45 protein-coding genes and 2 pseudogenes are annotated in these 48640 nt (G+C 74.3%); 27 read left to right on the plus strand and 20 right to left on the minus strand.

Annotated elements, in window-relative coordinates; all coding sequences use genetic code 11:
- Positions 1 to 97 precede the first annotated feature (97 nt).
- From ACWENR_RS08610 to ACWENR_RS08620, 3 genes are all read right to left on the minus strand, one after another.
- Entirely contained in the window at positions 98 to 598 is a 501-nt protein-coding gene (locus ACWENR_RS08610) for a cation:proton antiporter regulatory subunit (RefSeq protein WP_452276400.1), read from the minus strand.
- 260 nt (positions 599 to 858) lie between these two features.
- Positions 859 to 1221: a hypothetical protein gene (locus ACWENR_RS08615; RefSeq protein ID WP_452276401.1), complete on the minus strand. Its 363-nt coding sequence runs from the start codon at positions 1219 to 1221 to the stop codon at positions 859 to 861.
- A 464-nt stretch (positions 1222 to 1685) separates the two neighbouring features.
- Entirely contained in the window at positions 1686 to 2828 is a 1143-nt protein-coding gene (locus tag ACWENR_RS08620) for an epoxide hydrolase family protein (protein ID WP_452276402.1), read from the minus strand.
- An 83-nt stretch (positions 2829 to 2911) separates the two neighbouring features.
- Between ACWENR_RS08620 and ACWENR_RS08625 the strand changes: the two genes are divergently transcribed.
- The 14 genes from ACWENR_RS08625 (at position 2912) to ACWENR_RS08690 (ending at position 14879) form a co-directional block, all read left to right on the plus strand.
- Positions 2912 to 3547, plus strand: a complete 636-nt coding sequence (locus tag ACWENR_RS08625; RefSeq protein WP_452276403.1) for a TetR/AcrR family transcriptional regulator — start codon at positions 2912 to 2914, stop codon at positions 3545 to 3547.
- 85 nt (positions 3548 to 3632) lie between these two features.
- On the plus strand, positions 3633 to 6224 hold the full coding sequence (gene clpB / locus ACWENR_RS08630; RefSeq protein ID WP_452276404.1) for an ATP-dependent chaperone ClpB: 2592 nt from the start codon (positions 3633 to 3635) through the stop codon (positions 6222 to 6224).
- Positions 6225 to 6347: 123 nt separating this feature from the next.
- Complete coding sequence (locus tag ACWENR_RS08635) at positions 6348 to 6731, plus strand: hypothetical protein (protein ID WP_452276405.1); 384 nt, start codon at positions 6348 to 6350, stop codon at positions 6729 to 6731.
- A 141-nt stretch (positions 6732 to 6872) separates the two neighbouring features.
- The gene (locus ACWENR_RS08640; protein ID WP_452276442.1) at positions 6873 to 7496 is read left to right on the plus strand and encodes a DUF4178 domain-containing protein; all 624 of its coding nucleotides are present in this window, start codon (positions 6873 to 6875) and stop codon (positions 7494 to 7496) included.
- Entirely contained in the window at positions 7496 to 8002 is a 507-nt protein-coding gene (locus tag ACWENR_RS08645) for a DUF2617 family protein (RefSeq protein ID WP_452276406.1), read from the plus strand. Before ACWENR_RS08640 ends, ACWENR_RS08645 begins: the two co-directional genes overlap by 1 nt.
- A complete protein-coding gene (locus ACWENR_RS08650) occupies positions 7999 to 8424 on the plus strand; it encodes a DUF4247 domain-containing protein (RefSeq protein ID WP_452276407.1) in 426 nt (141 codons plus the stop codon). Before ACWENR_RS08645 ends, ACWENR_RS08650 begins: the two co-directional genes overlap by 4 nt.
- A gap of 31 nt (positions 8425 to 8455) precedes the next feature.
- Positions 8456 to 8878 (plus strand): DUF350 domain-containing protein, encoded by a 423-nt coding sequence (locus ACWENR_RS08655; RefSeq protein WP_452276408.1) that lies wholly within the window; start codon positions 8456 to 8458, stop codon positions 8876 to 8878.
- Positions 8878 to 9666, plus strand: a complete 789-nt coding sequence (locus ACWENR_RS08660) for a hypothetical protein (protein ID WP_452276409.1) — start codon at positions 8878 to 8880, stop codon at positions 9664 to 9666. The genes ACWENR_RS08655 and ACWENR_RS08660 overlap by 1 nt, the downstream gene beginning before the upstream one ends.
- A complete protein-coding gene (locus ACWENR_RS08665) occupies positions 9663 to 11234 on the plus strand; it encodes a polyamine aminopropyltransferase (RefSeq protein ID WP_452276410.1) in 1572 nt (523 codons plus the stop codon). The genes ACWENR_RS08660 and ACWENR_RS08665 overlap by 4 nt, the downstream gene beginning before the upstream one ends.
- Before the next feature lie 124 nt (positions 11235 to 11358).
- On the plus strand, positions 11359 to 12183 hold the full coding sequence (locus ACWENR_RS08670; RefSeq protein ID WP_452276411.1) for a hypothetical protein: 825 nt from the start codon (positions 11359 to 11361) through the stop codon (positions 12181 to 12183).
- 71 nt (positions 12184 to 12254) lie between these two features.
- Positions 12255 to 12932, plus strand: coding sequence for a hypothetical protein (locus ACWENR_RS08675; protein ID WP_452276412.1), 678 nt, complete (start codon positions 12255 to 12257; stop codon positions 12930 to 12932).
- Positions 12929 to 13735, plus strand: a complete 807-nt coding sequence (locus ACWENR_RS08680) for an SDR family NAD(P)-dependent oxidoreductase (protein ID WP_452276413.1) — start codon at positions 12929 to 12931, stop codon at positions 13733 to 13735. The genes ACWENR_RS08675 and ACWENR_RS08680 overlap by 4 nt, the downstream gene beginning before the upstream one ends.
- Positions 13736 to 13904: 169 nt before the next feature.
- The gene (pyrE, locus tag ACWENR_RS08685; protein ID WP_452276414.1) at positions 13905 to 14444 is read left to right on the plus strand and encodes an orotate phosphoribosyltransferase; all 540 of its coding nucleotides are present in this window, start codon (positions 13905 to 13907) and stop codon (positions 14442 to 14444) included.
- A gap of 57 nt (positions 14445 to 14501) precedes the next feature.
- Positions 14502 to 14879 (plus strand): ArsR/SmtB family transcription factor, encoded by a 378-nt coding sequence (locus ACWENR_RS08690; protein ID WP_007073957.1) that lies wholly within the window; start codon positions 14502 to 14504, stop codon positions 14877 to 14879.
- A gap of 58 nt (positions 14880 to 14937) precedes the next feature.
- Here ACWENR_RS08690 and ACWENR_RS08695 read toward each other — a convergent pair whose 3' ends face one another.
- The 4 genes from ACWENR_RS08695 to ACWENR_RS08710 all read right to left on the minus strand — a co-directional run bounded on the left by ACWENR_RS08695 (position 14938) and on the right by ACWENR_RS08710 (position 21428).
- Positions 14938 to 15651 carry a DedA family protein gene (locus ACWENR_RS08695; RefSeq protein ID WP_452276415.1) on the minus strand — a complete coding sequence of 238 codons (714 nt, stop codon included), beginning with the start codon at positions 15649 to 15651 and terminating at the stop codon, positions 14938 to 14940.
- A gap of 99 nt (positions 15652 to 15750) precedes the next feature.
- Positions 15751 to 18276 (minus strand): polynucleotide kinase-phosphatase, encoded by a 2526-nt coding sequence (locus ACWENR_RS08700; protein ID WP_452276416.1) that lies wholly within the window; start codon positions 18274 to 18276, stop codon positions 15751 to 15753.
- Entirely contained in the window at positions 18273 to 19721 is a 1449-nt protein-coding gene (locus ACWENR_RS08705; RefSeq protein WP_452276417.1) for a 3' terminal RNA ribose 2'-O-methyltransferase Hen1, read from the minus strand. Before ACWENR_RS08705 ends, ACWENR_RS08700 begins: the two co-directional genes overlap by 4 nt.
- A gap of 162 nt (positions 19722 to 19883) precedes the next feature.
- Positions 19884 to 21428, minus strand: a complete 1545-nt coding sequence (locus ACWENR_RS08710) for an LPXTG cell wall anchor domain-containing protein (protein WP_452276418.1) — start codon at positions 21426 to 21428, stop codon at positions 19884 to 19886.
- A gap of 170 nt (positions 21429 to 21598) precedes the next feature.
- Between ACWENR_RS08710 and ACWENR_RS08715 the strand changes: the two genes are divergently transcribed.
- Positions 21599 to 22084 carry a SigE family RNA polymerase sigma factor gene (locus ACWENR_RS08715; RefSeq protein WP_452276419.1) on the plus strand — a complete coding sequence of 162 codons (486 nt, stop codon included), beginning with the start codon at positions 21599 to 21601 and terminating at the stop codon, positions 22082 to 22084.
- A complete protein-coding gene (locus ACWENR_RS08720) occupies positions 22075 to 23130 on the plus strand; it encodes an LCP family protein (protein WP_452276420.1) in 1056 nt (351 codons plus the stop codon). The genes ACWENR_RS08715 and ACWENR_RS08720 overlap by 10 nt, the downstream gene beginning before the upstream one ends.
- A 98-nt stretch (positions 23131 to 23228) precedes the next feature.
- Here the strand turns inward: ACWENR_RS08720 and ACWENR_RS08725 are convergent, their stop codons facing one another.
- Positions 23229 to 23441 carry a hypothetical protein gene (locus ACWENR_RS08725; protein ID WP_452276421.1) on the minus strand — a complete coding sequence of 71 codons (213 nt, stop codon included), beginning with the start codon at positions 23439 to 23441 and terminating at the stop codon, positions 23229 to 23231.
- A gap of 126 nt (positions 23442 to 23567) precedes the next feature.
- On the opposite strand from ACWENR_RS08725, the gene ACWENR_RS08730 reads away from it, so the two are divergent.
- Positions 23568 to 23951, plus strand: coding sequence for a phage holin family protein (locus ACWENR_RS08730; protein WP_452276422.1), 384 nt, complete (start codon positions 23568 to 23570; stop codon positions 23949 to 23951).
- 152 nt (positions 23952 to 24103) lie between these two features.
- Entirely contained in the window at positions 24104 to 25129 is a 1026-nt protein-coding gene (fbaA, locus tag ACWENR_RS08735; RefSeq protein WP_452276423.1) for a class II fructose-bisphosphate aldolase, read from the plus strand.
- Positions 25130 to 25198: 69 nt separating this feature from the next.
- Here fbaA and ACWENR_RS08740 read toward each other — a convergent pair whose 3' ends face one another.
- Complete coding sequence (locus ACWENR_RS08740; RefSeq protein WP_452276424.1) at positions 25199 to 26476, minus strand: LOG family protein; 1278 nt, start codon at positions 26474 to 26476, stop codon at positions 25199 to 25201.
- A gap of 465 nt (positions 26477 to 26941) precedes the next feature.
- On the opposite strand from ACWENR_RS08740, the gene ACWENR_RS08745 reads away from it, so the two are divergent.
- Positions 26942 to 27370: a DUF3151 domain-containing protein gene (locus ACWENR_RS08745; RefSeq protein ID WP_452276425.1), complete on the plus strand. Its 429-nt coding sequence runs from the start codon at positions 26942 to 26944 to the stop codon at positions 27368 to 27370.
- 52 nt (positions 27371 to 27422) lie between these two features.
- On the opposite strand, the gene ACWENR_RS08750 is transcribed toward ACWENR_RS08745, so the two are convergent.
- Together ACWENR_RS08750 and ACWENR_RS08755 are read right to left on the minus strand one after the other, a co-directional pair.
- Positions 27423 to 29648 (minus strand): chromosome partitioning protein, encoded by a 2226-nt coding sequence (locus tag ACWENR_RS08750; protein ID WP_452276426.1) that lies wholly within the window; start codon positions 29646 to 29648, stop codon positions 27423 to 27425.
- Positions 29649 to 29728: 80 nt separating this feature from the next.
- Positions 29729 to 30637: pseudogene (locus tag ACWENR_RS08755) on the minus strand (hypothetical protein); the annotation flags it as partial.
- Between the two features lie 486 nt (positions 30638 to 31123).
- Between ACWENR_RS08755 and ACWENR_RS08760 the strand changes: the two are divergent.
- From ACWENR_RS08760 to ACWENR_RS08775, 4 genes are all read left to right on the plus strand, one after another.
- Entirely contained in the window at positions 31124 to 32413 is a 1290-nt protein-coding gene (locus ACWENR_RS08760; protein WP_452276427.1) for an adenylosuccinate synthase, read from the plus strand.
- Between the two features lie 232 nt (positions 32414 to 32645).
- Positions 32646 to 33614, plus strand: a complete 969-nt coding sequence (locus ACWENR_RS08765; protein WP_452276428.1) for a hypothetical protein — start codon at positions 32646 to 32648, stop codon at positions 33612 to 33614.
- Between the two features lie 151 nt (positions 33615 to 33765).
- Positions 33766 to 35016 carry a phosphoribosylamine--glycine ligase gene (purD, locus tag ACWENR_RS08770; RefSeq protein ID WP_452276429.1) on the plus strand — a complete coding sequence of 417 codons (1251 nt, stop codon included), beginning with the start codon at positions 33766 to 33768 and terminating at the stop codon, positions 35014 to 35016.
- Positions 35017 to 35235: 219 nt separating this feature from the next.
- Complete coding sequence (locus ACWENR_RS08775) at positions 35236 to 35403, plus strand: hypothetical protein (protein ID WP_452276430.1); 168 nt, start codon at positions 35236 to 35238, stop codon at positions 35401 to 35403.
- Here ACWENR_RS08775 and ACWENR_RS08780 read toward each other — a convergent pair.
- The 4 genes from ACWENR_RS08780 to ACWENR_RS08795 form a co-directional block, all read right to left on the minus strand.
- Complete coding sequence (locus ACWENR_RS08780) at positions 35394 to 36719, minus strand: MFS transporter (protein WP_452276431.1); 1326 nt, start codon at positions 36717 to 36719, stop codon at positions 35394 to 35396. The two genes, ACWENR_RS08775 and ACWENR_RS08780, sit on opposite strands and share 10 nt — an antisense overlap.
- A gap of 185 nt (positions 36720 to 36904) precedes the next feature.
- Complete coding sequence (locus ACWENR_RS08785; RefSeq protein WP_452276432.1) at positions 36905 to 38467, minus strand: AMP-binding protein; 1563 nt, start codon at positions 38465 to 38467, stop codon at positions 36905 to 36907.
- A 312-nt stretch (positions 38468 to 38779) separates the two neighbouring features.
- On the minus strand, positions 38780 to 39994 hold the full coding sequence (locus ACWENR_RS08790) for an acyl-CoA dehydrogenase family protein (RefSeq protein ID WP_452276433.1): 1215 nt from the start codon (positions 39992 to 39994) through the stop codon (positions 38780 to 38782).
- A 1-nt stretch (position 39995) separates the two neighbouring features.
- Positions 39996 to 40448: an SCP2 sterol-binding domain-containing protein gene (locus tag ACWENR_RS08795; RefSeq protein WP_357449789.1), complete on the minus strand. Its 453-nt coding sequence runs from the start codon at positions 40446 to 40448 to the stop codon at positions 39996 to 39998.
- A gap of 68 nt (positions 40449 to 40516) precedes the next feature.
- Here ACWENR_RS08795 and ACWENR_RS08800 point away from each other — a divergent pair, with 68 nt between their 5' ends.
- Entirely contained in the window at positions 40517 to 41152 is a 636-nt protein-coding gene (locus tag ACWENR_RS08800) for a TetR/AcrR family transcriptional regulator (protein WP_452276434.1), read from the plus strand.
- A gap of 133 nt (positions 41153 to 41285) precedes the next feature.
- Here ACWENR_RS08800 and ACWENR_RS08805 read toward each other — a convergent pair whose 3' ends face one another.
- Positions 41286 to 41927 (minus strand): DedA family protein, encoded by a 642-nt coding sequence (locus tag ACWENR_RS08805; protein ID WP_452276435.1) that lies wholly within the window; start codon positions 41925 to 41927, stop codon positions 41286 to 41288.
- A 114-nt stretch (positions 41928 to 42041) separates the two neighbouring features.
- The gene (locus tag ACWENR_RS08810) at positions 42042 to 42947 is read right to left on the minus strand and encodes an NAD(P)-dependent oxidoreductase (RefSeq protein ID WP_452276436.1); all 906 of its coding nucleotides are present in this window, start codon (positions 42945 to 42947) and stop codon (positions 42042 to 42044) included.
- A 91-nt stretch (positions 42948 to 43038) separates the two neighbouring features.
- Here ACWENR_RS08810 and ACWENR_RS08815 point away from each other — a divergent pair, with 91 nt between their 5' ends.
- From ACWENR_RS08815 to ACWENR_RS08825, 3 genes are all read left to right on the plus strand, one after another.
- Positions 43039 to 43659, plus strand: coding sequence for a TetR/AcrR family transcriptional regulator (locus ACWENR_RS08815; RefSeq protein WP_452276437.1), 621 nt, complete (start codon positions 43039 to 43041; stop codon positions 43657 to 43659).
- Between the two features lie 61 nt (positions 43660 to 43720).
- Positions 43721 to 45103: a sensor histidine kinase gene (locus tag ACWENR_RS08820; protein ID WP_452276438.1), complete on the plus strand. Its 1383-nt coding sequence runs from the start codon at positions 43721 to 43723 to the stop codon at positions 45101 to 45103.
- Positions 45100 to 45741 carry a response regulator gene (locus ACWENR_RS08825; RefSeq protein ID WP_452276439.1) on the plus strand — a complete coding sequence of 214 codons (642 nt, stop codon included), beginning with the start codon at positions 45100 to 45102 and terminating at the stop codon, positions 45739 to 45741. Before ACWENR_RS08820 ends, ACWENR_RS08825 begins: the two co-directional genes overlap by 4 nt.
- 240 nt (positions 45742 to 45981) lie before the next feature.
- Here ACWENR_RS08825 and ACWENR_RS08830 read toward each other — a convergent pair whose 3' ends face one another.
- The 3 genes and pseudogenes from ACWENR_RS08830 to ACWENR_RS08840 all read right to left on the minus strand — a co-directional run.
- Positions 45982 to 46626: a DedA family protein gene (locus ACWENR_RS08830; RefSeq protein ID WP_452276440.1), complete on the minus strand. Its 645-nt coding sequence runs from the start codon at positions 46624 to 46626 to the stop codon at positions 45982 to 45984.
- A 141-nt stretch (positions 46627 to 46767) separates the two neighbouring features.
- Positions 46768 to 48048, minus strand: coding sequence for an adenylosuccinate synthetase (locus tag ACWENR_RS08835; RefSeq protein WP_452276441.1), 1281 nt, complete (start codon positions 48046 to 48048; stop codon positions 46768 to 46770).
- Positions 48045 to 48640: pseudogene (locus ACWENR_RS08840) on the minus strand (hypothetical protein); the annotation flags it as partial. The pseudogene ACWENR_RS08840 and the gene ACWENR_RS08835, both read right to left, overlap by 4 nt.

Here is a 48640-nt window from a genome sequence, read left to right on the forward strand (position 1 = left end):
GAGACCGATGCGACGGCTCAGCCGGCCGAGGAGACCGAGCAGGAAGAGCAGTGCGCCGACTTCGACGAGCAGCGTTGTCGTTTCGTGCATCCGCGCCTCAGCCGTCCGGGTCGCTGTCGGCAAGGATGGCGGTCACTCCGTCGAGCCCCTTGCGGGTCCCGACCACGACGACCACGTCACCGGCGGCGAAGCGGAAGGAGGGCTCCGGCGAGACGTTCACCTCGCCGTGACGCAGGACCGCCACGATGGAGGCGCCCGTGCGGGAACGTGCCTGCGTGTCCCCGAGCTTCCGGTTGACGTACTTCGAGCCGGCCGGAATGGCGATCTGCTCGGTGAGCAGCCCGGCGGCCTGCTCCCGGAGCCCGGACAACTGGCCGAGCATCAGGGACGCGCCGAGGATGTCGGCGAGCGCCTCCGCCTCGTCGTCGGTCAGCGGTATGTCGTGCTGACATGAGTCGGGATCGTCCGGGTCGTACAGGACGAGGTCACGGCGGCCATTGCGGTGGGAGACCACGCCGAGGCGGCGACCGGACTCCGTCAACAGATCGTGACGGACTCCGATGCCAGGCAGGGCGGTCTGTTCGACACGTACGCGCACGTGAACAAGGCTACCGCCTGCCCGCAGCGCGGGATCTTGGTGCGGAATCATCCCCGTACGGGCTGCTTCGGGCGGGAACTGTGGCTTATTCCGATTGTGCCTGCTCAACGAGCTGGTGGGGCCTGCTCGAATCTGTTGTAAGGCAATTGCTCGAGCGCAGTAAAGGTTGGTGTTCTGGTTGCGGACTGTCTCCGACCACCCTGTTGGTCGCCGGAGACAGCCCGCCGTCAGTCGCGTTTTCGGTCAGTCGCGAGAATGCCCTACACGTCCTTGAGGCAGGTCATGTAGGCGACCCCCCAGGTTCCGTCGTTGAAGGCGATCCAGAGCCAGCCATTGGCATTGCTCACGCCGCAGGCGGTGTACCGGTCGCCGAGCGTGTAGGGGTCGAACTGATCGCAGTTGTACTGGTAGCCCTTCTGCGCCCAGGTGATGACGGGCGCGCTGTGGGAGGCCCAGGCGCGGATGGGGAGGTTGTTGGCGATGGACTCGACGCGGCCGGTCCCGCACGAGCTCGTCGCCGCGGTGGTGGACGTCGCGGTCGCCGTCTCTCCGCCGGCCTTGGGTGCCGCCAGCGCGTTCGCCGGCGTCGCCGCCAACGCGAGTCCGACGGCGGCCGCAGTCACGAGGGACGCCTTGACCTTTGGCGAAACTGCCATTTTCGATTTCCCCGCATTCTCGTCGCGGAAGCCTCAGGCGCTTCCGTCGAGCAGAAAATTAGTCGGCGATTATCGATGGGTCAACGCCGTTGACGGACGGTGAGCGCCATTAGCGTCGAGCCGCGCGAAAATGATCCGGCGAATTGGCGCGGGCGGTCAACGCGGCGATGGCGATGATCTGTTACCCGACGACCCGCCGAAACCCGGTCACCTGGCAGAACTCCCGGGCCGCCGGCGGCGGGGCGGCGCTGTAGTTCCTGCGTGCCAATGTCGGCCTCGATCACGGAGCGTGGCGAAACCGTCGCGTCGTCGGGTCGGGCCGGGTCCTCGTCGCGCGTCGCCCGCCCAGGCTCCACGTCGACCGGCGAGCGGGACGCCCGGACGCCGATGCCCGCCCCGGTGGCGGGGCGGGCATCAGGGGCGGGGCGGCGTCAGCTCAGGCCGGCGAAGAAGCCCCGGACGTCGGTGACCAGTAGGTCCGTCGCCTGGTGGGCGGCGTAGTGCCCGGCGGCGTCGCGGGGGCCGCCGGTCGGCAGGCCCGGGTCGTACGAGTTCCAGCTGACGATGTTGCCGTGGTCCCGGTCGGCGAAGCGCCGGATCGACTGGAAGTCACCGGCGAACATGGCCACCCCGATCGGGACGGTGGTGGGCTCGCTCGGCTGCCGGGGGGCGTGGGCGTCCTCGTAGTAGAACCGCAGCGCGGAGCCGGCCGTGCCGGTGAGCCAGTAGATCGCCACGTTGGCCAGGACGAAGTCGAAGTCGAGGCTCTCCCCGAGGAGCTGGGCGTTCCAGGCGAGCAGCCCGACCGGGGAGTCGCACAGCGCGTACGCCAGGGTCTGCGGCTGCTGGCTGAGCAGGACGTTGAACGAGAACATGTTCTCGTAGAACCACTGGAGGTGCTTGAGCGCCGCCTGGTCGTCCTCGGAGAGGCCGGCGAACTCGGCCGGGTCGCCCGTGGGCATCGAGAAGAGCTGGGTGACGTGCACGCCGAGCACCCGCTCCGGGGCGATCCGGCCCATCTCCGGCGAGATCATCGAGCCCGCGTCGTTGCCGACGGCGCCGTACCGCTCGTAGCCGAGGCGGTCCATCAGCTCCACCCAGGCGCGGGCGGTGCGGTGGCAGCCCCAGCCGGTGCCGCGCGTCGGCCCGGAGAACCCGAAGCCCGGCAGCGACGGCACGACCAGGTGGAACGCGGGCGCCGCCGGGTCCTCGGGCTCGGTGAGCGGGGCGATCAGGTCGAGGAACTCGACCACCGTCCCGGGCCAGCCGTGGGTGAGGATCAGCGGGACGGCGTCCGCCCGCGAGGAGCGGACGTGCAGGAAGTGGATCTGCTCGCCGTCGATCTCGGTGACGAACTGCGGGTGGCTGTTGAGCCGCGCCTCCACCGCCCGCCAGTCGAACCCGTCGAGCCAGTAGGCGGCCAGCGCCCGGACCCGCTCGCTGGTGACGCCGTACGACGCGTCCACGCCGGCCGCGTCCGTGGGCCACAGCGTCCGGCGCAGCCGGTCCGCCAGGTCGTCGAGCTTGGCCTGCGGGATCTCGACGCGGTACGGGCGGATGGCGTGGTCCGTCATGGTGACTCCTTCGGAACAGAATGTTTCGTTCCGTTTCACTGTAGCAGAGCGGAACGATCCGTTCCACTGTTATCCTCGACGACATGCCGAACCCGACCCGAAGCCCGCTCGCGGGCCGCCGCGCCCAGGCCGCCCGCAACGACGAAGTCATCCTCGACGCGGCCCGCGCCGTCTTCCTCGACGATCCGCGGGCGCCGATCGCCGCCGTCGCCGAACGCGCCGGCGTCGGCATCAGCGCCCTCTACCGGCGGTACGCGGGCAAGGAGGACCTGTTGCGGCGACTGTGCCACGACGGGCTGCGCCGGTACGTCGCCGAGGCCGAGGAGGCGCTGGCGGAGCCGGACGCCTGGTCGGCCCTCGCCGGCTTCCTGGAGCGGCTCGTGGACGCCGACGTGCACTCGCTGACCGTGCGCCTCGCCGGCACCTTCACGCCGACCGAGGAGATGGGGCGGGACGCCGCCCGCGCCGGCGAGCTGGCCGAGGCGCTGGTCGGGCGGGCGCACGCCACCGGGCGGCTCCGCCCCGACGTGGTGGTCCACGACGTCGCGCTGTTGTTGGAGGGGTGCGCCGCGATCCGCGTACCGGACCCGGAGCGCACCGGGCAGCTGCGCCGCCGGCAGCTCGCGTTGCTGCTGGCGGGGCTGACCGCGACCGATCCCCCGCTGCCCGGCCCGCCGCCCGTGCCGGGCGAGTTCGGGCGCTGGCGTCGACCTGAGTGATCCAGCTCACGCGGCCAGGGTTGAGCGGAATAGGCTCAACTCTGGTTGTGTCCTTCCCAGTGGACACGCCGATCCGGGGGAGCCCATGAACACGGAACGACTCACCACCAAGAGCCGCGAGACCATCACCGGTGCCGTCGCGATGGCGAACCAGCGCGGTCACGCCACCGTGGAGCCCTGGCACCTGCTGCTGGCGCTGCTGGACACCGACGGTTCGACGGCCGCCGGCCTGCTGCGCGCCGTCGGTGCCGACCCCGCCGAGCTGCGCCGGGTCGCCCAGCGCTCGGTCGACGCCCTGCCCGCCGCGCGCGGCTCCAGCATCGCCGAGCCGACCCTGGCCCGGGAGTTCGTCAACGCCATCGGGGCGGCCGAGCAGATCGCGCGCCCGCTCGGCGACGAGTACACCTCCACCGAGCACCTGCTCGCCGGCCTGGCCCGCGTGGGCGGCGCGGTCTCCGTCGCGCTGAAGAACGCCGGCGCCACCGAGGAGAACCTGGTGGCGGCCTTCCCCACCGTGCGCGGCGGGGACCGGCGGGTCACCACCGCCGACCCCGAGCAGACCTACCAGGCCCTGGCCAAGTACGGCGTCGACCTCACCGCCAGCGCCCGCGACGGCAAGATCGACCCGGTCATCGGCCGGGACTCGGAGATCCGCCGGGTGATCCAGGTGCTGTCCCGGCGGACCAAGAACAACCCGGTGCTGATCGGCGAGCCCGGCGTCGGCAAGACCGCGATCGTGGAGGGCCTGGCCCAGCGGATCGTGGCCGGCGACGTGCCCGAGTCGCTGCGGGACAAGAAGCTCGTCTCGCTCGACCTGGGCGCGATGGTCGCCGGCGCGTCGTACCGGGGCCAGTTCGAGGAGCGGCTGAAGTCGGTCCTGGAGGAGATCAAGAACTCCGACGGGCAGGTCATCACCTTCCTCGACGAGCTGCACACCGTCGTCGGCGCCGGCAAGGGCGAGGGCTCGATGGACGCCGGCAACATGCTCAAGCCGATGCTGGCGCGCGGCGAGCTGCGGATGGTCGGCGCGACCACGCTCGACGAGTACCGCGAGCACATCGAGAAGGACCCCGCCCTGGAGCGCCGCTTCCAGCCAGTGCTGGTCGGCGAGCCGACCATCGAGGACACCATCGGCATCCTGCGCGGGCTCAAGGAGCGCTACGAGGTGCACCACGGCGTACGCATCACCGACGCCGCCCTGGTCGCCGCCGCCGCCCTCTCCGACCGCTACATCACCGACCGCTTCCTGCCCGACAAGGCGATCGACCTGGTCGACGAGTCCGCGTCCCGGCTGCGCATGGAGATCGACTCCCGGCCGGTCGAGGTGGACGAGATCGAGCGGGCGGTGCGCCGGCTGGAGATCGAGGAGATGGCGCTGGCCAAGGAGCCGGACGCCGCCTCCGCCGAGCGCCTGGAGCGGCTGCGCAAGGAGCTGGCCGACAAGCGCGAGCAGCTCACCGCCCTGTCGGAGCGCTGGCAGTTGGAGAAGAGCCACATCACCAAGCTCTCCACCGCCAAGGAGGAGCTGGAGCGGCTCGGCGGCGAGGCCGAGCGGGCCGAGCGCGACGGCGAGCTGGAGCGCGCCGCCGAGCTGCGCTACGGCCGGATCCCCGCCCTGAAGGCCGAGCTGAAGCAGGCCGAGGAGGAGCTGGCCCGGCTCCAGGCCGACGGCGCGATGCTCAAGGAGGAGGTCGGCGCGGACGACATCGCCGCCGTGGTCGCCTCCTGGACGGGCATCCCCGCCGGCCGGCTGCTGGAGGGCGAGACCGCCAAGCTGCTGCGGATGGAGGAGTCGCTGGCCGCCCGCGTGGTCGGCCAGGCCGAGGCGGTCGGCGCGGTCGCCGACGCGGTCCGCCGCGCCCGGGCCGGGGTCGCCGACCCCGACCGCCCGACCGGCAGTTTCCTCTTCCTCGGCCCGACCGGCGTCGGCAAGACCGAGCTGGCCAAGGCCCTCGCCGAGTTCCTCTTCGACGACGAGCGGGCCATGGTCCGCATCGACATGAGCGAGTACGGCGAGAAGCACTCCGTCGCCCGGCTGGTCGGTGCCCCGCCCGGCTACGTCGGCTACGAGGAGGGCGGCCAGCTCACCGAGGCGGTGCGTCGCCGGCCGTACTCGGTGATCCTGCTGGACGAGGTCGAGAAGGCCCACCCGGACGTCTTCGACATCCTGCTCCAGGTGCTCGACGACGGCCGGCTCACCGACGGTCAGGGCCGCACGGTGGACTTCCGCAACGCCATCCTGATCCTCACCTCCAACCTCGGGTCCTCGGTCATCGGCGACCTGACGCTGGCCGAGGAGCAGCGGCGGGAGGGCGTCCTCGCGGTGGTCCGCTCGCACTTCAAGCCGGAGTTCCTCAACCGGCTCGACGACATCGTGGTCTTCGCCGCGCTGCGCGGTGACGACCTGCGGGCGATCGTGGACATCCAGCTGACGCGGCTGCGGAACCGTCTCGCCGACCGCCGGCTGGCACTCGACATCACCGACGCCGCCCGCACCTGGCTCGCGGAGCACGGCTACGACCCGATCTACGGGGCCCGGCCGCTGCGCCGCCTGGTCCAGACGGCGATCGGCGACCAGCTCGCCAAGGCCCTGCTGGCCGGCCGGATCCGCGACGGCGACACCGTCCGGTTCGACCTGTCCGACAGCAGGGACTCCCTGACGCTCGCCACCCCCTGACCGCCTCCCCACCCCACCCCGGGTGCGTTGACCATGAGGTTGTCGTCGCGGCTCGCCGAACCGGCGGGCAACAATTTCATGGTCAACAGGGTGGGGTGGGGGTGGTCGGGGAAGGATCCGGGGATGTTCGGGATGAGGCGGAAGGGCGGGGACCGGGAGCTCGCGGCGGCCCTCGAGGAGCTGCGGGGGGCCGACACGGTGGCGTTCGGCGGGGTCGGGATCGCGGGCACGCTGCTGCCGGTGACCGAGGCGTACCGGCGGGTCGAGGCCGCGCTGGGCGACGACCCCGAGGGCGTACGCGCGCGCCTCGACCGGCTGCTCGCCGAGGCGACCCCGGCCGGCCGCGTCTACGCCGCCACGCTGCTGGAGCACGTCGACCCCCCGGCGGGGCGGGCGGCCTGGACGGCGCTGGGCGACGATCCGGCGGAGTTCGGCACCTTCACCGGCTGCGTCATGGGCCGCACCACCCTGCGCGAGTACGCGGCCGAGCGCCTCGGCCGAGGCTGACCCGGCCAGGCCCGGGGCGCCCCTGTCCGATCCTGATCGGACGGGCACGTGGTGTGACTGGCCATTCACTCAGCCGGCAGCAGGTTTCCCCAGGTGCGCGGGGTTGTTACCGTCTCCGCCGACGTACCTGGGGAGGTGGTCGTGGACGGGTCGGTGGCGTACCTGCTGACGGCGGTGGGCTGTCTGGTCGGGGTGGCCGGGGTGGTGGTCGCCGTGGTGGCCCTGCGTCGGGCCAGGTCCCGGCCGAAGGCCCACCCGAGCCCGGTCGACCCGCTGCGCGACCGGGACGCCGACGCGCTGCGCGGCGACCCCCGGCGGCTGAAGCCCGGCGACATCGTCGAGATCCGCGGCACGTCGTACGCCGTGCGCGGCTCGATCCGCCTCGTCGAGGGCGGCTGGAGCTGGGCCGAGCACCTGCTCGACGACGCGGCGGGGCTGCGCCGCTGGCTCTCCGTGGAGGAGGACCCGGAGCTGGAGCTGGTGCTCTGGGCGGCCGAGCCGGGCGCCACCGTCACCCCGGGCGCGCCGACGATCGACTTCGCCGGTCGCCGCTACAACTGGGACGAGTCCGGCCAGGCCCGCTACACCGCGACCGGCACCACCGGCCTCGACCCCAACGGCACCATGCGGTACCACGACTACCAGGCGCCCGGCGGCGCCCGGCTCTCCTTCGAGGCCTACGGCGAGGCGGGCTGGGAGGTGGCACTGGGCGAGGTGCTGCACCGCGCCGACGTGATGATCTATCCGCAGTCCGAGGTGGGTTGATGCTGGTCACCCTCGACGCCCCGTACGTCGACACCAGCGCCGCCGACCTCAGCCTGGCCCTCGGCGACGACGAGCTGCCCGCGCTGCACGTGCTCGACCTCGACCTGCCCGGCGGTGTCCGGCTGCGGCTGCGCCTGCTCGGCGCCTCGCACCAGGTGGTCCTGCGCGCCCCCGGCGCCGCGCTGACCGAGACGGTCGCCTGCCTGCCCGGCCGCCCGCCCGAGCTGCCCGCCACGGTGCGGGACGACACGAACGGCTACCGCTTCACCGCCACCGTCCTGCGGCCGGCGGGCACCGGGCTGAGCGACCGGGTCGGTGCGCTGCGCGCCGAGCTGGCCGACGACCCGTACGCGCTGGTGGGGGTCTTCCCCGGCGACGTCGACGCGGTGACCGCGCTGTCGGTGCGCCCCGACCCGCCGGACGGCGCCCTCGCCTGGCGCACCTGGCACGCGTATCCCCAGACCAACGAGCTGGTCCTGACCGAGACGGTGGTGGCACTGCGATGACGTACCGACGCTGGTTCGTGGTGGGGGTGGCGTTCGCCGTCATCGGCGCGCTGGTCGCGGCCTTCGCCATCTTCTACGGCAACTTCTCGCCGCGCGGCTTCGTGGAGGACCGGTACACCCGGTCGGCGAGCCGGGACATCGGCCGGGACGCGGTCGCCTACACCTCGCCCCTCGCGCCGAGCCAGGTGGCCAAGGAGGTCACCGACGCCTGGAAGCCGGCGGACCAGTACGTCGACGGCAGCGGCGTCTACCTGCGCTACGACGACGACTCCGTGGTGATCCTGCCGACCGTCGCCGGCTCGGTGATCCTGCTGGAGCGCATGCGCACCGCCTATCCCCGTTACCACTCCACGGTCGGCTCGCACTGGGGCTGGGGCCGTGGCAGCACCGTCCGGGGCGGCGGCCCCGGCAGCGGCAAGTGACGCACCGACCCCCCTCACCCTGGAGCCTCCTGTGCAGACCCTCGTCACCGATCTGCTGGTCACCCTCGCCTACGGGGCGGTCGGCGTCCTGCTGATGGGCATCGGCTACGTCCTGGTGGACCTCGCCACCCCCGGCCGGCTCAACCACCTGATCTGGACCGAACGCAACCGCAACGCCGCGCTGCTGCTCGCCTCCAACCTGGCCGGCGTCGGCGTCATCGTGGTCGCCGCGATCGCCGCCAGCGACGACGACTTCGTGCTCGGCATCGTCGGCGCGTCCGCGTACGGGATCCTGGGCCTGGTCATCATGGCGGCGGCCTTCGTGCTGCTCGACGTGGCCACGCCGGGCAAGCTGGGCGAGATCCTGGTTGACCCGCAGCCGCACCCGGCGGTCTGGGTCTCCGCCGTCGTCCACCTGGCCACAGGCGCGATCATCGCCGCCGCGATCAGCTGATGAGCACCGCCAAGCGCCCGCCGGCCAAGCCCCAGAACTCGAAGGCGACCGCCTGGGTCATCTGGGTGAGCGTCGCGGTGGTGGTCGCCGGCTGTGTGCTCGCCGGCGTGCTCAACCGGGACGGGGACACCGACGTGCCGGCGCCGACCGCGCAGGAGCGCGACGACACCCTGGCCGTCCTCTCGCGCTCCTCGGCCAGCCAGGGCGTCTGCTACGGCTGGGAGCTGACGGACTACTTCGGCTACGGCGACCCGGTCAGCGTCGGCTCCAACCTCGGCGCCGGGGTGGCGGTCGAGGACAACCCGTCCTGTCCGCGCTGGCTGCAGGTGAGCGCCCGGATCTACTACCCGTCGTCGAGCAGCGACAGCGAGGACAACGCCTACGTCGACGTCAACGGCTCCGGCGACTTCTCCCCGGCGGACCTGACGCAGATCGCCAACGGCCTGGAGCGGCTCGGGATCACCGAGAAGGTCTTCATCGACGATCCGGGCTGGGCCGTCACCCGGGCCGCCGTGATGTTGCCGCTGCTCGCCGCCGAGGCGGGCGCGGTCGAGCCGGCCGCCACTGCGGCCCCGACGGGAGCCGAGCCGGCGCAGCGGCTCCCCGACGCCGGCAGCGACCTGTGGCGGGACCGCTGGGGCTACCTGCTCGCCGCCGTTGGCCTGCTGCTCGTCACCGGGCTGTTCGTCGCCGTCGGCCTGTGGCAGCGCCGCCGCCAGGCCGAGGGGCGTCAGGCGTCGACCGCTGCCCGACAGCGCGCCGGCCGGCGTACGTCGGAGGGGCGGTGACCGTCGACGCGCCGGCACCGCCCGCGCGGTGGCCGCTGTCCCGCGCGGCGGTGCTCGTCGCGGTCTTCGTCTGCGCCGCCTGCGGCCTGGTCTACGAGCTGGCCCTGGTCGCCCTCGGCAGCTACCTGATCGGGGACACGGTCGGCCAGGCGTCGATCGTGCTGGGCGTGATGGTGTTCGCGATGGGCGTCGGCGCGCTCGCCGCGAAGCCGTTCCAGCCCCGGGCCGCCGCCGCGTTCGCCGCCATCGAGCTGGCCCTGGCGCTGCTCGGCGGGCTCTCCGTGCTCGGCCTCTACGCGGCCTTCGCCTGGCTGGACCTCTACGGCCCGGCGCTGATCGCCACCGCCTTCGTGCTCGGCCTGCTGATCGGCGCGGAGATCCCGCTGCTGATGGTGCTGCTGCAACGCATCCGGGAGCAGGCCGCCGGCAGCGCGGTGGCCGACCTGTTCGCCGCCGACTACGTCGGCGCGCTGCTCGGCGGGCTGGCCTTCCCGTTCCTGCTGCTGCCCGTGTTCGGCCAGCTCAAGGGCGCTTTGGTGGTCGGTGCGGTGAACGCCGTGGCCGGGCTCGCGCTGGTCTGCACGGTCTTCCGGCGGGAGCTGAGCCGTCGGGCGCGCGTCGCGCTCGGCGCCGGCAGCGTCGTGGTCTTCCTCTGCCTCGGGTACGCGTGGGTGACCGCGCACGACTTCGAGCTGACGGCCCGCCAGCAGCTCTACCGGGACCCGGTGGTGCACGCCGAGCGCAGCCGCTACCAGGAGATCGTGCTCACCCGGTCGGTCGCCGAGACCGGGCGCGCCGGCACCGACCTGCGGCTCTTCCTCAACGGCGACCTCCAGTTCAGCTCCGTCGACGAGTACCGCTACCACGAGGCGCTGGTGCATCCGGCGTTGAACGGCCCGCGCGGCGAGGTGCTGGTGCTCGGCGCGGGGGACGGCCTCGCCGTACGCGAGCTGCTGCGCTATCCCGACGTCCGGCGGGTCACCGTGGTGGACCTGGACCCGGCGGTGGTGGCGCTGGCCCGCAGCGAGCCGCAGCTGCGCCGGCTCAACGGCGCGGCGTTCGAGGACCCCCGGGTGCGGGTGGTGCACGCCGACGCGTTCTCCTGGCTGCGTACCGCCGCCGACCGGTTCGACGTCGTGGTGGCCGACCTGCCCGACCCGGACGAGACGGCCACGGCGAAGCTCTACACGGTCGAGTTCTACGCGCTGGTGCGGGCGGTGCTCGCCGAGGGCGGCCGGCTGGTCGTGCAGTCCGGTTCGCCGTACTTCGCACCCCGGTCGTACTGGTCGATCGAGGCGTCGCTGCGCGAGGCGGGCTTCGCCACCACGCCGTACCACGTGGACGTGCCGTCCTTCGGCGACTGGGGCTTCCTGCTCGCCGCCCCCGGCGCGACCGCGCCCGCCCTGGCCCTGCCGCCGGACGCGCCGGAGCTGCGCTTCCTCGACGCGGCGACGCTGGCCGCCGCCGGGGCCTTTCCCGCCGACCGCCGCCGCGTCGACGTGCCGGCCTCCACCCTGCTCCAGCCCCGCGTGCTGGAGTACGCCCGCGCGGAGTGGCGCGGCTACTAGCCCCGCCGATCCGCGCCCGCCCAGGTCCCGTCACCCGCACCCGGTACGGCGGGTCGGTGTCCGCTGCCGTGCCCGACTGGCCCGATCTCGATACGGTGTGACCGCGATCTAGGGAAGGAGAATCATGGTCGATTCCCACAACACGCCGGCCCGCACCCGGCCGGGTGTGGTGACCATTTCCACGTATCTGCTGTGGCTGTTCGCGCTGACCCAGCTCATCGGCATCATCATCACGCTCAGCACGCTGGGCACGGTCTCCGAGGTGCTCGACGAGGCCTACCGGGGCACCGCCGCCAACGGCACGCAGAACCTCGCCGACATCACCACGTTCATCACCATCGGCACCTCCATCTTCCTGCTCCTGCTCGCGGTGGTGCTCGCCGTGCTCGGCGTGTTCAACAACCGGGGCAGCAACGGGGCCCGCATCACCACCTGGGTCCTCGGTGGCATCCTGGTCTGCTGCACGGGCGGCGGCCTGGCCAGCGGCCTCGCCGGCGGCGGCTTCGGCGGGACCGGCCAGGGCACCGGCGACGGGCCGAGCCCGGAGGAGATCCAGCGCCGCCTGGACGAGGCGCTGCCCGGCTGGGTCACCCCGGTCTCCACGCTGGTCGGCGTGATCGGGCTGCTCGCGCTGCTCGCCGCGCTGATCCTGCTGGCGCTGCCGAAGGCCAACGAGTTCTTCCGCAAGCCGAAGCAGGCGTGGGAGCCGCCGGTGCCGGGCGCGTCCTACCCGGGTCACCCGCAGACCTCCGGTGAGCCGGGCTACCCGCAGACCTCGGGTGAGCCGGGCTACCCGCAGACCCCCGGTCAGCCCGGCTACCCGCAGACCCCTGGCCAGCCCGGCCAGTCGCCGTACGGCGGGGACCAGCCCGGCCAGCCGGGGACGAACCCGGGCGGCGACCAGCCCGGCTCGGACCGCCCCGGCCCGACGCCGCCGCCGGTGAGTTGACCGGTCGATAACAGCGACGCCGACGGTCCCTCCGAGTAGGTTGCATCCGACGCCTACCGGAGGGACTCGTCGTGTCGCAGCCCGAGCTGGCGCCGGCCCGCCGCCCGACCGTGGTCACGCTGGCCGTGGCGGTGCTGATCCTGATGGCGGTGGCCGCCCTGGCGCACGCCGCCGCCGGCGCGGTGACCCTGGGCGGCACCGTGGCCCGGTTCCGCGACGCGGCCCAGGGCACCTCGGCCGGCGCGGACGAGGTCGACCGCGTGGTCACCCTGCTGCGCGTGTCCATGGTGCTCACCGCGGTGGTGAGCCTGCTGGCGGGGCTGCTCCTCGCCGGCCTCGCCCTCGGCCTGCGGGCCCGCCGCGGCGGCGCGCGCACCGCGACCTGGGTGGTGTCCGGGCTCGGGCTCGTCCTCGGCTGCTGCGCGACGGCGGTCCTGGTGGGGCAGCGCGCCGCCCCGCTGCGACTGGGCGCGGACGACCGGTCGACGGCCGAGCTGCTGGGCCTCGTCGACGACGCGTACCCGTCCTGGTGGATTCCGCTGGGCGCGGGGCTTTCCGTCGGCCAGGTGCTCGGTTACCTTGTGGTAGCAACGCTGCTGGCCCTGCCGGCGGCGAACGCCTGGTTCCGTCGGCGACCCCTGGCGCCGGTCCCGCGGTGGTCCCCGGCACCACCCGCCCCGCACCCGGGGCACCAGTCGCCCGGCGCGCCGCCCGCGCCCCCGTACCGCCGAGGTGAGGACCGCCCGTGACGCACGACGAGCCGGCCCCCGGGCGGCGGGCCCTGATCACCGGAGCGACCGCCGGCATCGGCGCCGCCTTCGCCCGCCGGCTGGCGTCGGAGGGCTGGGACCTGGTGCTGGTCGCGCGGGACGCCGCCCGGCTGGCCGACACGGCGGCGGAGTTGACCGCGCGGCACGGCCGGCAGGTCGAGACGATCCCGGCCGACCTGTCCACCGACGACGGTTGCGCGGCCGTCGAGCGGCGACTGGCCGACGGCTCGGTCGAGTTGCTGGTCAACAACGCGGGCATCAGCCTGAACACCCCGTTCCTGCGGTCGTCCGCCGAGGACGAGGCGCGGCTGCTGCGGCTCAACGTGCACGCCGTGATGCGGCTGACCCTCGCGGCGCTTCGACCGATGACCGAGCGACGGCGCGGGGCAGTGATAAATGTCTCTTCCGTGGCGGGGTTCGGCGCGGTGATGCCGGGATCGACCTACTCGGCCAGCAAGGCGTGGGTGACCAACTTCAGCGAGTCCGTCGGCCAGTCCGCGCGGCCGTTCGGCGTCCGCGTGATGGCGCTCTGCCCCGGCTACACGCGTACGGAGTTCCACGACCGGGCCGGCATCAACATGTCGAAGACCCCGGAGTGGATGTGGCTGCGGGCCGACGACGTGGTCGCCGAGGCCCTACGTGACCTGCGGAAAGGCAAGCTGGTCAGCGTCCCCGCCTGGAAGTACAAGCTGGCCGTCGCCGGCCTGCGGCACGCGCCGCGGCGGCTGCTGGAGGCGGTGGCCCGCGACACCCGGGGCCGCATCGGCCGCGACGTCGGCTGACCACCGGGCCCGGGCCGCCGCACGCCGTCGGCCGGCGTCGATCGGCCGCCCCGCCGCCTGAACGGTCGCTCAGCGTAGCGACCCATTGCCATCCATCGGTCGCCCCCAGGGCTGATCCCGGGTGGACCCGGCACGCGGCTCACAGACTTGAGCAGTACCCTCTATCGCCATGGGGGACCGCGACGACCTGCGTAAATTCATTACCGACCTGGCGGTGGTCCACGGCCGGGTGGTGCTCTCCTCGGGGCGCGAGGCGGACTGGTACGTCGATCTGCGCCGCGTCACGCTCCATCACCAGGCCGCTCCGTTGGTGGGCCGGGTGATGCGCGAGCTGACCGCCGACTGGGACTACGACGCGGTGGGCGGTCTGACCCTGGGCGCCGACCCGGTGGCGATGGCGATGCTGCACGCCTCGTCCGCGACCGATCATCCGCTGGACGCGTTCGTGGTCCGCAAGGCCGGCAAGGCGCACGGGCTCCAGCGCCGGATCGAGGGGCCGGACGTGGCGGGCCGGCGCGTGCTGGCGGTGGAGGACACCTCCACCACCGGGGGCAGCGTGTTGACGGCGGTCGAGGCCCTTCGCGAGGTCGGGGCCGAGATCGCCGGTGTGGCGGTTATTGTTGATCGTGGCGCCGGCGACGCGGTGCGAGCCGCCGGACTGCCTTATCGGGCGGCCTATACGTTGGCTGACCTCGGCCTTGTGGCGTAAAAGTCTGCCTATTCGGATTCGCCGATATGCAGGCGGATCGATGCTGCTGGTGGAAGGATGGAATACGTGGGAACTGCGTTGGCTGAAATGACCATGCCTCAGATCTCGCCGCTTGCCGGCGAGCCGATCGAACGTGCCGATGCCGAGCGTCTCGCCGGGGTCCTCAAGGCCCTCGCCGACCCCGCTCGGCTGCGGCTGCTCAGCCTGATCCAGTCGGCGCCCGAGGGCGAGGCGTGCGTGTGCGACCTGACCGCGCCGCTCGGCCTCTCGCAGCCGACGGTCAGTCACCATCTGCGCATCCTCACCGAGGCCGGCTTGCTGGAGCGGGAGAAGCGCGGTGTCTGGGCCTACTACCGGCTGGTGCCGACCGCGATCGCCACGATCGCGGATCTGCTGACCCCGCCGCGCAAGCGCGCCACCAAGAAGGCCCGCTGACCGTTGCCGATCGTCCGGTGCCAGCCCCGACCGGGGACGGCACCGGACGGCCGGTCGGTCAGTGCTTGCCGTAGTGCTCGCGGGTCTCCCGGATCGCCTCCTCGGCTGCGGCCCGCTCCTGCGGCGTGGTGCCGCGCCGGGCGGCCAGCCGCGCCCGTAGCAGCTCGACGGCGATCGGGATGACCGAGAGCGCCACGATGCCGATCAGGATCATCTCGATGTTCGCCTTGACGAACGGGATCTGGCCAAGGAAATAGCCGAGCACGGTCACGCCCGTGCCCCAGAGGATGCCGCCGATCACGTTGTAGACGACGAAGGTGCGGTAGTTCATCCGGCTGACCCCGGCCACGATCGGCGTGAACGTCCGCACGATCGGCACGAAACGGGCCAGCACGATCGAGCGCGCGCCGTACTTCTCGAAGAAGTCGTGCGCCTTGAGCACGTTCTCCTGCTTGAACAGCTTGGAGTTCGGCCGGCGGAAGAGCGCCGGGCCGACCTTGCGGCCGAACGCGTAACCGACCTGGTCGCCGGCGATCGCCGCGAGGGTGATGAGCAGGCAGACCAGCCACAGCGGGTAGGTGATGTACTTCCCGTCGGCGGTGAGCAGCCCCGCCGTGAACAGCAGCGAGTCGCCCGGCAGGAAGAACCCGATCAGCAGGCCGGACTCGGCGAAGACGATGACCAGGATGCCGATCAGCCCGAACGTCGAGATCAACACCTCTGGATCGAGCCAGCTCGGCCCCAGGGCCAGGGTGGTGGTGGGCGTCGGCACGAGGCGACCTCCGATGGATGCCGGTCAGGGGACGGGACGGAACGTCCGTAGTCTAGGTGGCGGCCCGGCGCATCGGTGCTCGACGTCACACCGGCACCCCTACAGCCGGGGATCGACCGGCTCGGACTCGCACGCCATGATCGCGAAAACCAGCTCGTGCCGGCGCCACAGCGGCGCGCCGGCGACCAGCGCGTCCAACGCCGCCAGCCCCAGCCCGTGCTCGCGCAGCGCCAGCCCCCGCTTGCGCCCCAGCGACCGGCGGCGCAACGCGGCGAGCTGCTCCGGCTCGTCGTAGCCGGGACCGTAGATGATCCGCAGGTACTCCCGGCCCCGGCACTTGATCCCCGGCTGGAGCAGCGAGCCCCGCTCGGAGCGGGCGGCCGGCCCGGCGTACGGCTTCACCACCATGCCCTCGCCGCCGGCCGCCGTCAGCGCCAGCCACCACCGCGTGGCCGCCGCCTCGGCCTCGGGATCGGCCAGGTCCACCACCTGCCGGCGGGTGGGCGTGAAGAACTCCGGGTCCGCCGCGCAGAGCCGGTCGGCCAGCCCGAGGTGCCAGCCGTGGTCCCGGTCGGCGTAGCTGGCCCTCGCGCCGGCCAGCACCGCGAACGGGGCCAGGGTCACCCCGCGCAGCCCGTCCGTCGGCCCCACGTACGCCCGGTAGGCGTCGGAGTAGGCGACGATCTCGTCCCGGCGGCGGGCCGTCCGGTCACGCAGCCCCGCCACGGGCAGGCCCCGACCGACCGCCGCCTCCAGCACGGCCAGCGCGGCGGGGAGCGCGGCCCGGCCGGCGGCGCCGACCCCGGCGTACTGCTCGCGGATCAGCGCGCCCGCCTTCGCCGACCAGGGCAGCAGCTCGCAGTCGAGCAGCAGCCAGTCGGTCTCCAACTCCTCCCAGAGCCCGGCGCCGCCGACCGCCGCGCGTACCCGGTCGAGCAGCTGCGCGTCGAGCGGCTCGCCGAAGAACGGCCGGCCGGTGCGGGTGTGCACCACCCCGCCGCCGGGACCGAACGGCCCGCCGTCGGCCTCCCGGCAGACCAGCACCACCGCCCGCGAGCCCATGTGCTTCTCCTCGCAGACCACCCGGTCCACGCCCGCCGCGCGGTAGTCGGCGAACGCCTGCGCCGGGTGCTCCAGGAAGTCGCCCGCCGTGGCCGTCGAGCAGGGCGCCATCGTCGGCGGCAGCCAGGCCAGCCAGCGCGGGTCGACGGCGAACCGGCTCATCACCTCCAGTGCCGCCGCCGCGTTCTCCGCCGGCACGGTCAGCGACCCGTACGCGTGCTCGACGTGCCGCCGGCCGGTCACGTCGGCCAGCTCCAGCACCTGGTCGGGTCGGGCCGGGGCGGCGGTCAGCGGCCGGGCCGGGGCGTACCACTCCCGCTCCGCCGGCACCGAGACGAGCTCCCGCTCCGGGTAGCGCAGCGCGGTGAGCCGGCCGCCGAACACGCATCCGGTGTCGATGCAGATGGTGTTGTTGACCCACTCCGGCTCCGGGGTGGGCGTGTGCCCGTAGACCACCATCGCCGAGCCCCGGTACTCGCGCGCCCACGGGTAGCGCACCGGCAGCCCGTACTCGTCGGTCTCGCCGGTCGTCTCGCCGAACAGCGCGAACGCCCGCACCCGCCCCGACGCCCGGCCCTGGTAGGCCTCCTTCAGCCCGGCGTGCGCGACGACCAGCCGCCCGCCGTCGAGCACGAAGTGGCTGACCAGGCCGTCGACGAAGGTCGCCACCTCGGCGACGAAGGAGTCCGGCTCGGCCGCCAGCTGCTCCATCGTCTCGGCCAGCCCGTGGGTGAGCCGCACCTCGCGGCCGCGCAGCCGGCGCAGCAGCTTCTGCTCGTGGTTGCCGGGCACGCAGATCGCGTGCCCGGCGGCGACCATGCCCATCACCAGGCGCAGCACGCCGGGGGAGTCCGGGCCGCGGTCCACCAGGTCACCGACGAAGACGGCGGTACGCCCCGCCGGGTGCGTCGCGTCCACCGGCCGGCCCAGCCCGTCGCGGCGCAGCTCCCAGCCGAGCCGGGTCAGCAGCGTCTCCAGCTCGGCGCGGCAGCCGTGCACGTCGCCGACGACGTCGAACGGCCCGGTCAGCTCCCGCCGGTCGTTGAACAGCTTCTCGTAGCGGATCTCGGCGGCGTCGATCTCCTCGACGCCGCGCAGCACGTGCACCTTGCGGAAGCCCTCCCGGGCCAACAGCTTGTACGAGCGGCGCAGGTCGCGCTGCATGCGGGCGAGCACCTGCCGGCCGAAGGCGCGGTCGGCGCGGCCCTCGGTGCGCTCCCACGCCAGCGCCTCCGGCACGTCCAGCACGACGGCCACCGGCAGCACGTCGTGCTCGCGGGCCACCCGCACCAGGGCGGCCCGGGCGTGCGGCTGGAGGTTCGTCGCGTCCACCACCGTGAGCAGGCCCCGCCGCAGCCGGGTGGCGGCGACGTGGTGCAGCGCCTCGAAGGCGTCGGCGGAGGCGGCCTGGTCGTTCTCGTCGTCGGCGACCATCGCCCGGAACGCGTCGGAGGAGAGCACCTGACTGGGCGCGAAGTGCCGGCGCGCGAAGGTGGACTTGCCGGAGCCGGAGACGCCGACCAGCGCGACCAGGGCCAGCTCGGGGATGTCGAGGACGGTCACGGGGTCTCCTTGCGGGTCAGCACGGCGAGCTGGGTGGGGGCGCCGACCTCGGGGTCGTCGTCGCCGACCCCGCCGATCGCGGCCGTGTAGCCGTAGGTGACGGCCACCCGGTCGACCCAGGCGGCGAACTCGGCGCGGGTCCACTCGAACCGGTGGTCGGCGTGCCGGAACCGCCCGGCGGGCAGCCCCTCGTAGCGGACGTTGTACTCGACGTTGGGCGTGGTCACCACGACGGTGGCGGGGCGGGCGTGGCCGAGGACGGCGTCCTCCAGCGCCGGCAGGCGCGGCGGGTCGACGTGCTCGATCACCTCCATCAGCACCGCCGCGTCGTAGCCGCGCAGCCGGTCGTCCCGGTAGGTCAGGGCGGACTGCCAGAGCCGGACCCGGTCCCGCTGCCGCTCGGGCAGCCGGTCCAGCCGCAGCCGCCGGGCGGCCATGGCCAGCGCGTGCGGGGACACGTCGGTGCCGACGATCTCGGTGAACCGGCGGTCGCCGACCAGCGCCGCGAGCAGGGCGCCCCCGCCGCAGCCCAGGTCCAGCACCCGGCTCGCGCCCGCCCCGGCCAGCGCGCCGAGCACGGCCTCCCGGCGGCGCGCCGCCAGCGACGCGCGGCGGGCGGCGACCCCGCCGGAGTCCACTGTCGCCTCGTCCACCGTCTCCTCGGCGCCGGCCGGCTCGTCGGCCAGCCGCTGCTCGGCGAGGCGGGCCAGGGCCAGCCCCGCCAGCGCGCGCCGGTGCGCCAGGTAGCGGCGGGTGATCGTGCCGCGTTCCGGGTGCTCGGCCAGCCACCCCTCGCCGGCCCGGAGCAGCTTGTCGACCTCGTCCGGCGCCACCCAGTAGTGCTTGGCGTCGTCCAGCACCGGCAGCAGGACGTAGAGGTGGTTGAGCGCGTCGGCGACCCGCAGCGTTCCGGTCAGCGTCAGGTCGACGTACCGGCTGTCGCCCCACTCCGGGTGCCGCTCGTCGAGCGGGATCGGGGTGGCGGTCACCGCCCAGCCGAGCGGCGCGAACATCCGGACCGCCATGTCCGCGCCGCCCCGGCAGCGCAGCACCGGCACCCGCACCTCCAGCGGGATCGGCGTACGGGCCAGCTCCGGGCGCTCGCGGGACTCGCCGCGCAGCGCCGACCGGTACACCCTGGAAAGCGCCGAGGAGAGCAGGCTGGACGCGGCGTACGGCCGGTCGTTGACGTACCGCCCGAGGGTGAAGCCGTCCGGGGTCGGGGCCTGCTGCCGGCCGCGGCCCTTGCCCCCCGAGCCGGCCAGCCGCAACGGGTCGACGTCGAGCAGCAGCGCGGCGGTGCAGCGCTGCTCGCCCGCCTCCGGGTAGAACACGTGCGCGGTGCCGACCGGAACGTCGAAGGAGTGGGCGCGGTCAGGGTGCTTGACCAGCAGGTGACCGAGGTCGGTCGCCGGTCGGTACGTGGTGGTCAGGGTGAGCAGCACGCGCCCATGGTGTCAGGACCTTCGATCTTGCGTCGTCCCGTTTTCGCTCGGTCGTGGGGTGTGGGGTTTCCGGGGGAGCCCCGCCCGCTCCGGGCGGTCAGGCTTGATGTGGCGGTGCCCCGCCGGCCGGGTGGGCGGCGGGGCACCGGTGGTGCGGGTGGATCAGGCGACGAAGCGGGTCCGGCGGCGCTTCGCCACCAGGTAGCCGCCGACGCCGGCGGCGAGCAGCAGGCCGCCGACGCCGGCGATCAGGCCGGTGGACTCGCCGGTGATCGGCAGCTCGGGGTCGTCACCGCCGCCGCCCTCGCCACCGGTCGCGCCCTTGATGGCCAGCGCGGCGGTGTCGTTCTTCGGGTCGAGGTCGACGACCTTCCCCGGCTCGTCCGGGCCGAAGTGCAGCAGCCGCACCGAACCCGGCGCGCCGCCGACCCGGTCGATCCGCAGGCCGAACTCGAAGACGGCCGCCTCGCCCTTGCGGCGCAGCTCGAACCACTCGCAGAAGTAGATCCGGCCGCCCGGCTCGCCGTACGAGCCGGTCGGCTCCTCGGCGGTGCCCGGCGAGCACTCGTCGGGCGCCGCCACCACGGTGGCGCCGGCGGGAACGGTGACCAGGGCGCCGGTCAGGAGCTCGCCCGGGCTGTACGAGTTGATCACCGCGGGCCCGTTGTTGACGAAGCCGACCTTGGCGGTGACCGTCGCGCCGACCGCGCCGGTGACCTCGGCGCCGGTGGCGGCGACGTCGGCCCGCTGGTCGCCGGTGACGGTGGTGTCGATCCAGGTGACGTTGTTCGCCGTGTCCTTGTCGGTCTGCTTCACCGTGCGGGCCCGCGACGCCTGTGCCGGCACCAGCTTCAGCGCGCTGCCGCTGCCCTTCTCCCAGTCCGCCTCGGAGAAGTCGCCAATGAACTCGTCCCAGTCGCCCTTGGCGAACCACATCGCCTGGCCGTACTGCTGGCCCGGCGCCCAGGCGTCGGAGGCGATCGTCAGGGCGGACGAGTCGTCGAGCTGGAGCGCGGCTCCCGGCGGAAGCTCCTCGTCGAAGTGGCACTGGGCGAAGTTGCTGCCGAACTCCGAGAGGTAGGAGCAGTTCGAGTGCCGTCGCGCCGGGGCGAGACCAGGGGTCGTGGCGAGGAAGAGCACCGTGCCGCGCGCGGGACGGTCGCCGACGTTGGCCACCGTGAGCGGCGCCTTGACCGTGGCGCCGGGGTCGCCGGCGAACTTCAGGGAGCGCTCCGTCTTCAGGTCGACGCCCTCGCCGACCTCGACGGTGGACCGTGCGGTGGCGGTGGGGACGCCCTTCGCCGCCACGCTCAGGACGAGCTCGCCCTTGTCGCCGGGCGCGGCGGCATCCTTCGCGGTGACGGTCAGGTTGACCAGGTAGTCGGTGATCTCGGTGCCGTCGAGGGCGCAGGTGATGACCGCACCGGCCTCCTTGCAGCCCGGCAACCGGTCGCCGAGGACGACCGTGGCGAAGCCGTCGACGGCGCCGCGGTCGATGGTGAGGGTCAGCCTCTCGGGCAGCGTCTCCGCGAACGCGTACAGGGTGACGGACTTGGCCTCGCCGCCCGGCGCGACCAGCGCGTTGTTGGCGTAGAGGAGAAGCTCGTCGCCGGGCTCTTCGGCGACGGCCGGGGTGGCGGAGGCGGCGACGAGCGCGCCTGCGACGCCCAGCCCGGCCAGCCAGCGCCGGCTGGAGTGCTTGAACATGTGGGGGGTTCCCTCCCGTGGGGGTGCCAGGAGTGGCCAGCGGATCTTAAGGACTGGCCGCCGTCCCCGAACCGCTTCCAGGGCAAACATCGACCGAACGGCTGGCCAGGATCGCCGCAACGTTCCGGCCGCCCGGGTCCGTCATCTGGAACAGGAGCCCGGGAGGTGCAGTGACGTACGAGGAGTTCGCCGACTCACGGTTGGCCGCGCTGTTGCGGTACGCGGTCATGCTGACCGGCGACCCGCACCAGGCGCAGGACCTGGTGCAGGACACCATGGTCCGGGTCCAGCTCAACTGGCGTCGGGTGGCCCGTGCCGACTCGCCGGAGCGCTACGTACGCCGGATGCTGACCAACCAGTACGTGGACTGGCGGCGGGGATCGTGGATGCGCCGGGTGCTGCTGCGCGCCGAGCCCGACGACGCGGTGCCGGTGCCGGTCGACCACGCCCAGCACGCCGTGGACCGGGACCAGCTCTGGTCCTGGCTGTCCCGGCTACCGCGGCGGCAGCGGGCGACGCTGGTGCTGCGCTACTACGAGGACCTGCCCGACGCGGAGATCGCCGACATCCTCGGCTGCGCCGTCGGGACCGTCCGCTCGTCCATCTCGCGCGCCCTGGCCACGCTGCGGACCGAACACGTGGAGGCATGCTCATGATCGAGGACGACCTGCGTGCCGCCTTCGCCCGGCACGAGCCGCTGGCCCCCGCCGCCGCTCCGGTGCGCGCCGAGATCGACCGGCTCGTCACCGTGCGCCGCCGACGCCGACGGCGCTTCCGGGCGGCGGGCGTCGCGCTGGCCCTGCTCGCGGTGCTGGGCGTCGGGGTGCCCCGGCTCGCCCCCGACCGCGTCGCCTCCGGCGCGACGCTGCTCCCCGGGACGGCCGCGCCGGCGCCCTCGGGCGCGCTGAACGTCCTGCTGCTCGGCCTGGACGGCTCGACGGCCGAGGGCTCCAGGGCGGACTCGGTGCTGCTGGTGCACGTTCCGGCCGACCGCAGCCGCGTCTACCTGGTCTCGCTGCCCCGCGACCTGGAGGTGCCCATCCCAGGGCACGGCACCGGCAAGCTCAACGCCGCGTTCCCGTACGGCGCCGGTCGGAGCGGGGCCGACCCGGGCCGCGGCTACGACCTGACCCGCCGGGTGGTCGGCGACCTGACCGGCGTACGCGTCGACGCGGGCGCGGTGCTCACCTACCCGGCGCTGCGGCGGCTCACCGACGAGGTCGGCGGGGTCGAGGTGTGCCTGCCGCGCGAGGTCCGCTCCAGCCACACCCGGCGGGTCTTCCCGGCCGGCTGCCAGCGGCTCGACGGGGCCGCCTCGCTGGACCTGCTGCGCCAGCGGCTGGAGCTGCCCGGGGGCGCGTCCGACCGGGACCGGCACGCCCGGCTCTTCGCCGCGGGGCTGGTCCGGCGGGTCGTCGAGCAGGGTGCGCTGACCAACCCGGCCCGACTCCACTCGCTGCTCGACGCCGCCCGCCTGACGACGGTCGACGGGGCGCCCCTGGTCGGGTTGGTGGGGGTGCTGCCGCAGTTGAAGTCCGTCGAGCCGGTGGGGCTCAGCCTCCCGGTCGCGCCGCCCGACCGCTCCGGCTGGCGGCTGCGGCCGGATCCGGAGCGGGCCCCGGCGTTCCTCGCCGCCCTGCGCGAGGACCGGTTGGCGCAGTGGGCGGCCCAGAACCCGGACCGGGTCGAGCGGTTGCGCTGACCCTCCGGGCGAGGCCACACCTGGCCGGGCGGCTGGATGGCGGCCCGCGCCGTCCTCGGCGGGACGTCACCGGGGCGTCCCGCCCGGGGGCCGCGTCGTCAGCGGTAGTCGTCCTCGTCGGCGGCGACCACCCGGGCCTGCTCCATGGCGTCCCAGTCGTCGACCTCCAGGCCGCGCTGGGGCTCGACGTCGGCCTCGCCGGGGTCGATCGCGGCGGCCTGCTCCACCGCGTCGGCCGGCTCCGCCTCCATGTCGCGCTCCTCCGGGCTGAGGTGGTCGCTGGGGGCGAAGTCCTCGTCGGGCTGACCCATCAGTCCCTCCCGGGATCTCGGCGGACGGTTCCCCACACACCGTACGGGCTGTGCCCGCCCGCCGCTCGGAAGCCGAGTCGACCGAATCGCCCCTCCGGCTGCCGGCACCGGTGCCAGGATGGCCTGGTGGGCTTCCTCATCCGGCTGGCGATCACGGCGGTCGCGCTGTGGATCACCACGCTGATCGTGCCCGGGGTGGAGGTGAGCGGCCGGTCCGGCGGCCACACCGCGCTCACGCTCGTCGTCGTGGCGGTGATCTTCGGCGTGGTCAACGCTGTGCTCAAGCCGCTGATAAAGGTGTTCGGCTGCGTCTTCTACCTGCTCACCCTCGGCCTCTTCGCGCTCGTCGTCAACGCCCTGCTGTTCCTGCTGACCGACTGGATCGCCCGGGGGCTGGACCTGCCCTTCGACGTCGAGGGCTTCTGGGCCGCGTTCTGGGGGGCCATCGTGATGGCGGTGGCCACCTGGCTGATCAGCGTGGTGGTGCCCGACAGGTGGGAGGAGCGGTGAGGCCGGCCGCCGGGGGGTGGGCGCGTACCGGGTCGGTTGTGCCGGCGGCGCTCTTCTACGGGATACTGCCGACGGTGGACAGCGCGGTCCGGCGCACCCAAGGACAACAGCGGCCGGCGACGGCCGAGAGCGGTAAGTAAGGAGCGTTCGACATGCCCATCGCTTCCCCCGAGACCTACGCGGAGATGCTGGACCGCGCCAAGGCCGGCCGGTACGCGTACCCCGCGATCAACGTGACGTCCTCGCAGACCCTGAACGCGGCGCTCAAGGGCTTCGCCGACGCGGAGAGCGACGGCATCATCCAGGTCTCGACCGGTGGCGCGGAATACCTCTCCGGACCCTCGATCAAGGACATGGTGACCGGCGCGGTGGCGTTCGCCGCCTACGCGCACGAGGTCGCCAAGAAGTACCCGGTCAACATCGCCCTGCACACCGACCACTGCCCGAAGGACAAGCTGGACAAGTTCGTCCGGCCGCTCATGCAGGTCTCGAAGGAGCGGGTGGCCGCCGGCCAGGAGCCGCTGTTCCAGTCGCACATGTGGGACGGCTCGGCCGTGCCGGTGGCGGAGAACCTCGAGATCGCGGCCGAGCTGCTGGACCGGGCCGCCGAGGCCAAGATCGTCCTGGAGATCGAGGTCGGCGTCGTCGGTGGCGAGGAGGACGGCGTCGAGAACGCCATCAACGACAAGCTCTACACCACGGTCGAGGACGGCCTGGCCATGGTGGAGGCGCTCGGCCTGGGCGAGAAGGGCCGCTACATGGCGGCGCTGACCTTCGGCAACGTGCACGGCGTCTACAAGCCGGGCAACGTCAAGCTCCGCCCCGAGATCCTCAACCAGATCCAGGAGGCGGTCGGCGCCAAGTACGGCAAGGAGAAGCCGCTCAGCCTGGTCTTCCACGGCGGCTCCGGCTCGCTGCTGTCGGAGATCCGCGAGGCGCTCGACTACGGCGTGGTGAAGATGAACATCGACACCGACACCCAGTACTGCTTCTCCCGCCCCGTCGCGGACCACATGCTCCGCAACTACGACGGCGTGCTCAAGGTGGACGGCGAGGTCGGCAACAAGAAGATGTACGACCCGCGGGTCTGGGGCAAGGCCGCCGAGGCCGGCATGGCCGCCCGCGTCGTGGAGGCCTGCGAGCACCTGCGCTCGACCGGCACCACGCTGGCCAAGTGACGCGCTGACGCGTACCGCCCGACGGCCGGTCCCCGCGCGGGGGCCGGCCGTCGGCGTGTCCGGCGCCGGTCAGCTCGCGGTCAGCACCCGGACGGCCTCGTGCACGTCGTCGGTGAGGTGCACGGTGGTCGACAGGTCGCCGAACGGCGAGGCGCCCAGCAACGGCCGCAGCAGCGCCTCCACCGGCAACTCGTGCGTCCAGTACGCGCGGTCCAGGAAGACGTACGCGCCGCTGGCCCCGTCGGTGCCGTAGTACGTCTTCGTGGCCGCCTGGAACACCTCCTGCACGGTGCCGGCCCGGCCGGGCGCGAAGACGATCCCGCCCCGGGCCAGCCGCAGGATGGTGTCCTCCCGGATGGCGTTGGAGAAGTACTTGGCGATCCGGCCCGCGAAGAGGTTCGCCGGCTCGTGCCCGTAGAGCCAGGTGGGGATGGCGAGCCCACCGGTGCGCGCCCAGTCCGCCTCGCCGCCGGCCAGTGCGGCCGAGTCGACGCGGGACACGTCGGCGGGGGCGACCCGGGACCCGCCCGCCGGGTCGGCGGCGCGGGGCCGGGGCGGCGGCACCGGCCGGCCGTAGCGCTCCCGCACCCGCAGCGCCGCCGCCGTGTAGCGGTCGTGGTCGGTGAAGTCCGGCGCCTCGGCGAGCAGGTCGATCGCCGCGTCCAGGTCCTCGACCGGCCGCAGCGCCAGGAACGCGCCGAGGTTGGCGGCCTCCATCACCCCGGGCCCGCCGCCGGTCACCACCAGCCGGTCGGCCCGGGCCAGCTCCCAGCCCAGCACGGCCGCCATCCGGTAGGGCACGCTGCCGCGCGGCACCGCGTGCCCGCCCATGACGCCGACCACCGACTGCGGCCCGTGCGTGGCGAGCCAGGCGCGGGTGGCGTCGGCGAGCGCGTTGTCCACGCCGTGGTCGTGCAGCCGCTGGCCGAGCGCCTCCTTGACCTCCGGCAGCGCCCCGCCGTGCGCGCGGAAGTGCTCGTAGACGCGGGTGTCGTACATCCCGGCGAAGCCGCCCTCGGCGAAGCCGGCGGCCAACTCCTCCGGCGTGTAGAGGTGCGACGGCTGGGTCGGGTAGGGCAGGCCGGAGAACGGCGGCACCACGTTCGCGCCGCGCCGGACCAGGTCGGCGCCGACCTCCCGGGAGGCGAAGCGGCACCCGACGAAGAGGGTGCCGGCCACCTCGGTGCCGGTGAGGTCGGGGACGGGGTCGAGGTCGAGCCGCAGCCCCTGCACGGTCAGCCCGACCAGGCTGCCCGTGGCCAGCCGCCGGTCGAACTCGGCGCGCGTCTCGATCTCGTCGGTGCAGGTGTGCGGCTCGATGACGTCCGCGGGAGGTGGGGTCGGCACCCCTGCCATCCTGCCCCGCCCGGGCAACCGGCCAAACCTGCGGGGCACCGCGCCGCCGGGGGACCCGACGGACCCGCGTCGGGCCGTACCGTGGCGGGCCGGCGGAGGGCGGTCGGGGGCCCGGGGCCGGCGGAGGGCGGTCGGCTGCCGTGTCGACGGCGGGCCGTCGGCGGCCCGGATCGGCGGCGGGGGTGCGGGGCGCGGCGACGGTGCCGGTCGTCGCGGGCCGCACCGGGCCGCCGACCCGGGATCGCGCCGGCCTCTCCCGGAGCGGGCAGGAGCCCGGCGGCGCAGCCACCGGGCTCCTGTGTAACCCGGTCCTGGGGAGGCTCCGGACCAATAGTTGTAATGGAAAATATCCTCCGGTGGAATAGGCCGCAGGCGTGACCAACTCCTCAGCCGTTCAGTCAACCGGCTCGCCCAACCCCCTCGCGCGCCCGCGGGCGAAGCGGGTTGAATGGGACGATGCAGAACCTGTTGCCGGAACCACCGGCCACCCTCCTCCCCGCGCACGACGAGGCCGACGCCGCGCTGGCCGCCGCCGAGCAGGCCGGCAGCGACGAGGCGTACGCCGAGGTGGCGGCGCGCTTCCCGACCTACAGCGCAGGCTGGGGCGTGCTGGGGGCCCGGGCGCTCGCCGCGGGCCAGGTCGTCCCGGCGTACGCCTACGCGCGCACCGGCTACCACCGGGGGCTGGACCAGCTGCGCCGCAACGGCTGGAAGGGCCACGGCCCCGTGCCGTGGTCGCACGAGCCGAACCAGGGCTTCCTGCGCTGCCTCTACGTGCTGTCCCGCGCCGCCGACGAGATCGGCGAGGCGGACGAGGCGGCCCGCTGCGCCCAGTTCCTCCGCGACTGCGACCCGGCCGCGGCGGACGCGCTGGCGAGCAACTGAGCATGCGCCGTCGGCCGGCCCGACGGGGCCGGCCGACGGCGTGGCCGGGCCCCTACAGCCCCTCGGCGACGGCGGCGGCGATCTTCAGCCAGGCGTCCCGGGTGGCCGAGGAGAGGGCCGAGTAGCGGATCGGCTCGCCGGTGTCGATGAGCCGCTCGTACGGCGCGAGCAGCACCGCCCGCGTCCGGGCCGCGAAGTGCTCCTGGATCGCCGGCAGGTCGATCTCCTTGCGCGAGGGCGGCATCGAGACCACGGTCACCGCCTGGCGGACCAGCCGCTGCCGACCGCTCTGCTCCAGGTGGTCCAGCATCCGGGCGGCCGTCTCCGCCGAGTCGTTCCGGGCCGACATGGTGACCACCAACTGGTCGGTGGCGTCCATCGCGGCCTGCCAGTTCTGGGCGCGCACGTTGTTGCCGGTGTCCACGAAGATCAGCTTGTAGAACCGGCTCACCACCTCGCGGATCTCGGCGAACGCGGCGGCGGTGAGCATCTCGCCGCCGGTCGCCGACTCGTCGGAGGCGAGCACGTCGAACATCCCCTCGCCCTGCGACCGGACGTACTGCGACAGGTCGCCGACCCGCCCGTGCCCCTGGAACTGGCCCAGGTCTCGCAGCATGTCGCGGACCGTACGGGCGTGGAAGTCCTGCTGGGCGCGCATGCCCAGGGTGCCCTGGGTCTCGTTGTTGTCCCAGGCCAGCACGTAGCCGCCGCGCTTCTGACCGAAGGTCATGGCGAGCAGCAGGATGGCTACCGTCTTGCCGGCGCCACCCTTCGGGTTGACCACGGTCACCTGACGCAGGCCGCCGAAGTTGCGGCGGACCATCTCGATGTCCCGCTTGAGTTCCTGCTCGTGCCGTCCCGGTGGGAGCCGCAACCCCATCTTGTTGGCCACCGCCCGTACGCCCATGCTGGCGACCGGGTCGGCCGGGCGGACCTGCCGGCGCCGGGCGAAGTCCTCGGCGGTCGGCGGCGCGGCGGCATCGGGACGCCAGGCCGCGTCCGGGTAGGCGGGCGGCGGCTGGGTCACGCCCGCCGCCGGCTGGTACGCCTGCGGCGGTGCCGGCGGGCCCCCCGGCTGCCCGGGCGGCGGGTACCAGCCGGGCTGCGGTGGGTACGGCCCGGGTTGCGGTGGGTACGGCCCGGGTTGCGGTGGGTACGGCCCGGGTTGCGGCGGGTACGGCCCGAGCTGCGGCGGTGCGGCCGGTTGCGGCGGTGCCGGGACGGCCTGCGGCGGCACGGCGGGTTGCGGCGGTGCCGGGACGGGCTGCGGCGGTACGGCCGGTTGCGGCGGCGCCGGGCTGAACTGCGGCGGCACACCGCCAGACGCCTGCGGCGTCTCCGGGCCGGTTCCCTGCCGCGCCGGCCCCGAGCCGCCGGTGGCCGGAGTCGTCGAGCCGGTGGTCGGCTCCGCGCCGGCCGCCCCGGTCCGTTGCGGTGGCTGGGCCCACGGCGATTCGGCCCCGCGTGGGCCGCCGACCGCGGCCCTGCCGCTGGCGGTGGTTGGCGCAGAGCCGCCGACCGCAGCCCTGCCGCTGGCCGAGGACGAGGTGCCCGGCGTGTTTGCGCCACCGGTCCAGGACGGGACGGTCTCATCCGGAGCGGGCGCCGGGCCGTCGGCGTCCGGGCGCGCGCCCTGCGACGTGCGGTCCGTCGGGTCGCCACCGCTGGCGGGAAACGCGTCGGGACCGGGCGTGGATCCGGCCGACGGGGGAACCGGGGCCGGCCCGGCCGTGGCCGGCTGGTCGAGGGTGAAGGGCAGATCGAGGTCGACCCGGGGCACCGGCACCGCCGGCGGCGTGCCACCCGCCGCGGTGTCCGACGTACCGGCCACGTCGGCCGCGCCGGCCGGCGTGCCGCTGGTGTCGGTGGTCGGCCAGGCGCCCGGGCCGGCCTCGGGCGGGACCGTCGGTCCGATCGCCGGGTTCGGTGGTGTGTGCACCATCGGGGGCGTCCAGCCCTGCGCGGGCGGGGTGGGAGCCCAGGACGGACCGCCGGGCTGACCGGACGTCGCCCAACCGCTGGGAGCGGGCACCCCGCCGGTGAGCGACGGGTAGTCGGCGGGCGAGGGCGGCGCGGCTGGTGACTGACCGGTCGCCGGTCGGGGAGCCGGAGGCGGGGCGGCGGGCGGCGGTGCGCCGGTCGACGGGTCTGCGGCCCACGGCGGCGTGCCGACACCCGACCCACCGTCGATCTGGTCCGGTGGCCAGAGTGGTTCGATGTCCCGCTCCGGCACTGGCTGCTGGCCGGGCACGTGGGCCCGGTCGGCGTTGTTGTCCACCACGGTTCCTCCCCATTCCTCCTGCCGAGGATAGGCCCACGAGCCGAACGGGGGCGGGGTGCCGCGAGGGGACGTCGAGGTCAGCCCGCCCAGACCGCCCAGGCGCCCGGCTCGGTCCACCAGGACCGCTTTCGGTTCAGTTCGCCCTCGACACCGTCGTCGAGATATGGGAGCTTCTCGTCCCGGGGGAGCACGGAGACAGCCCGCCCGCTGGCCCGGCGCACCTCCAGCCGCACCCGCTTACGGCCGAACGTCGACCGGGTGACCACCGGCACCGCGACCGCCACCTCGACCCGCCCGTCGGTCGGATCCGGCGGGCTGAGCAGCGCCACGTCGTCGAGACGCGCGTAGCCGCCCGCGTTGCCGATCGCGCAGGCCATGATCGGGTCTTCACCGTCGGAGAGGACGGCGTCGTCCACCTCGACGCGTCCCCGCCAGTGCAGGGGCCGGCCGCCGTCGTCGGCGGCGCCGATCAGCGCGCCGTCCAGCGTCACCGAGCCGCCGTCGTTGCGCAGCAGGTCCAGCCGGCGGGGGGTGCCGTCCAGCACCGCGGCGGCCACCGCCGCCGGGTCGCGGGGCAGCCCGAGCTGCGCCGCCAGGTCACGGTGGGTGGTGCTCCTGGCCGGATCCAGCGGGAGTACGCCGATCGGCGGCAGGTCCGGCACCGTCCGGTTGCCGGGCAGGTCGTCGGGGCGGCGGCTGGGCGGTGGGGCGTACCGCCGGACGAGCCGGCGCACGACGGCGCGCAACTGGGCGTCGCTCGCCGCCGCGACCACCAGCCGGACCTTGGAGTCCGGGTCGGGCCAGGTGAGGCCGTCCGGGCGAGGCGGCCCGTCGAAGCGGGCGAGCACCTCGTCGATCTCGGCGTCGGAACGGGCGGTGACCGTCTCCACCCGGGCGCCCCGGGCGGTGAGCGCGTCCGCGCAGGCCAGCACCGGCACCCGGGGGGTGTCGCAGCGCTCCCCGGTCCGGGCCCCGTCGCTGCCGCAGACATCGGCGGCACCGTGCCCCCCGGCGTCGGGCGTTGCGCCGTCGGTCCCGTGCGTTCCGGCGTCGGCTCTGCGTGCTGCGGCGTCGGTCGCGGCCCCGTCGGCTGCGGCGTCGGCCCCGTGTGCGCCGGCGTCGGGCGTTCCGGCGTTGGGCGTTGCGGCGTCGGTCCCGGGCGTTGCGGCGTCGGTTCCGGGCGTTCCGGCGTCGGGCGTTCCGGCGTCGGGCGTTGCGGCGTCGGTTCCGGGCGTTCCGGTCCCGGCCCCGGGCGCCGTCGCACCGCCGCAGCAGCCACCGCCGCTGCCGCAGGCCCCGCCGGGCGCGTCGCGCTCCGAGCCGAGGGTGAGCAGCACCACGTCGTACACGGAAACGGCCTCCTGCCTCTCGACGCGACCCCTGCCGGCCGCGCCGTCACTACTTGTTAGCCTGACACCCCGGGCTCGCTGACCGGTCGCCACCTGGCACCCGAGCCTTCTGGAGGCGAGAAGATGCCAGCGATCGTGCTCCTCGGCGCCCAGTGGGGCGACGAGGGCAAGGGCAAGGTTACCGACCTGCTGGGTGAGCGGGTCGACTACGTCGTGCGCTACTCCGGCGGCAACAACGCCGGCCACACGGTGATCACCCCGGACGGCCAGAAGTACGCGCTGCACCTGATGCCGTCGGGCGCGCTCTCCCCGAGCGCGATGATCGTCATCGGCAACGGTGTCGTGGTCGACCCGAAGGTGCTGCTGGCCGAGATCGACGGGCTCGCCGAGCGGGGCGTGGACGTCAGCCGGCTGCGCATCTCCGGCGACGCGCACCTGATCATGCCCCACCACCGGGCCCTCGACCGGGTCGTCGAACGCTACCTCGGCAGCTCCCGCATCGGCACCACCGGCCGGGGCATCGGCCCTGCGTACGGGGACAAGGTCGCCCGGATGGGGATCCGGCTGCAGGACCTGCTCGACCCGGGCATCCTGCGCAAGAAGCTGGAGCTGGCGCTGCGCGAGAAGAACCAGCTCCTGTTCAAGACCTACAACCGCAAGGCGATCGACGTCGACGAGACCGTCGAGGAATATCTCCAGTACGCGGAGCGACTCAAGCCGTACATCGCGGAGACCCGGGTGATGCTCTGGGACGCGCTGGACCGCGGCGAGACCGTCCTGCTGGAGGGCGCCCAGGCCACCATGCTCGACATGGACCACGGCACGTACCCCTTCGTGACCTCGTCGAACCCGACGGCCGGCGGGGCCTGCGTGGGCGCCGGCATCCCGCCGACGGCGATCAGCAAGGTCATCGCGGTCAGCAAGGCGTACACGACGCGCGTCGGCTCCGGGCCGTTCCCGACCGAGCTCTTCGACGACAACGGCCAGCACCTGCGCAAGATCGGCCACGAGTACGGCACCACCACGGGCCGGGAGCGTCGCTGCGGCTGGTTCGACGCCGTCGTCGCCCGGTACGCCTGCCGCCTCAACGGCGTCACCGACCTGGTGGTCACCAAGCTCGACGTGCTCACCGGCCTGCCGAAGGTGCCGATCTGCGTCGGGTACGAGATCAACGGCGAGCGCTTCGACGACATGCCGATGACCCAGACCGACTTCCACCACGCGACTCCGATCTACGAGGAGCTCGACGGCTGGTGGGAGGACATCACCAAGGCCCGCACCGAGGACGAGCTCCCGGAGAACGCCCGCCGCTACATCGCCCGCATCGAGGAACTCTGCGGCACCCGCGTCAGCGTGGTAGGCGTGGGCCCAGGCCGCGAGGAAAACGTCCTCCGCCACCCCCTCCTCCCCTAACCCCCCTCCCCCTCCCCCCTCCCCCCGGACCCGCCCCGTTGATCATGGCGTTAGCGGCGAAGTTGATCGCGATCAGTGCCGCTAACGCCATGATCAACCAGGACTGGGGGCCGTGGGCCACGAGAGCCGGGGGCAGTGGGCCACGAGAGCCTGGGGGTGGTTGTCCACAGGTGTGGGGTGGTTGTCCACAGGGGGGAGCGGGAGAGGGCGGGGTGGGCCAGGGTGGGTGGTCGTGGATCGTGCGAGGGAGCTGCGGCGAATCGTTGGCGGGCAGGACGGGTTGGTCACCCGGGCCCAGGCGCTGAGGATCGGGTTCGGGCGGCATGAGATCGACAACCTGGTGACGTTCGGCCGCTGGCGACGAGTCGCCCGGACCGTCTACCTGGTCGGCGGTGGGGTGGGCGGGGAGTCGCCGGACGAACGCGCCGTCGCCGGCCCGGACGTGCCGCTCGTACGGCGGCGACGGATCCGGGCGGCGCTGCTCTCGCTGGGACCGCATGCGCACGCGGTCCTCGGTACGGCGGCTGAGCTTCACGGCATCGCCGGGCTGCCGCGCAGCGACGAGATCCACGTGGCGCTGCCCGGCGCCGCCGCGAGGCGGGAGCGGGTCGGGCACCCCGGTCTGGTGCTCCACCAACTGGAACACCCGGCGGCCTCGGTCGTCCGCGTCGACGGTATGGCGGCCACCTGTCCGCTGCGTACCGTGGCCGAGGTGATCCGGCGTGTCGGCCGGTACCCGGCGGTCTCGGTGCTGGACTCGGCGCTGTACCGCCGGTTGATCACGGAGGACGACCTGTCGTTCCTGCCGCGCCTGTTGCGGCGCCGGCGGGGAGCGGTGGCCGCGCGCGGCTACCTCGCGGAGGCGGACGGCCGCGCGCAGTCCCCGCTGGAGACCCGGACGAGGCTGCGTTGCGTCGACGGCAGAGTGCCCCCGGACGTCCTCCAGCTGCCGGTGCGGGACGACGACGGCTACCTGCTCGGCGTCGGTGACCTGGGTTGGCGTGGCCCGAGGGTGATCGCCGAGGCCGACGGCCGAGGGCCGCACGGCAGCCCCGAGGCGATCTTCGCCGACCGGCGCCGACAGAACCGCCTGGTCAACGCCGGGTGGACCGTCCTCCGCTTCACCTGGGCCGACACCCTGGACCCCGGCTACATCCCCTGGACCGTCCGCAACGCCATCACCACCTCCCCCCACCGCTGACCCCCACCCACCCCCGCCCCCCGGCCCCCGCCCCCCGGCCCCCGCCCCCTCACCCCGTTGATCATGGCGTTGGCGGCACTGATCGCGATCGACTTCGCCGCTAACGCCATGATCAACGAGGGCGGGGGGGAGGGGTCAGTAGGATGCGGGCGTGCGCGTACTTCTTCTTGGTGGTGGGGGGCGGGAGCATGCGCTCGCGCTGGGCCTCGCGTCTGATCCGTCCGTCGAGCGGTTGATCGCGGCGCCCGGCAATCCCGGGATCGCCTCGGTCGCCTCGGTGCGGGGCGTCGATCCGTGCGATCCGGCGGGTGTTGCGGCGCTGGCGGTGGAGACCGGCGCCGACCTGGTGGTGATCGGGCCGGAGGCGCCGCTGGTGGCCGGGGTCGCCGACGCCGTACGCGCCAAGGGGATCCCCGCGTTCGGGCCGTCCGGGGAGGCGGCCCGGCTGGAGGGCTCGAAGACGTTCGCCAAGGACGTGATGACCGCCGCCGGCGTGCCGACCGCCCGCGCGTACACCTGCACCGACGCGGCGAGCACCGGCCGGGCGCTGGACGAGTTCGGCGCGCCGTACGTGGTGAAGAACGACGGGCTCGCCGCCGGCAAGGGCGTCGTGGTGACCGACGACCGCGCCGCCGCGCTGCGGCACGCCGAGGAGTGCGGCCGGGTCGTCGTGGAGGAATACCTGGCCGGCCCGGAGGTCTCCCTCTTCGTGGTCACCGACGGCGAGGCGGCGGTGCCGCTGCTGCCGGCGCAGGACTTCAAGCGGGTCGGCGACGGCGACACCGGCCCGAACACCGGCGGCATGGGGGCGTACGCGCCGCTGCCCTGGGCGCCGCCCGGCCTGGTCGACGAGGTCATGCGCGACGTCGTCCACCCGACCCTGGCCGAGATGGCGCGCCGCGGCACGCCGTTCGCCGGCCTGCTCTACGTCGGGCTGGCGATCACCGCCGACGGCCCCCGGGTGATCGAGTTCAACGCCCGCTTCGGCGACCCGGAGACGCAGGTGGTGCTCGCGCTGCTGGAGACGCCGCTCGCCGGGCTGCTGCACGCCGCCGCCACCGGCACGCTGGCCGCGCACCCGCCGCTGCGCTGGCGCGACGGTGCGGCCGTCACGGTCGTGGTCGCCGCCGAGGGCTACCCGGCCGCCCCGCGTACCGGTGACGTGATCTCCGGGGCCGAGCGCCCGGGCGTCATCCACGCGGGCACCGCGCGGCGGGCCGCCGACGGCGCATTGCTCTCCGCCGGGGGCCGGGTCCTCTCCTGTACGGCCACCGGCCCCGACCTGGCCGCCGCGCGCGAGGCCGCCTACGAGCTGGTACGCGGCGTCGACCTGCCCGGCTCGCACCACCGCACCGACATCGCCTCCGCCGCCGCCGAGGGCCGGATCACGATCCCGGGCTGACCGGGCAACCTCCACCCTCCCGGCCTCCGGTTGAGCGGTGAGGCGAGGAGGTGGCGGGATTGCCTGCCGACATCGAGAGTTACCGCGAGTACGTCGGGGCGAGGCTGGAGCCGCTGCGCCGCACGGCGTACCTGCTCTGCGGCGACTGGCAGGAGTCTGCTCTCCGCCAGCATCCAGCCGAACCCGAGCCACAAGGGTGCGGAGCGGCGCACGGTGCGGGTGCAGCGGACGGACGGCACGACCGTGACGGTGTACGCGGACAACTTCCCGATGATCATGAGAATCAAGGACGGCCCCAAGTCGCTGGAGCCCGCGCCGCCGCCGGTGGTCACCATGGCGCAGTTGACCGCCATCGCCACCGCGCCCGGGTTCACGCTCTATCCCTGATCCGGCGGGTCCCGGTGCGCCGAGGGCGCCCACTGCTCGCCGAGCGGGAGCGGGCCCTCGACCCGGCCCGACGTGCCGCCGTCCGGGGCGGGCGGGTGGCGGGGCGGCTCGTCCAGCGCCCGCAGCACCGGCAGCGGCGCGGCGACCAGCGCCGCCACCAGCAGCGCCCCGGCGAGCAGCAGGAACGCCGGGCGCAGCCCGAGCCACTCCACCAACGGCCCGGCGGCCAGGTAGCCCGCCGGGCCGGCGGCGTACGTGAAGGAGGTCATCACCCCGACCACCCGGCCGCGCAGCCGCTCCGGGGTGCGGGTCTGCATGGCGTAGTTGGCCAGCGGGTTGACCGGCCCGTACGCGAGCCCGATCACGGCGGCGAAGCCGAGCATGGCCGGGTACGGCGGCAGGGTCGCCAGCCCGACCAGGGCCACCCCGGTGACGACGAGGGAGATCACCATGAGGGTGCGCCGCCGGATCCGCCGTCCCGCCGTGCCGGAGGCGAGCGCTCCGACCACCGCTCCGGCGCTCATCGCCATGAGGATCGCGCCGAGCCGGGCCGGCTCGCCCTGGTCGACGAACCACGCCGGCAGCAGCACGCCCTCGACCGGCAGGTAGAGCGCGACCAGCACCATGGTGATCAGCGCGATGGTCCGCAGCAGCCGGTCCCGCCAGACGAACCGCAGCCCCTCCGCAGTACCGGCCCACAGGCCGGCCGGGGGCCGCTCGGGGCGGCCGGCTCCGGGCAGCCGGACGGCGGCGACCATCGCGACGGCCAGCGCGAATCCGGCGGCGGTGGCCCAGAGCGTCGGGCCGGGCCCGATCGCGGCGATGAGCACGCCGCCGACGCCGGGCCCGATCAGGAAGGCGAGGCCCCAGACCGCCTCGTGGATGCCGTTGGCCCGCTCGATCCGCCACCGGGCGGCCTGCGCGGCGGCGGGCAGCAGGGTCTCCCGGGCGGTCAGCCCGGCCGGGTCGAAGACGGCGCCGAGTGCGGCCAGCGCCACGATCCAGCCGAGGTTCAGCCCGACCAGGGCGTCCAGCGCCGGGATCGCGGCGACCGAGACGGCGGAGAGCGCGTCGGAGACCAGGGCCGTACGCCGCCGGCCCAACAGGTCCACCACGGTGCCGGAGACCAGGCTGGACAGCAGCAGCGGCAGCGCGGTGGCCGCCGCGACGACGCCGGCCGCGGTGGCGCTGCCGGTGCGTTCCAGCACCAGCCAGGGCAGGGCCACGGTGGCCACCCCGTTGCCGATGCCGGAGAGCAGCGTCGCGGCCTCGACCAGCAGCAGGGGCGTCCGGCGGCGGGACTCTGACCTGATCATCGTGCTGCCAGCCTAGGGGGCGCGGCCGGGAGCGCGAACGGGAACGGCCGGCGGCGCGAAGGCGAACCGCCGGGGATGCGAAGGCGAACCGCCGGCGGCGCGAACGGGAACCGCCGGCCCCGGGAGCGCGAACGGGAACGGCCCGCGCCCGGCCCCGGCGGCCCGGGGCGACGCCGGGCAGCGGGTCAGGGGTAGTAGCGGCGCAGCTCGCGGGTGAGCACCTTGCCGGTCGCGTTGCGCGGCAGGTACCTGACGAAGACGACGTCGCGGGGCACGGAGAAGCGGGCCAGGTAGTGCCGGACGTACTCGCGGACGGCCTCCGGGTCGAGGGTCTCGCCGGGGTGCAGGGCGAGGAACGCGGCGAGGCGCTGGCCGTACTCGGGGTCGGGCACGCCGATCACCGCTGCCTCGCGCACCTGCGGCAGCCCGGCCAACAGGTCCTCCACCTCGGACGGAAAGACGTTCTCCCCGCCCGAGACGATCATGTCGTCCGCCCGGCCGTCGACGAAGAGCAGCCCGTCGGCGTCGACCCGGCCCAGGTCGCCGGTGTCGAGCAGCCCGTCGTGGCGCTCCCGGGTGGCGCCGGAGGTGTAGCCCTCGAAGAGCATCTCGTTGCCGACGAAGATCCGGCCCACCGCGCCGTCCGGCATCGGCTCGCCGGCCGCGCCGAGGATCGCCAACCGGGTACCGCGCGGCGGCCGGCCGGCCGTGGTGGGCGCCGCGCGCAGGTCGGCCGGGCCGGCGATGGAGGCCCAGGAGACCTCGGTCGAGCCGTACAGGTTGTAGAGCACGTCGCCGTAGACGTCCATGAACCTGGGGGCGAGGCCGCCGGGCAGCGCGGATCCGCTGACCGCGACCACCTTCAGCGGGGGCCGTGGGTCCGGCGGCGGCACCTCCAGCAGCCGCTGCAGCATCACCGGCACGGCGAAGAGCGCGTCGCAGCGCTGCTCCGCCAGGGCGGCGAGCGTGGCGGTCGGGTCGAATCGGCGGTGCAGCACGATCGTCGCCCGCAGGGCGAAGCACACCTGCAGGGCCGCGAACCCCCAGGTGTGGAAGATCGGCGCGGCGATCAGCACCCGGTCCCCGGCGTGCAGCGGGATGCGGTCGATGATGGAGACCAGCGGGCCGAACCCGTGCGGCGTCGGTCGCCGGGCGCCCTTCGGGGCGCCGGTGGTGCCGGAGGTGAGCACGATGATCCGGCCGTCGCGGTCCGGCGGGCGCAGCGCGCCGGGGGACGCGCCCGTCACCAGCTCCTCCCGGGCGCGCTCGTCGAGCCGCTGCACCTCGGCGGGCAGGCCGACGACCCGCTCGGCGAACTCCGCGTCGTGCACCAGCACCCGCAGCCGCTGCTCCTCCGCGACGGTGGCGAGCTGCGCGGCGGAGAGCCCCGTGTTGACGAGCACGGCGTCCGCGCCGAGCAGGGTGGCGGCGACGATCGTCTCGATCAGGCCGTGGTGGTTGCGGCAGAGGACGCCGATCCGGTCGCCGGCCCGCACCCCGAGCGCCGCCCGCATCGCCCGGGCCGTCCGCTCGGCCCGGTCCAGCAGCTCGGCGTACGTCAGCGCGGCGCCCCCCTCGTCGATCACCACGGTCCGGTCGGGGTTGCGGGCGGCGGCCTGGCGCAGCTCCCCGCCGAGGCTCAGGCCCCACTTGCGCAGCGCGCCGAGCTGGGCGGCGATGCGGGACGGCCGGCCGGGGGTGAGTAACCCGCGCCGGGTCAGGGTGGCGATGACGAACGGCAGGTCCATGACGTGGCCTCCTCGTGCGGTGCGCGGAGGGCCCCGCTCGGGGGCCCGCCGCGGGCGATCACTTCGATCACGCGCCGGGGCTGGTCGGGGTGCTGCGGTCGTTCGGGCCGGAAGGCGGCCCTCGGGGGTGCTGCTGTCCGGGCCGCCGGTCGGCGGCACCTCAGGGGAGTGCTGCGGTCGTCCGGGCCGCGCGGGTCGGCGGCCCCTGAGGGGAGGGTTGCGGTCGTCCGGGCCGTTGGTCGAACGGGCCTTCGGGCGGCGCTGCGCCCGTCCGGGCCGCCGGTCGGCGGCCCGGCCGGGCGGGGTGCGGGGTCAGCGGATCTGGACGCCGGAGATGGCGCGCGAGATGACCAGTCGCTGGATCTCGGAGGTGCCCTCGAAGATGGTGTAGATCTTGGCGTCCCGGTACCAGCGCTCGACCGGGTGGTCCCGCAGGAAACCGGCCCCGCCGAGCAGCTGCACGGCCTTCTCGGTGACGGAGACGGCCACCTCGCCGGCCTTCAGCTTGGACATCGAGCCCTCGCCGGCGGTGAAGGGCCGGTTGTTGCGGCCCATCCAGGAGGCCCGCCAGACCAGCAGCCGGGCGGCGTCGATCTCCGTCTTCATGTCGGCCAGCGCGAACGCGACCGCCTGGTTCTCGATGATCGGCCGGCCGAACTGGACCCGGTCCTTCGCGTAGTCCAGGGCGTACTCGTAGGCGGCCCGGGCCACGCCCAGCGCCTGCGCGCCGACAGTGGGTCGGGACAGCTCGAAGGTGCGCATCGCCGCCTGGCCGGAGGCGCGCTGGCCGGATCGGGCCCGCGCCAACCGCTCGTCCAGGGCGTCCTTGCCGCCGAGCAGGCAGCGCCCCGGCACGCGTACGTCGTCGAGGAAGACGTCGGCGGTGTGCGACGCGCGCAGGCCCAGCTTGCGCAGCTTGCGGGTCGCGGTCAGCCCGGTGGTGCCCGGCGGTACGACGAACGCCGCCTGCCCACGGGAGCCGAGCGTCGGGTCGACCGAGGCGGTGACCACGTGCACCCCGGCGATCCCGCCGTTGGTGGCGTACGCCTTCTGCCCGCTCAGCACCCACTCGTCGGACGCCTCGTCGTAGACGGCGCGGGTGCGCATCGCCCCGACGTCGGAGCCGGCCTCGGGCTCGCTGGTGCAGAACGCGGCGACGGCCGGCTCGTCGACGGTGCCGAAGCACTGCGGCACCCACTCGACCATCTGGTCGGGCGTGCCGGCGCCGTAGATGGCGGCCACCGCGAGGGAGGTGCCGAAGATGCCCAGCCCGATGCCGGCGTCACCCCAGAAGAGTTCCTCGCTGGCGATCGGGAGGGAGAGGCCGGTGGGGTCGGCCCAGCAGGTGGCGAGGAACTCGAAGCCGTACAGGCCGACCTTCGCCGCCTCCTGGATGATCGGCCAGGGGGTCTCCTCCCGGGCGTCCCACTCGGCCGCGGCCGGGCGCACGACCTCGGCGGCGAAGCCGTGCACCCAGTCGCGCAGATCCCGCTGTTCCTCGTTCAGGTCGAGCGAGAACTCGGCCATGTCAGGCCTTGGGGATGTCGAACAGGTTGGCGATGTTGGCGGCCAGGCCCAGGTCGCCCTTGGCCTTGAGCTTGCCGGTCATGAACATCATCACCGGGTTGGCGCCGCCGGAGACGATCTTCAGGAACTCGACCGGGCCCATGGTGAGGCTGAGCTTCGGGTCGTGCTGCGCGGTCTCGTTGACCGTGCACGCGCCGTCGGCGATGACCACCTCGTAGGTGTCGGTGCCGCCGTCGGGACGGCCGGTGATGTTCCAGTGGATGACCGCGTTGGTCGAGCCCGCCCGGTCGGCGCGGAAGAGCTGCGGCATCCGACCGAAGACCTCGCCGAGGATCTTGCCGCGCAGGTCGCCGGACATGACCTCGGCGATCTTGTCGTCCGGGGTGGACTTCACCAGCTGGGCGAACTCCTTGGGGCCGACGTTCGCGAAGTTGGCCGGGTCGAAGTCAGTCATGGGGCTGCACCTTCCGGGTGTTGGCTACTCGTGCGTAACCCTACGCACGAGTAGGTATGCTCGCAAGGGTGTCCACCGCACCCACCTTCAAGCGCCTCCCCCGTGCCGTACGCGAGCAGCAGATGCTCGACGCGGCCGTGAAAGTCTTCTCCCGCAGGGGCTTCCACGCGGCCAGCATGGACGAGATCGCCGAGGACGCCGGCATCTCCAAGCCGATGGTCTACGCCTACCTCGGCACCAAGGAGGAGCTCTTCGTCGCCTGCCTGCACCGGGAGGGCACCCGGATGATGCAGGCCATCGCCGGAGCGGCCGCGCCGGAGCTGCCGGCCGACGAGCGGCTCTGGCGCGGCCTGCGGGCGTTCTTCGGCTTCGTCGGGGCGCACCGGGACGGGTGGGCGGTGCTCTACCGGCAGGCCCGGGGCGAGCAGCCGTTCGCCGGCGAGCTGGCGGGCATGCGCGCCCGACTGGTCGACATCGTCGCCGGGATGCTCGACCACGCGCTGCGCGCCGAGGGGCGCGAGGCCGGCGAGACCGACCTGGAGGTCGTCGCGTACGCCCTGGTGGGGGCGACCGAGTCGCTGGCCGACTGGCTCGCCGACCACCCGGAGGCCGACCCGGAGAAGACCGCGACCCGGATGATGAACGTCGCCTGGCTCGGGGCGGGCCAGCTGCTGGCCGGCACCGCCTGGCGGCCCGGGCGGTAGCAGGCCGGGCCGCCAGGAGCGGGGGGCAGCGCCGCAGCCGGGCCGGCTCCCGGGTGCGGCGGCCGACGCCCGAGCGGGGTCGGAGCCGCGGTCTGGCCAGCTCCCGGGTGCGGCGGCCGACGCCCGAGCGGGGTCAGCGCGGCAGCCGGGCCGGCTCCCGGGCCGGCGCGGCGGCGGCCACCCGGCGGCGGCCCGCGAGCCAGCGGAACCCCTCCACCACCAGGGTCACCGTCAGGGCGAGACCCAGGCCGAGCAGCAGCCCACGGATCGGGTCCTGCTCGAAGGCGAGCCCGCCCAGGTAGCCGACCAGCGCCGAGTAGACGCCCCACGAGCAGGCGGCGAGCGCGTCGAAGGCGAGGAACCGCCGCCGGGGAAAGCGGGTCGCGCCCATGGTCATGGTGACGGCGGTCCGGCCACCCGGGACGTACCGGGCGACGGTGAGGATCAGCCCGCCCCGGGCGGCGATCCCGCGCCGCGCCCACTCGTAGGCGGCGCGCCGCCGACCGTCCTCCGGCAGGCGGGCGAGCAGCCGACCGCCGCCGTGCCGGCCGATGGCGTACGAGACGTGGTCGCCGACCAGCGCGCCGGCCGCCGCGACCACGATCACGGCCGGCAGGTCGGGCTGACCGGTCGCCGCGAACACGCCGGCGGTGATCACGGCCGTCTCGCTGGGTACCGCCGGGAAGAAGCCGTCGATCACCGCGATCGCGAAGAGCGCCAGGTAGACCCAGGGCGAGGACATCGTCTGGTGGAGCAGGTCGAGCACCGAATCCATGATCCCGATGCTGGTGCAACGGGACGGCGCGGCCATCGGCCGACGGTCAGGCGGCAGGTGCGACTTAAGTCGTGCCCGACCCGGAGACGGATCCGGGTCGGACACGGCCCGTTCTCAGGGTCGGGCGTGGGCCGGCGCGGCGGCGTGCCGGCCGTCCACACCGGCGCCGAACACCTCGACGAGGCTGGTGAGGCTCTGGTCGGCGCGGCCGTCCGCCGTGGCCCGCCGGAAGGCGTCGAGCACCGCGGCCGGCAGGGTGGTGTCGATGCCGGCCGCCTCCACGGTGTGCAGGACGTGCCCGATGCTCGCCTCGCCCATGGCCACCCGGTCGACGTCCCCTCGGTGGTCGCCCTTGTCGACGCGCGGCGTGTAGAACTCCAGGAACTGGGCCACGTTTGCCGTCTTCAGCGCCGCGGGGAGGAAGTCCGTCGCGGTGATGCCGTGGGTGCGGGCCACGGCCAGGGTGTGCAGCCAGCTGACCATGACTGTCCAGAACATGTTCATTTCGAGCTGGTAGTACAGCGCCGCCAGGCCCGGGTCCTCCCCCCGGTAGTCGGTGCTCGTCAGCACCTCCAACGTCTGCCGGTGTGCCTCGAACGCGTCTGCGGGGCCGCTGTAGTAGGTGGCGGAGTCGGGGTTCCCGATGCCGGACGGCGGCACCTGCACCCCGCCGGTGAGCTGCCGTGCGCCGCGCTCGGCGAGCCAGGCCGCCGCCTCCCGAGCCCGCTGCGGGGTGTCCGAGCTGAGGTTGGCGACGACCCGACCGGAGAGCGCGTCCGTGGCTGGGCCGAGGATCGCGTACATCGCCGCGTAGTCGGTGAGGCTGAGGACGACCAACTCGTTGGCGGTCAGGGCCTCGTCCACGCTCGCCGCCCGGCGGGCGCCCCGACGCACCAGTTCGTCGGCCTTGGCCGCCGTCCGGTTCCAGACCGTGACCTCGAACCCCCTGTCCAGGAACGTCTCCACCATCGCCCGGCCCATCGGACCGAGGCCGATGACGGTCACTGCGCGGTCAGCCATCACGTATCTCCTTCTAGAACGAACGCTCTATCTAGTGGGAGGACGCTAGCACGGCATTAGAGCGAACGTTCTATCCGGTAGCCTGGGCCGCATGAAGACGTCGGCCGCCCGGCAGCCCGCGACCGCGGACGGCAGCCTCGGCACCCGGGACCGGATCGTGCGGGTCGCCTCCCGGTTGATGCAGCGCCAGGGCTACGACGGCACCGGGATCAAGCAGATCTCCGTGGAGGCCGCGGCGACGCTGGGCTCGGTCTACCACTTCTTCCCTGGCGGCAAGCAGGAGCTGGCCGTGGCCGCCATCCGCCACGGCGACCAGGAGTTCGCCGAGTTGCTCCGGGCGATCCTCGACCAGGTGGCCGACCCGGCCGAGGCGGTGGTCGCCTGCGCCCGCGAGCTCGCCGAAGGGCTGCGCGACTCGGACTGGGCCGACGGCTGCCCGGTCACCGCCACCGCCCTCGGCACGGCGAGCCGGGCGCCGGACATCCAGCGGGCCGCCGCGGAAGCGTTCGCGCACTGGCGGCTGCTGGTCGCGGACAAGCTCCGTCGCGCCGGTATCGCGGAGGACGACGCGGAGGAGTTGGCCCACACGGTCATCTCCGCGCTGGAGGGCGCCGAACTCGCGGCCCAGGTCTCCCGCAGCGACCGGCCGCTGCTGACGGCCGGCCGACACCTGGCCCAGCTGATCGACCTGCACCGGTCGCCGGGTGCCTGAGCGGGGCGGGCACCGGAGGCGGCCGGGCGGCAGCGGCCTCCGACCGGCCTAGGCTCGGGAGGTGACCTCCCGCGCCGCCGCGCTCCGCCACACCGTCGACCGGTACGCTCCCGTGCTGCTCGCCGTCGTCGTGGCGGCGACGGTCTGGGGGTCGGCGACCGGCGCGCTGGGGGTGCGCTCGCCGCTGCCCCGCGCGCTGGTCCTCGCGGTCGCCGTCCTCGCGGGCTGGGCCGCCGCGACGGTACGCGTGCGGTGCTGGCCGGTGTTCGTGGCGGCCGCCGGGGCGTGGCTGCTCCTGGCGGCCTGGCCGGCGGCGGTCGTGGCGTCCGGTCAGGCGGGCCTGCGGCTGCGGGACCGGCGGCGGCTCACCGCCTTCCTTGCCGGCGCGACCCTCGTCTCGGCCGTGGGCGTGCTGATCGGGGTGGCCGTCGGCGGCGAGCGGCGGCTGACCACCGCGACGCCCGCCAACGCGACGGCGATGTTCGCGCTGACCGTGTTGTTTCCGCTGGTCGTCGGGCTCTGGATCCGCGCCCGCCGGGACACTCTCAGCGTCCTGCGGGACCGGGCGGAGCGGTTGGAACGCGAGCAGGAGGCGCGCGCGGAGCGCGTCCGGGCCGAGGAGCGCGCCCGGATCGCCCGGGAGATGCACGACGTGGTGGCGCACCGGGTGTCGCTGATGGTGGTGCACGCGGGAGCGCTGGAGGTCACCGCCACCGATCCGGCGACCGCCGAGACCGCGACCCTGATCCGGTCCACCGGGCGGCAGGCCCTCGCCGACCTGCGCGAGGTGCTCGGCGTGCTGCGCCAGCCCGGGTTCGCCGGCCAGCCGACGACCGTGGCGGACGGGCTGGCCGGCGTCGACGACCTGGTGCGGGAGTCCCGCGCCGCCGGGCTGCGGATCGACCGGCGCGACGAGGGGACGCCCCGGGCCGTTCCCGCCACCGTCGGCCGGACCGTGTACCGGGTGGTCCAGGAGGCGCTGACGAACGTCCGCAAGCACGCGCCGGACGCGGACACCACCGTCCGGCTGCGCCACCTGTCCGGCGGGCTGGAGGTCGTCGTCCGCAACGGCCCGCCGGGCGGCGTGCCCGGGGCGGACGCGGGCGCACCCCCGGAGAGTGCCGAGCCCGGGCCGGGTGCGGGTGGTCGGGTGGCGGATCGCGCGGCTGTGCGGGATGCGACGGGTGGTGCGGGCCTGCCGGATGCGGGTGATCGGGTGGCGGATCGCGCGGCCGTGCGGGGTGTGGTGAGTCGGCCGGCGGACGGTGCGGCGGCGCGGGGCGCGGGTGGCGGGTCGACGGACGGTGTGGGCCTGCCGGGTGCGGGGCTCGGGCTGATTGGCCTGCGGGAGCGGGTGGAGCTGCTGGGCGGGCGGCTGGAGGCCGGCTCGCGCGACGGCGGCTTCCTGATCCGGGCGCTGATCCCGGTCGAGGAGGCGACGTGATCCGTGTCCTGGTCGTCGACGACGAGCACCTCGTCCGCTCCGGCCTGCGGCTGATCCTGGAGGCGGCGCCGGACCTCGCAGTCGTAGGCGAGGCGGCCGACGGGGCGGGGGCGCTGGCCGAGGCGCGGCGGCTCCGTCCCGACGTGGTCCTGCTCGACGTCCGGATGTCGGGCGTCGACGGGCTGACCGCCGCGCCGGAGCTGGTCGCCACCGGCGCGAAGGTGATCATGTTGACCACCTTCGACCGGGACGAGTACGTGCACCAGGCGCTACGCGCCGGGGCCGTCGGCTTCCTGCTGAAGGACACGCCGCCCCGGGACCTCGCCGCGGCGGTGCGGACGGTGGCTGCCGGCAACGCGATGCTCGCACCCACCGTGACCCGGCGGCTGATCGACTCCTTCGCCGAGCGTGGCCCGGCCCGGCGGGACGCCGCGCGGCGGCGGCTCGGCCAGCTCACCGAGCGGGAGCTGGAGATCGTCCGGGAGGTGGGCCGGGGGCTGGGCAACGGCGAGATCGCCCGCCACCTGACGATGAGCGAGGCGACCGTCAAGGCGCACGTCAGCCGCGCGCTCGCCAAGCTCCAGCTCGCCAACCGGGTGCAGCTCGCGATCGTGGTCCACGACGCCGACCTCCTCTGACCGCCCTCGCTCGGCAGGGGGTCGCCGTGCCTGTGCGGCATGCTGGCCGCCGTGGCCGCGTGGCAGAGAGGGCCGCCGCGCTCCGGCCCGCTGGTCGCCGTCGTGGAGCCTTGGGCACCGGTGGAACGTCACGGGTGTCTCCGGCCCGCCATGACACCCATGACGTTCCACTCATGGCCGGCGCCCACTCATGGCCGGCGCCCACTCATGGCCGGCGCCCATCCGTCGGCCGGCGCCCACTCATGGGCCGGCGCCGTTCGTCGGCCCGCGCCGCTCGTCCGCCGCGCGGCGGGGGGTGCGGTGGCGCAGCCAGCGGATCGACTCCAACAGCAGCGTGACCGCCACCGACGCGCCCACCCCCGCCAGGATGCCCTTGACCGGGTCGCGTTCGAACGCCAGCCCGCCGAAGTAGCCGAGCAGGGCGCAGTAGAGCGCCCAACTCGTCGCCGCGATCGCGTCGAACAGCAGGAACGAGCGGAGCGGGTAACGGACCGCCCCCATGGTGAGGGTGACCGCCGTGCGGCCGCCGGGCACGTAGCGGGCGGTGGTCAGGATCAGCCCGCCGCGCCGGTGCACGGCCCGCCGGGCCCACTCGGAGCCGGCCCGGCGTCGACTGTCGGCGGGTAGCCGGGCGAGCCGGTTCGCGCCGCCGCCGCGCCCGATGGCGTACGAGACGTGGTCGCCGGCGCAGGCTCCGAGCGCGGCGGCGACGATCACCGCGACCAGGTTGGGGTTGCCGCCGGCGGCGAGCACGGCGGCGGTGATCACGGCCGCCTCCCCGGGTACCGCCGGAAAGAACGCGTCGACCGCGGTGAGCCCGAACAGCAGCAGGTACACCCAGGGGGAGGTGACCAGCTGCCGCATCAGGTCGATCGCGGACTCCATGCCCCCATGCTCGTCGGGCGCGACCCGCCCGGTGGCCGAGTCGCGAGACTCGCCGGGGCAGCCCGGCCTGCCGGACCGGGGCCGCGCCGATACCGCGCCGCACGGGGAGGCCGCCGGCCGTGCGCCGGGAGACGCGCCGGATCAGCCCGAGGCGCCGGGACCAGGGCCGACCAGGATCGGTGGGGCGAGCAGCGGGCCGTGCGGGACCTTGTCGCCGGCGGTGGGGCCGTGCGAGGTGAGCACCACCGGCGTGGCCAGCCCCTCGGCGACCGCCGACGGCCAGTCGGCGGGGGCGTCGTCGTGGACCGGGCGGGAGCGCAGCAGCCGGGCGGTCAGCGCCGCCTGCCGGTCCAGGTCGCCGGGCGGGCCCGGGGTGAGCCGGTCGGTCCGGTCGTAGCGGCGGCAGATCCGCAGCGCGGGGCCCGCGAGGTCGACGTGGGTCAGCGCCAGGCCGTCGACCCCGCCGGCGGCGGCGAGGGCGTACCGGTGGGCGACCGCGTCGAAGTGGCCGAACCGGAAGCGCCCCTGCCACGGGTTGGTCGGGTTGTGCGGGTCGGTCAGCGGCAGGGCCGGGTCCTCGGTCACCAGCGGGCCCGGGCCGTGCCGGGTGGTGACCACGCGCAGCACCCCGATCCGGGTGGCCGTGCCGGCCTGGCCCGCCTCGGTGAGCAGGCCGTCGACGTTGGCGAACGTGGTGGTGCTCCACGTCGTGTACGGGTGGAAGCCGTGCCACTCGTCGAGCAGCACCCCCTGCGCCCCCTCGAAGACGCAGGTGCCGGCGCGCAGCGCCCCGGCCAGCCAGCTCCGGTCGACGATCGCGACCCGCCCGGCGAACCCGGTGAACGCGGGCAGGCAGTCGTCGACGGGCGGCGCGTCCAGCGGGCCGAGCTCGGCGGCCAGCCGGTCCCGCAGGGCGGTCAGCCGGCGGCGCAGCAGCGCCGGGTCGAGGCAGTCGGCCACCCGGGGCGCCTCGTCGGGGTGGGCGAGCGCGTACGCCATGGTCTCGCCCACCCCCAGCCCGCAGGAGCCGTGCCGGTCGGCTCCCCGGGCGATCTCCCGGGCCCGGTTGGCGGCCCGGTGGTACGGGGTGGCGAGCAGCGCCTCCCCGTCCACCGTCAGCCGGTCGAGCGCGTCGGGCACCCCGACGGCGGCGAGGTGGTCGGCCTCGGCGGCCAGCGCCAGCGGGTCCACCACCACGTGCCGCGACAGGTGCGTACGGACGCCGGGGTGGAAGGTCCCGGCGCCGAACTGCGCGAACGTGTGGTGCCGCCCGTCGCCCAGCACGACGTTGTGCGCCGCCTGCGCGCCCCCGTTGAAGCGGACCACCGTGTGCACGGGCCGGGTGGCGCAGAGCCAGTCCACGACCGTGCCCTTGCCGGCGTCGCCGTAGCCGAGGTCGACCACCGCCACGTGCCTGCTCACAGCCGGGTCACCTCGCCGCCGGTGTCGCGGAACGCGGGCAGCGTCGAGACCTCGGCGCGCCGCCCCCGACCCAGCCGGGCCAGCGCCTTGGAGACCGTGCCGGTGGCGCTCGAACCGGCCCGGTCGAGGTGGCGCAGGCCCTCGTCCAGGTCGACGGCCTGCTCGCCGAGCCCGATGGTGAGCGCGATGGTCTCGCAGACCGCGTCGAGGTCGTCCAGCACGACGGCGTTCTGCCCGAGCAGGTCCCGCCAGAAGTCGAGCACCTTGGCGTTGCCGGAGTAGTGGCTGCCGGCGGGAAGCAGGTAGTAGGTGTCCCAGCGGCGGGTGACCTCGTCGACGACCTGCCGCAGGGGCACGTCCTCGCGCAGGTCGTCGCCGATCAGCCCGGCCACCTCGCGCGCCTTCACCCGCGGGTACGCCAGCTCGTCGCCGATGATGAACAGGTAGCCGCGCCGGCCGCGCTTCTCCCAGGAGTCGGTCACGGTGTGCCGGGCCATGAAGTACATGGCCAGCTCGTACGACTCGGTCATCTGCCCGCCGCCGCCGCCCTCCAGCACGATGCGGCCCAGGTCGTCGTCCATCCGGTTGTCCG

This window comes from Micromonospora sp. NPDC004336 (assembly GCF_053602615.1).

Coding starts and splice junctions, on each gene's coding strand:
- ACWENR_RS08720 (WP_452276420.1), top strand. CDS start 22,075: ATGCTCATGATCGAGGACGACCTGCGTGCCGCCTTCGCCCGGCACGAG.
- ACWENR_RS08690 (WP_007073957.1), top strand. CDS start 14,502: ATGGAATACGTGGGAACTGCGTTGGCTGAAATGACCATGCCTCAGATC.
- pyrE (WP_452276414.1), top strand. CDS start 13,905: ATGGGGGACCGCGACGACCTGCGTAAATTCATTACCGACCTGGCGGTG.
- ACWENR_RS08710 (WP_452276418.1), bottom strand. CDS start 21,428: ATGTTCAAGCACTCCAGCCGGCGCTGGCTGGCCGGGCTGGGCGTCGCA.
- ACWENR_RS08625 (WP_452276403.1), top strand. CDS start 2,912: ATGCCGAACCCGACCCGAAGCCCGCTCGCGGGCCGCCGCGCCCAGGCC.
- ACWENR_RS08805 (WP_452276435.1), bottom strand. CDS start 41,927: ATGGATTCGGTGCTCGACCTGCTCCACCAGACGATGTCCTCGCCCTGG.
- ACWENR_RS08660 (WP_452276409.1), top strand. CDS start 8,878: ATGAGCACCGCCAAGCGCCCGCCGGCCAAGCCCCAGAACTCGAAGGCG.
- ACWENR_RS08760 (WP_452276427.1), top strand. CDS start 31,124: ATGCCAGCGATCGTGCTCCTCGGCGCCCAGTGGGGCGACGAGGGCAAG.
- clpB (WP_452276404.1), top strand. CDS start 3,633: ATGAACACGGAACGACTCACCACCAAGAGCCGCGAGACCATCACCGGT.
- ACWENR_RS08725 (WP_452276421.1), bottom strand. CDS start 23,441: ATGGGTCAGCCCGACGAGGACTTCGCCCCCAGCGACCACCTCAGCCCG.
- ACWENR_RS08745 (WP_452276425.1), top strand. CDS start 26,942: ATGCAGAACCTGTTGCCGGAACCACCGGCCACCCTCCTCCCCGCGCAC.
- ACWENR_RS08795 (WP_357449789.1), bottom strand. CDS start 40,448: ATGACTGACTTCGACCCGGCCAACTTCGCGAACGTCGGCCCCAAGGAG.
- ACWENR_RS08650 (WP_452276407.1), top strand. CDS start 7,999: ATGACGTACCGACGCTGGTTCGTGGTGGGGGTGGCGTTCGCCGTCATC.
- ACWENR_RS08830 (WP_452276440.1), bottom strand. CDS start 46,626: ATGGAGTCCGCGATCGACCTGATGCGGCAGCTGGTCACCTCCCCCTGG.
- ACWENR_RS08780 (WP_452276431.1), bottom strand. CDS start 36,719: ATGATCAGGTCAGAGTCCCGCCGCCGGACGCCCCTGCTGCTGGTCGAG.
- ACWENR_RS08620 (WP_452276402.1), bottom strand. CDS start 2,828: ATGACGGACCACGCCATCCGCCCGTACCGCGTCGAGATCCCGCAGGCC.
- ACWENR_RS08815 (WP_452276437.1), top strand. CDS start 43,039: ATGAAGACGTCGGCCGCCCGGCAGCCCGCGACCGCGGACGGCAGCCTC.
- ACWENR_RS08790 (WP_452276433.1), bottom strand. CDS start 39,994: ATGGCCGAGTTCTCGCTCGACCTGAACGAGGAACAGCGGGATCTGCGC.
- ACWENR_RS08635 (WP_452276405.1), top strand. CDS start 6,348: ATGTTCGGGATGAGGCGGAAGGGCGGGGACCGGGAGCTCGCGGCGGCC.
- ACWENR_RS08670 (WP_452276411.1), top strand. CDS start 11,359: ATGGTCGATTCCCACAACACGCCGGCCCGCACCCGGCCGGGTGTGGTG.
- ACWENR_RS08785 (WP_452276432.1), bottom strand. CDS start 38,467: ATGGACCTGCCGTTCGTCATCGCCACCCTGACCCGGCGCGGGTTACTC.
- ACWENR_RS08645 (WP_452276406.1), top strand. CDS start 7,496: ATGCTGGTCACCCTCGACGCCCCGTACGTCGACACCAGCGCCGCCGAC.
- fbaA (WP_452276423.1), top strand. CDS start 24,104: ATGCCCATCGCTTCCCCCGAGACCTACGCGGAGATGCTGGACCGCGCC.
- ACWENR_RS08810 (WP_452276436.1), bottom strand. CDS start 42,947: ATGGCTGACCGCGCAGTGACCGTCATCGGCCTCGGTCCGATGGGCCGG.